This is a genomic window from Streptomyces sp. NBC_00287 (assembly GCF_036173105.1).
GTDB lineage: Bacteria > Actinomycetota > Actinomycetes > Streptomycetales > Streptomycetaceae > Streptomyces.
On record NZ_CP108053.1, the window covers coordinates 8,387,973 to 8,443,691 of the forward strand.

Genomic DNA, 55,719 nt, shown 5'->3' on the forward strand with positions numbered 1-55,719 from the left:
AAGACCTCGTCTCCGATGGTGAATCCCTCGACCCCGTCGCCGATTCCTTCTACGACGCCGGAGATCTCCGTGCCGAGGGTTGCCGGCAGCGTCAGAGGAAGCACCTCCGCCAGGTAGCCGGCGCGCACCTTCCAGTCCACCGGGTTCACCCCGGCCGCGTGCACCGCGACCAGAAGCTGACCCGGCCCCGGAACGGGCCTGGGCAGGTCGATGAAGGTCTGCGTCTCGGGACCGCCGTACTCGGTGAAGACGTATGCCTTGGGCATGGCTCCTCGTTCTGCTCGATGTCGGGGGAATGCTCGGGTGAAGGGTCGGTCGCTCGGGCGTGGCCCTCGGGAGGCCCTCCGGGGAGCCCCGCCGATGTCATCGGGCCGCCAGGCCGTGGAACTCTCCTTGGCGGGCACCGGCCGAAGTGTGGGCAAGTGCGACGTGTCCACCGAGGCCGCGGCGCAGTGCCGTGAGCATGTCGGCGAGTACGCGTCTGCCCGCCGTTGAGTCGGGGATGAGGCTCCGTGCAGGAGCCCTGTGCAGAGGGCGAGTTCGGCGGGGACATCAGCGGGTGCGAGGCGCTGGGCGTAGTTGATGTCTTTGTAGGGGAGCGAGTTGTGCCGGCAGGCGGTGATGAACGCGGGAGGCGGTCGTCGAAGGCGTCGGGAGCCGCGAGCGCGGCCGGAGCCCTCTGCCGGATCGCGCCGCCGCGGCGGGAAACGCGGTCACGCGATCCGGCTCCGACGAAGAAGGGTGGTGGGGGCCTGGTGCGGTGTCAGAGGCTGAAGACGAGTTCGGCCTGGTCGCGCTTGGTGGTGTGCAGCTCCCAGTAGACGGGGGAGATCTCCTCGGGCTGGGCCGTCGGGAAGCCGGGGACGGCCGGCGTGCCGATCGACACGTCGATGCCGACGTGGGCGGCCTGGATGCCGGTGCCGTCCAGCTCCTTGTGGAGGTTGATCACCCAGTTGCGCAGCGCGGCGGCGGCCGCGTTGACGTTGCCGACCTGCGGCACGGGGTCGATGGAGCCCGCGCCGGTGGTGTAGAGCAGTGTGCCCGCGCCGGCCTCCCGCATCGTCGGCAGCACCGCCCGGGTGGCGGCGATGGCACCGTAGAGCTGGAACTCGATCTCGTGCTGTATGTGTGCCGGTTCGGCCTCGGCCGGGGTGGTCAGCGCAGTGGCGAGGCCAGCGACCGGGGAGTACTCCAGTACGTCGACGCTGCCGAACTTCATGGCGGCGTCCTTGAGGGCCTGGGTGAGCGCGTCGCGGTCGAGGACGTCCGCGGGGAACGCGGCGGCATTGATGCCCTCGGCGGTGAGCTTGGCGACGAGACCGTCGAGCTTGTCGCGGTTGCGGGAGATCAGGGCGACATCGAGGCCCTGACTGCCGAAGGTACGGGCGATGGCCAGGCCCAGCTGGGGCCCGGCTCCGACGATGGCGATGCTGGTCACAGCGATCCTTTCAAAATGAAGGAAGCAGAAATCCGGAAAGCCCTATCCATATCAAGATCCGGATAGGGTCTTCCGGTTCGCGGCTGTCACCGTACCATTAAAAGTGGATAGGGCAATCCGATTGCTAGACTCCCCGGCATGACCCCTGGCGCCCACCATCCCGACGACGCCCAGCCCCTGCGCAGCGACGCCGAGCGCAACCGCGGGCGGATCATCGCCGCCGCGCGCGAAGTGTTCGCGCGTGATGGCCTGGGAGCCTCGATGGCCTCCGTGGCCCGCGAGGCGGGGGTGGGGATCGCCACCATGTTCCGCCGCTTCCCCACGAAGGAGGAGCTGGTCGACGCCGTCTTCTTCGACCGCATGGACGCCTACGCCGATGCGGTCGCCGTCGCCCTGGACGACCCCGACCCCTGGCACGGTTTCGTCGGCTACATCGAGGCCGCCTGCGCGATGCAGGCCGCCGACAGCGGCTTCGCCGACGTCCTCACCACGACCTTCCCTACTGCCAAGGCCCTGGAGCGGCGCCGCAACGAGGCCTACGAGGGCATGGTCGAACTCATCAACCGGGCCAAGGCGACGGGCCGGCTGCGCGAGGACTTCGACTCCTCCGACCTGGTGCTGCTGCACATGGCCAACGCCGGTGTCGTCAACGCCATCGGCGACGCCGCCCCCGACGCCTGGCGGCGCGTCGTCGCCCTGCTGGTCCAGTCCTTCGAGGCCCCGGCCCGCGGCCCGCTGCCCGCCTCGCCCGAGCACGACGCCCTCTACAGGGCCATGCTCCGCGCCGCTCCGGCGGGTGTCGCGGCGCCGGAGTCGGGCGCCGGTGACAACTGACTCGGGGCTGGGGCCGTCTCGCGGTGCTCGACTCCTCGCCGCGCTCGCCGTGATCTCTGCTCGTGGAGCGTCCTCGGGTGAGGCTGGCTGTGCGTGAGACTGTTGGGTCCTGTCGCCGTCGGGCGGACCGGGCTTCCCTCGCCTGACGTGCGACCTCGGGGCGTGGATCGACCTTGTGGGGTGGTGAGTCGCTGCGCACCCCCGGAAGGCCTCCAACGGACGCCGGAGAACATCAGGCTCAGGGTCACTGGAGTACCCACGGGTTGCGGACCAGTAGATGCACCGTGAAGAAGGAAGTCAGTAGGCGGGCAACCTTTGTTCTCTCTCCACACCTACCGGCCTTGTTGCTCAAGGCGCTGGAAGTCGCGCTGGTAATAGAGGGTTGGGATGCCCTCGCTGAGGCGGACGTTGTCGACGCGACCGAGGGGGATTGTGTGGTCGCCGGCCGGGTGGATCTCGTAGGTGCTGCATTCGAGGGTGACCGCGGCCCCGTCGAGCATGGGAAGTCCGTGTTCGTTGGGGGCGAAGCTGGGGTGCGCGAACTTGTCGGCGCCACGGGTGGCGAACCGCACGGCGAGTTCCGTGTGCTCGTCGGTGATGACGTGGACGAGCCAGCGTGCGGCGCTGGTGAAAGCGGGATGACATTCGGCGCTGGCCGCCAGGCACACCAGGATCAGTGGGGGTTCCATCGAGACCGAGCAGAACGAGGTCGCCGTGAAGCCGCTCCACTGTCCGGTCTCGTCGGCGGTGGTGACGATGGTGACGCCGGAGGGGAAGGACGCCATTGCCTCTCGGAAACGGCGGGTTTCGGTGCTGATGGTGTCTGTCATAAGAGTGTTCACTCCCACCAAGTGCGTGATGGAGATTGAGTCTCGTGCGCGTGGTGCGCAGGAGGGCGATGGGGCGGGGCGCGGGCTCGGTGGGGTGGCGCCGTCGAAGGCGACTCCCGCCGGCACTCCGGTAGTTACGGAGCCGGCCAACTGGCCGCGATCGACGAGGCGTTCAGTGTGGCTTGGACAGGTCCGGGCTCACCGTTGCGGACGCGGATCCGCATGTTCTGGTGGAGGTGCTGAGCCCGGACGGGCCCTCGCGGTGAAGGCCGTGTCGGCCTCAGAGCACGCAGCCGATGTGCGCCTTGGTGAACGGTAGTTCCACCGGGGCGCCGAACAGCATGGTGGCGTACAGGCCGGCCTGGTTCTCGTAGATCGCGATGGGCTGGTTGCGCATGCCCATCAGGTCGCGCAGGTAGTGCTGGAACAGCTTGTCGCTGCCCATGACGGCGCCACCGCCGATCTCGAACACCTTGTTGACCGCGCCGAGACACTGGGCAATGGCGTGGGAGGCCTCGAACCGGGATTGGACGCGCCTCTCGGCCGAGACCGGCACGCCGGCGACGACGTCGGCGTAGATGGGGTCCCAGGTGCGCGGGATGCGCGCACGCGCGTCCCTGACCAGGGTCACGGCCTCGGCCAGCCGGGTATGGAGGGCCGCGTTCTGCGCTGCCGGCGCGCCGGTCACGGCCGACACGCGGCGCCTGTTGTCGTCGATGAAGGCGTCGAGCGCTCCGGTCGCGGCACCGATCGCGCAGGACGCGATGTTGTAGGCCCACATGGACATCCAGGGAAGGTCGAAGATCGGGCCGGTGTTGACGGCCTTGCCCGGCTCGGTGTGGTGGTAGAGCGCGTCGACGGTCAGGGTCCGGTACTCCGGTACGGCGGCATCGACCGTGACCTCCTTGCTGCCGGACCCCTGGAGGCCCGAGACCCGCCAGCTGTCCTGGTCGATCTCGTAGTCGGAGGCCGGCACGAGGAACGCCCGGAACTCGGGGCCGTCGCCCTCGTCCGGGATGACGCCGCCGAGGAGGATCCACTGGGCGTGGTCGACGCCGCTGAGGAACTTCCACCGCCCCGTGAGACGGAATCCGTCACCGACGCGCTCCACCGTGCCGGTGGGAGCGAAGGACGAGGCCGCACGGGTATCCCGGTTCTCGCCCCAGACGTCCTGCTGGGCCTGCTGGGAGAACAGGCCCAGGTACCAGGCGTGCCCGCCCAGGAGGGCGCCGACCCAGCTGCTGGCCGGGCACGCCGAACCGAGCCGGACCAGCCCCTCCTCCCAGGTCGACGGGTCGACCTCCAGCCCGCCCCACTGCCGGGGCTGCACCGCGCGGAAGACCCCGGCATCCGTCATCGCCCGAATGCTCTCGTCGGGCACGCGCCGCAGGTCGGCTGCCTTCAGGGTGTTCGCCCTCAGCACCGGCAGGATGCCGTCGATGCGCTCCAGGTAGCGCGCGGATTCGTCGGACGGTCGGGGCGCGTCGGCTTCGGCGGGCCGGGATGTCTGGAGAACTTCGGCGTGGGGGGTCCGTGACATGGGTCGCTTCTCCTCGGTTCGCAATTACTAAGGCTTGCCTTACTTCAGTAGTACGCTACAGTTTCGTACTGTGCAATCCCAAGCCAAGATCAGAGAACGCGAGCGCCACATCCTCAACGTGGCCGTGGAGCTGCTCAGCGAGGTCGGTTTCGACCGGCTGACGTTCGACGCCATGGCGGCCAGGGCGGGCGTGTCCAAGACGACCCTCTACCGACGCTGGCCGACCAAGCACGAACTGGTCATCGACGCCGTACGCCGCCGGGTGGGCTTCTCCTTCACCGTGCCCGACCAGGGAAGTTTCCGCGCCGACGTACTGGAAGCGCTGCGGCTGGTCAGCAACTGGCTCAAGCGGGACGGCGCCATGCTGCGCAACCTCGTGGACGCCATCCGCCGTGACGCGGACCTGCGCGAGGCGACCGAACGCCGGCTCGCCCAGCCCCTGGACGGCATGTGGGAAGAGGTCATCGACCGGGCTCACGGCCGTGAGGAACTGCGTTCGGGCGTGGACCTGTCCTGGCTCAGTGAGCTGGCGCAGGGCGTGCTGATGAATCGGATCCTCGTGGCGGACGTCCCCGTCACCGACGCGTTTCTCGAACGTCTGACGGACGAGATCCTCCTGCCCGCCTTCACGCACTCCGCCTGACCCACCCCACCGGGAGCTCCACCATGCCCCGACACAAGTCACCGCCCCGGCGGAGAATGCTCCGCGCCACGGTCGCCCACACCGCACGCACCAGCCCGAGCTTCGTCACCCTCACCCTCCAGGGCCCCGACCTGGCCGACTTCGAGCCGATGGGCGTCGACCAGTCCTGTCGGCTGTTCTTCCGCCGCGACGGCCAGCAGGAACTCGCCATGCCGACCGCCTCGCACAACGGCTGGCTGGCCCAGTTCATGCTTATGCGGCCGGCCGTCCGCCCCTGGGTCCGTCTCTACACCGTGCGCGCGTTCCGCCCCGAAGCATGCGAACTGGACATCGAGTTCGTCCTGCACGGCGACCACGCCGACGTGGGCCCCGCCTCCGCGTTCGCCTCGCATGCCCGCCCCGGCGACCCGGTGGGGCTGTTCCCCGAAGGAATCGGCTACCTCCCCACCCCGACCGCCCAGTCCCAGCTGCTCGTCGGCGACGAGAGCGCCCTACCGGCTCTCCTGTCCATCCTGGAACAGTCACCGCCCGAGCTCACCGGCGACGCCTACCTCGAAGTGCCAATCGGCAGGGACATCCGACCGGTCGCGGCACCGGCCGGAGTCACCGTCCACTGGCTGCCCCGCGAGGACCACGCCGCTGTACCGGGACAACTGGCCCTGAAAACGGTCACGTCCTCCTGGAAGCTCCTCCCGGGGCAGCGCATCTACTGCTGGGTAGCGGGCGAGAGCGGCCTGCCCACCGGCCTGCGGCGCCATCTGGTCAAGGACCAGGGCGTCCCGAAGTCGGACGTCTCCTTCCTCGGCTACTGGAGGCACGGCAAGAGCAGCCACGGCTGAGAGGCATCCCCCGACGCGTGCCTCCCGCGTGCCACCGCGAGCGACTCTTCCTCCCCACACGGCACTCGACGACGTGCCGCCCGCCCTGTGTGCCCATTCCATCCGGACCGGCACCGGCTTTGACACCCACGTCACTTCCCTGTCCCGGTGAATGACCTTTCCGCGCCCCTCGCCCACTCTTTGGAGTTCTCCCTTGTCTGCCTACAGCACCACCACGACCCCCGGACAGCCGGGTACCGATGCGTCCGGGGCCTCCCCAGGCGGGCGGCACCTCGGCCTGGCGCTCTTCGTGATCGCCACGGCCCAGCTGATGGTGATCCTCGACGCCACGATCACCAACATCGCCCTGCCCGCCATCCAGACCGACCTGGGCGTCTCCAACGCGAACCTGGCGTGGATCGTCAACTCCTACGCGCTGGCCTTCGGCGGGCTGATGCTGCTCGGCGGCAAAGCGGGTGACCTCTTCGGACGGCGGCGGATGTTCCAGGCAGGCATCGCCGTCTTCACCCTCGCCTCGCTGCTGGGCGGACTCGCCCCGAACGAGGGCCTGTTGATCGGTGCCCGTATCCTTCAGGGCGTAGGCGCCGCCCTCGCCGCGCCCAACGCGCTGGCCCTGATCACCACTACCTTCCCGGCGGGCAAGTCCCGCAACACGGCCATGGGCGTGTACGCGGCCATGGCCGGCGTCGGTGCCACGGTCGGCCTCCTCCTCGGTGGCACGCTGACCGACGCGCTCGACTGGCGCTGGGTGTTCTTCATCAACATCCCCATCGGCCTGGCCGTCCTCGCCGGCACGAAATCCCTCGTCGAGGCCGAGCGGAGCCCCGGCCGCCTGGACGTCCCCGGCGCCATCACCGGCACCGGCGGACTGATCGCCCTCGTCTATGGCATCACGCGCGGCGGCGAGCACGGCTGGACGACCGGCCTGACGCTGGCGTCCTTCGCGGCGGCCGCCGTACTCCTGGCGGCGTTCCTCATCATCCAGGCGCGCGCCGCGGAGCCGATGATGCCGCTGCGGCTGTTCAAGGACCGCAACCGCTCCGGCAGTTTCGGCACGATGCTGTTCATCGGTGCGGGCCTGTTCGCCATGTTCTACTTCCTGACGCTCTACATGCAGCTGATCCTCGGCTACAGCCCCATCAAGACCGGGTTCGCCTTCCTGCCCTTCACCATCGGCATGGGGACCGCCGCCGGCCTGAGCTCCAAGTTGATCGCCCGCATGTCTCCCCGGCTGATCGCCGGACCGGGCCTGCTGGTCGGCGCGGGCGGCATGCTCTGGTTCGCCGCCCTGGAGCCCGACTCCTCCTACGCCGGACATCTGCTGCCGGCGATGTTCGTCACCGCGGTCGGGCTCGGCATGAGCTTCGTCCCGATGACGCTGGGTGCGGTCAGCGGCGTCGACCACCAGGACACCGGCATGGCCTCGGCGCTCCTGAACACTGCCCAGCAGATCGGTGGCGCACTCGGGCTCGCGGTCCTGTCGACCATCTCCACCTCAGCCGCGAACGACAAGCTGCCCGACGCCGCCTCGTCCCTCTTCAGGGGCCAAGCCACCCAGGACCTCACCTTGGTCGCGAAGGCGGGCGAGGCGCTGACCCACGGCTACACCATGGCCTTTATCGCCTCGGGCGCCATGTTTCTGGGCGGACTGGCGGTCACGGTCCTGGCCATCAACGCGGGCAAGCAGGAGCACACCGAGGGCGCGGCGCCCGTCCACATGGGCTGACCGCTGCGATCGTCCACGCGGGCCGATCCCGCACAGGGCGGCGTACCGCGCCCGCAACGATCACGACGACGTACGGCGGAGGCGCCGCACCGGGACGCCTCCGCCGTACAGGACTGGACACCCATGACGACCCCGCAGCGCATCGAGGCCGTGCACTGGTCCGAACTCCCGCAGCCACCCGAGTCCGTCCTTGCCCTCACCCGGGCCTTCGCCCTCCCGGCGAGGGACTCGCTGGGGTCGGGCACCATGCCCACGCCTGAAGGAGGCGAACCGGCTGATCAGCAGCGAACGGGCACCGGTGGAGCACGGCTTCGCGGACCTTCAGCTGGCGGATCTTGACGAAGGTCCGGATGAATGTCCGTCACGCAGCCTTGCTGCTGCGGGCGTTGCGGGTCCTGACGAACTCCGAGATGGCCCGGTGATGAACGATCACCCGAACACGATCGTGCCGCCGACCGGCCCGAGCATCCCACCCACGGCTCACAGCAGGGCCCAGTCCAGCTTGGAGGCGTACTTCACCCGCCTACTGGTGGTCCGCCGCCTTCTTCACGGCAGGCCTGATCGTCACCGCCGTCCTCTACCGGCGCGGCGTCCCGGCCACCGGCGTATTCGATCGTGGTCGTCCAACTGCGGCCCCACCGCCGGCTGACCGGGGCGGGCGAGGCCGTAGTGGGCCACCGTCCGTCAGGCGGCCCGCAGCTCGAACCAGTCGAAGGCCGCGCTGCCTTGGGTGGCGTACTGCCGAAGACGCCGCCGGTGAAGCGCCGTTCGGCGAGGATCTCGCTCGGTCAGCCGCCGAGCCGGGCGTTGATCCGGTCCATCACGGACGCGTCCGCGAGCGTGGTGACGTCGCCGACCTCCCGGCCTTCCACGACGTCCCGCAGCAGGCGGCGCATGATCTTGCCGGAACGCGTCTTGGGGAGTTCGGGGACGACGAGGATCTGGCGGGGCTTGGCGATCGGGCCGATCTCCCGGGCCACGTGTTCGCGCAGCGCGGCCACGGAGGTGTCGGTCTCCCGGGTGGCCCCGCCCAGGATGACGAAGGCGATGATGGCCTGGCCGGTGGTGGCGTCCGAGGCGCCCACCACCGCGGCCTCGGCGACATCCGGGTGCGAGACGAGGGCGGATTCCACCTCTGCGGTGGAGATGCGGTGTCCGGAGACGTTCATGACGTCGTCGACCCGGCCGAGGACCCAGATGTCGCCGTCGTCGTCGTAGCGGGCGCCGTCGCCGGCGAAGTAGTAGCCCTGCGGGGTGAACCGGGACCAGTAGGTGTCCCGAAAGCGTTCCTGGTCGCCCCAGATCCCGCGCAGCATGGACGGCCAGGGCCGGTCCAGCACCAGATAGCCGCTGCCGCCCTTGTCCACCGGCTGCCCCTCGTCGTCGACGACCAGCGCCGAGACGCCGGGCAGTGGTGTCTGGGCGGAGCCGGGCTTCGGCTCGCCGGCCCCCGGCAGTGGGGCGATCATGACGGCGCCGGTCTCGGTCTGCCACCAGGTGTCCACGACCGGTGTCCGGCCGCCGCCGATGTGCTCGCGATACCAGCGCCACGCCTCGGGGTTGATCGGCTCGCCGACGCTGCCCAGCACGCGCAGCGAGGACAGGTCGTAGTCGGCCGGGATGTGCTCGCCCCACTTCATGAAGGTGCGGATCAGTGTCGGGGCGGTGTAGTAGATCGAGACCTCGTACTTCTGGATGATCTCGAAGTGCCGTCCTTCGTGCGGGGTGTTGGGCGTGCCCTCGTACAGCACGGAGGTGGCTCGGTTGGCCAGCGGGCCGTAGACGATGTAGGTGTGGCCGGTGATCCAGCCGATGTCGGCCGTGCACCAGTAGACGTCCTGGCCGGGTCGGTGGTCGAAGACGGTGCGGTGTGTGTACGCGGCCTGCGTGAGGTAGCCGCCGGAGGTGTGCAGGATGCCCTTGGGCTGTCCGGTGGTGCCCGAGGTGTAGAGGATGAACAGCGGATGCTCCGCGTCGAACGCCTCCGCCTCGTGCTGGTCGGGCTGGGGCTCCACCAGGTCGTGCCACCACAGGTCCCGGCCCTCGGTCCACGCGACCGGGGTGCCGGTGCGGCGGACGACGAGAACGTGCTCGATACCCGGGCAGTCGGCGACGGCCTGGTCGGTGCCGTCCTTCATGGGTACGGCCTCGCCACGCCGGTACTGTCCGTCGGCGGTGATCAGCAGGCGGGCGTCGGCGTCCTCGATGCGCGAGCACAGCGCGGCGGGGGAGAAGCCGCCGAAGACCACGCTGTGCACCAGCCCCAGCCGGGCGCAGGCAAGCATCGCGAACACGGCCTCCGGAATCATCGGAAGCTGGATGGCGACCCGGTCACCGGCCTGAAGGCCGAGCGTAAGCAGGGCGTTGGCCGTCTTGTTCACCTCCCGCCGCAGGTCCGCGTAGGTGATCATCCGGGTGTCGCCCGGCTCTCCCTCCCAGTGGAAGGCGACCTGGTCGCCGTATCCGGCCTCGACGTGCCGGTCCACGCAGTTGTGCGCCACGTTCAGCCTGCCGCCTTCGAACCAGCGAGCGAACGGAGCGTCACTCCAGTCGAGGACGGTCTGCCACGAGGTGTCCCAGTCGAGCTGTCCGGCCTGCTGAGCCCAGAACGCCTCCCGGTCGGCCTCTGCCGCGGAGGGGGGAACGGCCGCCTCGGTCGACTGCTCACGGGGGGCGGGTGTCGTCATGGCGAGGCCCTTTCGATGGGGGCGGGATGCCGGGAACCTGCCTGCGGTACGAGATCTCCCGGGGGCGTCGGCCCGGTGGCGTTGCGCGGGCCTGGTCGGCTCTCCGCCCGGCGGAAACGTCCTGCTCAGTGTGGAGAGCGCCGCGTATGCCGGACAGCCGACGTACGTCGGCGATTCCCCGCCAGTCGGCGGGGGAGCATCGCGCCCCTGGGGAGATGTCGCCCTGCCCCGCCATCTGTCGGGGAACTCCCACTGTTCGGCGGCTCACCGATCCGGATGGCCGCCTGAGAATGTTCGTACGACCTGCGTGGACATGCCGGGTCGTGTCAGTCAGGAGGAATCCATGTCCCTGGTACCGCCCCCGTTCGACGCCGAACTCGCCGCCGCCCTGGCGGTGGTCTCCGAACGGCTTCCCCCGGTCTTCACCCTGGACGTGGTCGCCGCCATGCGAGGGGGCGAGGCCGCGATGCGGCCGAGCGACGAGCAGCTGAGCTGCGGCGGGTTCTTCCAGGTCGAGGACCGGACGGTGCCGGGCCCGGACGGGGACCCCGACGTCTCCCTGCTGATCTGCCGTCCGGTTGCCCCGAAGTCCGGCGGCCCGCGGCCCGTGCTCTATTACGCGCACGGTGGCGGGATGCTCATCGGCAACAACAGAATCGGCGTCGATCTCGTCCTGGACTGGGCGCGGGCACTGGACGCGGTCGTGGTGTCCGTCGAGTACCGGCTGGCGCCGGAGCACCCCTACCCGGCGCCGGTGGAGGACGTCTACGCGGGATTCGTGTGGACGGCGGAGCACGCCGCGGAACTCGGCGGCGACCCCGAACGGATCATCGTCGCGGGCACCAGCGCAGGTGGCGGGCTGACTGCGGCGCTCGCCCTGCTCGCGCGGGACCGAAAGGGACCGCAGCCGCTCGGACAGGTACTGATGTGCCCGATGCTGGACGACCGCAACGACACCCTGTCCGCCCGGCAGATGGCGGGCCGCGGGGTCTGGGACCGCGCCTCGAACGAAATCGGCTGGACGGCGCTGCTGGGCGAGCGGCGCGGCGGCCCGGACGTCCCCGCCCACGCAGCACCCGCCCGGGCCGAGGACCTGTCGGGACTCCCGCCGGCTTTCATCGACGTGGGCTCCGCCGAGACCTTCCGCGACGAGGCCATCGCCTACGCCTCCGCCATCTGGCGCTGCGGCGGCGTGGCCGAGCTGCACGTGTGGCCCGGCGGTTTCCACGGCTACGACGGACTGGCTCCGCACGCCGCGCTGTCCCAGGCCACCGTGGCCGCTCGCCTGCAGTGGCTGCGCCGACTTCTCGGCGAGTGACCGGACGGCGGACCATGGACGTATGAGAGAACTGGTCGGACGCCTGAACGCGCTGGATCCGGACGCCGGCGCCGCGGTCAGGGTCATCGCCTACTTCGACCAACTGGACGAGTCCCGGGCCGGACTGGAGGCGTTGGTGCGGGGTGCCGCCGTCCTGTCCGGCTGTCCTGCCCGGCTCGACGACGCCTCCCGGCGGGTGCACGTCCGTGTCGAGGCCGACGGCGCACGCGCCGACACCAGCGGCCCGGCGGACCCCGCCTGGCCGTCCGCGCCGCTGACCCCGGGTGCCGCCCCCGCCTTCTGGCTGGAGCGAGCCGGGGACGCCTCCGTGGTCGACGCGGTCGTCCTCGAACGAGCGGCCGGTGCCATCCGCCGCGTCCTGGATCGCACACGCGGCCACGCTCCCGTCGTACCGGCCGACGATCCGGCAGCCGTCGAAACCGTGCTCGATCCCACCGCGCCCGAACAGGCCCGGCTGCGCGCGGCTGGACACCTCGGTCTCGACACGTCCGATCCTGCGGCGCGCGCATGCGCCCTCGCCCCGCTGGGAGGGCGCCCCCGGGTCGTGCCCGTGTCGGCATCCGGCCTGCCTGCCTCCGCCGACCTGTCGGCGGGCCGTCTCGGGATCGGCCCCGCCGTTCCCGTGCTCGACCTGCCGAGGTCCTGGGCCGCCGCCCGCTCCGCGCTGCGCTTCACCGCGGAAGGCACCCTGACGGATCCCGGCCCATCGGTCGTCCATGCCGAGGCCCTGGGAGACATCGCGCTCCTCGCCGACCACATCGCTCCCGGTTCGCCACCGCCGCCCGACGCCCGCGCCGTCGACTCCGCAGCGGGGGACGCCCCTTGGATGCTCGCCACCCTCCACGCGGTCGCCACCTCACCGAGCCTGCGGGCGGCCGCGGCCATCGCCCACGTCCACCACTCGACCCTGCACGACCGTGTCGCCCGCGCCGAGGCGCTGCTGGGCTGGCCCCTGCGCAACTCGGAGGGCCGTCTGCGGCTGCATGTGGCCCTGACGACGCGACGCCTGGCCCGGGGCTGAGCCGGTGGAGCCCACGGCACCCGCCCCTTGACAGATGTTCAGCTCCGCTGTTCGGCCTGCCCTTCTCGGAGGACGACGGCGCTGGTGCGATTGGTGTTGGCGTCCTGCAGGCAGCCGCGCAGGCGCATCACGTCGTGCTGCGGCAGGGCGGGGCGGATGACGGCGGTGTAGACACCGTCGTTCATGCGGTTCAGCGTGGCGTCGTCGTTGCGGGCGGCGGTGGAGCGGCGGCAGGTCTCCCACAGGTCGGTGGCTGCGAGCTGGACCGCCTGCGGGCTCTGGTCGCCGTAGGTCTCGACACGGAAGACCATGGTGGTGCTCGCCGCGGCGGGGGCCGGTTCGGGCCTGGTCTGGGTGGCGTCCGCCAGAGCGGACCACAGCAGGGGCACCAGGATCAGGCCGCCTACGGCTGCCGCGACGGCGAGTGCCTTGCGGCCGGTGCGGGCCGGCGGTAGCGCAGGGTGGCTCTCCAGGGGGACGGTCGCGGTGAGCGGCGGGGCGGTCAGCGCCGCCAGGCGTCCGGCCAGTCGGCGTTCCGCGCCCGGTCGCGCGGTGGCTCCGGCGATTTTCTGGATGACCAGGGCGAGACCGGACAGGGCCGCGCCGGCCACCATGAGGACGGGGACGAAGACGAAGGTGCGCTGTGTGCCGTTCAGTTCTGTCCGGTCGACGGCGGCCAGCCAGTTGAAGTGGTTCGGTACCGGATCGCGGGTCTGTTCGAGGCGCTTGCGCACCTCCTCGACGCGGGCGTCGGACTGCTCAAGGCGGTCTTCCAGGCGGCTCAGGCGGGTGAGCAGCAGGACGGTGGCGAGGAAGACCTCGACGACGATGAGCAGGGCGGCGGAGATCAGGGCGCGTTGCCATTCCCAGCGGGTCAGGTAGAGCACGGTGTAGTAGCCGGCGTAGGCGGCGGACAGGCCGCCGAAGGTGTAGCCGACCAGTCTGATGGTCTTCATGCCGCCGACTCCTCACGGATCGATGTGGGCTCTGGTGCCGTGCCGGGGGTGTCGTTCACGGTCACCTCTCCTGTTCCGCCGTCCACGGTCAGCGGCGTTCCGGCGGGGAAGCGGTCGACCGCCGCCGGAACGCCCACTGCGGTGGGCACCCGGTATTCGCGGGCCAGCACGGCGAGGTGGGACAGGGCGCTGCCGGTCTCCGCGACGAGCCCGGTCAGGCCGGGCAGCAGGGGGGCCAGGGCGGGGTCGAGGGACCGGACCACGAGTACGGGGTGTTCGGGGCGGGTGCCGTGGCCGTCCCAGGCCGTTCCGGTGCCGAAGCCGCCGCCGGCCCCCTGGCCCTCGCCCGAGGCCCGGTGTCCGGGCGGGATTTGGGCCACGGGGCGGCCGTCGGCCAGGCGGAACGCGGCGGGCAGCGGGCCGGTGTCCTCGCGGGGCAGTCGCTCGGTGAGATCGGCCGGCAAACCCTTGCCGTCCGCTGCGTCGACCAGTTCCTCCCAGCGCAGCAGCACCAGACGGGAGGACCCGAACCCGCACTCACCGGGTTCGACCCGCTGTGCGAGATCCCGCACCATCTGCGCCTGCATCTCCTGCACCCAGCGGATGCGCAGCCGCAGCCCCTCCCGTACGGGCAGCGCGCCCACACCGCGCGGTGCCGTGGTCCACCCGGTCTGTGTGGGCAGCGGCGGGCGGTCGCCGAGGGTCGGTGGCAGCAGGGCCAGCAGAACAGGGTGGCGTTCCAGGAGCTGCTCGTCACTTAGGCCTCGTCTACGGCCTTCTGTCAGTTCCGCGAGCGCTTCGCCCGCCGCGGTGGCGCCGCTGCCCGCGCCGAGCAGCGCGCCCGCCAGGGACTCCTGGGCATGCAGGGACCCAAGGACCTGTCGGCCCCACGCGACGGCGTCCAGCAGCTGACCGCTGAGCATCTCCCGGGGTGGCGGGAAGTCGGCCAGCTGCCGGTCCACGTCCGCCATCAGGTCGACGGCCAGCAGCGGCAGTGCGGAACGCAGCCGCCCGATCCGCCAGGCCGCGCCCGCCCGGCGGGCCCCCGGTGCCGGGTTGATGAAGTCCAGGACCGGGTGGGCGGACGGGATGGCGCCCAGTAGTCGCAGATCGGCGGCGGCCTGTCCGTCCACGGTGGTCACCACCGGCAGTTTGCGCAGCTGACGGCGGGGCGCGGAGCCGGCGATGTCGAGGGCGAGGGTGAGGCCGTGGGACATCGGGGTCACCCACAGGTCCTCCTCCAGCGGCTGGAGCACCCCGGGCAGGGTCTCGGCGACCGGACCGGGGCCCAACAGGCGCGCGCCGCGCGGCGGCCGTGCGCCCATCGCGGTGATGGGCCGGGCCTGGAAGAGCCACAGCTTTCCGTCCGCGTCGAAGCCGAACTCCATGTCTGGGGTCCGCCGAACGCCCGCTCCGTCTTCTTCGCCAGGTCCACCAGCGCCACCCGTCGCCGATGGGACAGCAGCCGGTGGCCACGCGCTTCGGCCGCAGGAAGTCGCTGGCGGCGGCGCCGGCGAAGTAGCCGAGGAGCACGTTTCCGATGCCCCAGATCAGCGAGGCGAGCGTGCTGAAGAGGAAGAAGCGGCGGTACGGCATGCCGGACGCCCCGGCGGCGAAGGGGATGAAGGCTCGTACGAATCCGATGAACCGGCCCGTGACGACCGCTGCCCCGCCATGACGCGTAAGGAAGTCATGGGCCTGGCCGATCCGACTGCCGGGCCGTACCCAGCGGGCCAGCCGCGTGTGCGGGCGTCGCCCGTACCAACGCCCCAGTGCATAGCCGAGACTGTCGCCGGTCATGCCACCGGCCACGACGAGGACAGCGAGGAGCACCGGGTTGAGGTCGCCTCGGCCCGCGATCGCGGACGCGAGGAGGATGACGGTCTCGCCGGGCAGCAGCACACCGATGAATGCGCTGGTCTCACCGGCCGTCACGGCGAACACGACGATGTACGACCACCATCCGGCCGCCTCGATCAGAGCGTCGACGTCCATGGCCGTCAGCCCGCCTGCCGCAGCGGGGCGGGTACCGGGGTGTCCGTCGGCTCCGGCGCCCGGGTGCGGGGCCGGAACGACAGCACCCGTCCCTGCGAATCCCCGGCGGGCAAGGCGTTCGCGCCCCCACGTGAGTACTTCTCTTTGTCCTGCGGGAGGTGTCCTGCAGCGACCCACGCCAGAAGCGGTACGACCACGGCCGGCAGCGCTGCGAGCCAGGGGCTGTCCCCGTTCGACGCCGCTGCCACTGCCGCGAGCAGCGCGATCAGCAGTACGGCCGCCCGCGGCCAGGTCTTCGGGATGGTGGCGATCACCGCCAGCGCCATCAGCACGTACCAGCCCGCACGTACACCGGGCAGTGTCACGTAGTCACCGAGCAGGGACGCCTCGTCCACCGGCCACCCCCGCACCACGGCGAATACGCCGAGACCGGCCGTGCCGGACATCAGCAACGCGATGGCAAGGCGCATATAGACGTGCTGATCCCGTCGGGCCAGCCAGAACAGGCTCAACACCGCCAGGGGCAGCGAGGCGGGGGCAAGGATCCAGGTCAGCGCCTGTACCCCATCGTGAAGGAACGCCGCACCTCTCTCCGCGACAGCAGTCCCAAAAGTGCGGAGATGTTCGGCGGCGGATGACGTCCAGCCGACCTCGACGAGGGACTCCTGCTCACGGACGGAGACGGCGAGGAGGCCGGAGTACACGAGCAGCGTCGCCGCCAGGCCCGCCATCGCGCGCCGCAGGTTCCGCCGGACGTGCGCCTCCTTCGGCACGGTCCGGCTGAGAGTCGGCGTGCGCCGGGATCCGCGGCTGCGTGAACCGCGGGCGGCGACGCAGCTCATCGGGCCCCTCCGGCATCGTGCGCCACGCTCCTCAGGCGCTGCGTCCTGGCCGCTTCCCACAGCGGCATGACGCGTTCGGTCTTCTTCCTCGCCACGCCCGACTGCGGGGATGTGCCGTCCCGAAGCGATATGGACTGGGTCACGGCGGCCTCCTGATCAGTCAGCGGCGCGTCATCCGAGGGCGCGCCGACTGTCTCGTCTTACTGATCAAAATAAGTGGGCCGCCCGGTCCATTTATTTCTGCGGCCGGGTATGACGTGCGTCACCTGTATGTCCCGCCCCCTCGCGCGCGCAGTGGCGCCCGGGGCCAGTGCCGGTACTGATAGGCCCGGCCTATACGGGGCATCGATTTTTGGTCGTGGACCCCTGACGTGTGGCCCGATTCACTGTGGCCCAAGCTGGCGCGTGCCGATCGGGCTCGGTGTCGCGCGATCAGGGAGGCTGCAATGACGCAAACCCCGGACAACGAGCGAGCCGCACAGGCCACGCGCATCGCGGCGAAGCCGTGGTACCGGCAGTTGTACGTCCAGGTTCTGGTGGCGATCGTGATCGGCATCGTGCTGGGCTGGCGGTGGCCGGAGCTCGCCGCCGCCATGGAGCCGCTCGGTACGACGTTCATCACCGCGATGAAGATGCTGATCGGCCCGATCGTGTTCCTGACCATCGTCGGCGGCATAGCGGGCGTCGCGGACCTGAAGAAGGTCGGGCTCACCGGGATCAAGGCGCTGGCATATTTCCAGGTCGGCACGATCGTCGCCATGGCGGATCGATTCCGCGGCCGGCGGTCGCTCAGCTCATTCGGTGCTACGGGAGATCCCCCCGCGGGTCGAGTACCGGCTCCCCCCGGCGGTGAAGGGCTGCGCGACGTCCGCGACGCCATGGGTGCCTGTGCCCCTCACGGTCCCGGACGGCGAGCCCGACGGCGCTGACCTGTCGTAGACACGTCTTGGCCCACCGCTACTGCGCGGCGCGGCCCTTGAGGAGGCCGACGCCCGCTCCGAGCGCGACGGCGCCCATACCGGCGCTCGTGAGAAGGCCCTGTGCGCCGTCGACGGCGAAGGGAGCGACCGCGGCGACGGTGAGGTTGAACAGGAACAGGAACCACAGGACGGGCGGGGAGGAGAGGAGCGCTTTCACGGGAGATTCCTTTCGGGGAAGGGCCGTGGACATCCCCGGCGGGGAGTCGCTTACCTTGCGAGATCAACGATCCCGTGATCGGCCCGTCGCCACGAGGGAGCCGCCTCCCGAATCAGCGGTGTAGCCCGCTACACCCCTCTGCCGGGCTGGGCGTTGCCGGCTTTGCCGTGTCATGCCCGCGGTGCGTGTGCCAGGTATGCCAGGACGGCGAGGACTCGGCGGTGGCCGGTGTCGCTCGGGGGAAGGCCCAGTTTGAGGAAGACGTTGCCGATGTGCTTGTGCACGGCGCGTTCGGTGACGACGAGGGTCTTGGCGATGGTGGCGTTGTCGTGGCCCTCCGCCATGAGCTTCAACACCTCGCGCTCGCGGGGGGTGAGTGAGTCCAGCGGGGTGTCGCGGCGGCGGGTGAGGAGTTCGGTGACGACTTCGGGGTCGAGGGCCGTGCCGCCGGCCGCGACGCGTTCCAGCGCGTCGAGGAACTCGTCCACGCGGCCGATCCGGTCCTTGAGCAGATATCCGATGCCGCTGGTTCCGCCGCTCAGCAGCTCGGTGGCGTAGGACTCCTCGACGTACTGCGAGAGCACGAGCACCGGCAGGCCGGGAATCTTCTGCCGTGCTTCGAGAGCGGCCCGCAGGCCCTCGTCGCGGAAGCCCGGCGGCATCCGCACGTCGAGTACGGCGGCGTCCGGGCGGTGCTCCAGCAGCGCGGGCATGATCTCGGGTCCGCTGCCGGCCACGGCCACGACGTCGTGTCCGGCCGAGGTCAGGAGCAGTACGAGCCCTTCCCGCAGCAGGGCGTTGTCCTCGGCGATCACCACACGCATGGCAGCTCCACTTCGATCACGGTCGGCCCACCGACGGGGCTGGACACGTCCATGGTCCCGTCGAGTGCGGCGACCCGTCGCCGCATGCCGAACAGCCCCGAGCCGGCGGATTCGTCGGCACCGCCCCGGCCCTCGTCCCAGACCCGCACCCGCAGACCGCGCCGGACGCGGGCGAGCCGGACCTCGGCTCGGGTCACGCCACTGTATTTGGCGATGTTCGTCAGCGATTCGGCGACCACGAAGTAGGCGGCCGCCTCCACCGCAGCGGGCGCCCGCACACCCTGGTCCAGGCCGCCGTCGTCCAGCGAGACCTCAAGCCCGCTGCTGCTCACCAGCGCCCGCACCGCGCCGACGAGGCCGCGGTCGGTCAGGATCGGCGGGTGGATGCCGCGCACGACGTGCCGCAGTTCCGTCAGTGCCTTCTCGGCGTGGTCCTGGGCCTCGTCCAGCAGCCTGAGTGCGGTCTCGGGGTCACGTTCGTAGGCGCGCTTGGCGAGTCCGATCCGCATGGACAGCGCCACGAGCTGCGCCTGCGCCCCGTCGTGCAAGTCCCGCTCGATACGGCGCAGTTCGGCGCCGTGCGCGGCGATCGCGTCGGCGCGGGTCGCCGCCAGCTCCTCCACCCGGGCGGTGAGTTGTGCCTGCGGGGACGGCTTGAGCAGAGCGGTCGACCAGTCGGCCTCCAGGTCCGCGAGCCGCACGATCAGCGGCAGGACGACCGCCTCGCGGCGCAGCAGCCCGCACCACACTCCGTCGACGATCAGCCCCACCGGCCACAGCGGCAGTGCGAGGGCGAGCAGCGCGCCGTAGAACCAGTAGGCGACCATCCAGCGCAGATCGGTGTGTGTGCCGGGGTCGCGGACGGCCTTCAGGAACCGCTCGCGCATCGTGCCGGTCAGGGGCTGGTAGACCTCGGGGATCTTCACGCCGGTCCACGCGGCGGTCATGCTCCGCTTGGCGCCAGCGATCCGCCGGATCAGCAGCACCGTCTCGGGCAGCAGCCAGGCGCCGACGACCACCACCGTGCCGATCGCGGTGATCAGCAGCACGGTGATGAAGATCCACATGCCGAACGCCATCGCCGCGGCCACGAAGAGGTGGACCGTGGCCCAAGCGGCGCGGCGCACCATTTTCCACATGCGGCAACGCTAGGGGGTCTCGGCCTTGGCCATGATGGAGCACACTCTCCTTTCCAGGGTGTAGCCAACTACACCCTGTCTGTCGCCGGTTGCCGGAGGTCTCAGCCCTTGCGGGTCTTGATCTCCTCGGTGAGCTGGGGGACGACGTCGAAGAGGTCGCCGACCACGCCGTAGTCGACCAGGTCGAAGATCGGGGCCTCGGCGTCCTTGTTGATCGCCACGATCGTCTTCGAGGTCTGCATACCCGCGCGGTGCTGGATCGCGCCGGAGATACCGGAGGCGACGTACAGCTGCGGCGAGACCGACTTGCCGGTCTGGCCGACCTGGTTGGTGTGCGGGTACCAGCCGGCGTCGACGGCGGCACGCGAGGCACCGACGGCCGCGCCGAGGGAGTCGGCGAGCGCCTCGATGATCGCGAAGTTCTCGGCGCCGTTGACACCACGGCCGCCGGAGACCACGATCGCGGCCTCGGTCAGCTCGGGGCGGCCGGTCGACTCACGCGGCGTGCGCGCGGTGACCTTGGTGCCGGTGGCCTTCTCGGAGAAGGCCACGGCGAGGGCCTCGACCGCACCGGCGGCCGGGGCGGCCTCCACGGCCGCGCTGTTGGGCTTGACCGTGATGACCGGGGTGCCCTTGGCGATACGGGACTTGGTGGTGAAGGCGGCGGCGAACACCGACTGGGTGGCCACCGGACCCTCGTCGCCGGCCTCCAGGTCGATGGCGTCGGTGATGACGCCGGAGCCGATGCGCAGCGCCAGACGGGCGGCGATCTCCTTGCCCTCGGCGGAGGACGGGACCAGCACGGCGGCCGGGGAGACGGCCTCGTAGGCGGCCTGCAGGGCCTCGACCTTCGGTACGACGAGGTAGTCGGCGTACTCGGAGGCGTCGTGGGTGAGGACCTTCACCGCGCCGTGCTCGGCGAGGACGGCGGCGGTGTCGGCGGCGCCGTTGCCCAGCGCGACGGCGACGGGCTCGCCGATACGGCGGGCCAGCGTCAGCAGTTCGAGGGTGGGCTTGCGGACGGCACCGTCCACGTGGTCGACATAGACGAGAACTTCAGCCATGGGATTGATCTCCTGCGGAATGCGAAGTCTGAGGGGGCGGAAGGGTGTTGGGCCTTAGATGAACTTCTGGCCCGCGAGGAACTCAGCGAGCTGCTTGCCGCCCTCGCCCTCGTCCTTGACGATCGTGCCGGCGGTACGGGCCGGACGCTCGGCCGCGGAGTCGACCACCGTGTAGGAGCCCTCCAGACCGACCTCGTCGGCCTCGATCTCCAGGTCCTCCAGGTCCCAGGACTCCACCGGCTTCTTCTTGGCCGCCATGATGCCCTTGAAGGACGGGTAACGCGCCTCGCCCGACTGGTCGGTGACCGACACGACCGCCGGGAGGGAGGCCTCGAGCTGCTCGGAGGCGGCGTCGCCGTCGCGGCGGCCCTTGACCGTGCCGTCCTCCACGGAGACCTCGGACAGCAGGGTGACCTGCGGGACGCCCAGGCGCTCGGCGAGCAGCGCGGGGACGACGCCCATGGTGCCGTCGGTGGAGGCCATACCGGAGATGACCAGGTCGTAGCCGGCCTTCTCGATCGCCTTGGCCAGCACCAGGGAGGTGCCGATGGCGTCGGTGCCGTGCAGATCGTCGTCCTCGACGTGGATCGCCTTGTCGGCGCCCATCGAAAGGGCCTTGCGGAGCGCGTCCTTGGCGTCCTCGGGGCCCACGGTCAGAACGGTGATCTCGACGTCGTCGTCCGAGTTCTCGGAGATCTGCAGCGCCTGCTCGACGGCGTACTCGTCGAGCTCGGAGAGCAGACCGTCCACGTCGTCCCGGTCGACGGTCAGGTCATCGGCGAAGTGCCGGTCGCCAGTGGCGTCGGGCACGTACTTCACAGTGACAACGATCCTCAAGCTCACCATCGAAATTCTGTCAATCAGCGAGGGCGTTTGTGCGCATCAATGTAGCCTCGAATTTGCTTGAGTTAGGCAATTAGTATACCGTGTGCGTATGCCCACACCGCCGTCCGCACCGGTCGCCCGGTCGCAAGTGACCGAGATCGAGCAGGCCCTCACGCGCATCACCTATCTCGCGGGCCGGGCTCGCCAGCACGAGAGACTGATGGGAGTGGCTGGGCTGTCGCTCGATCGGGCCGCCGCCGCGATTCTTCGGCACGTTGCCGAGAGTGAGCCGCTCCGGCCCGGCGTATTGGCCGTCCGGCTTTCCGTGGAGGCTTCGCACGTCACGCGGCAGCTCCGGCAGTTGGAGAGTTCCGGCTTCGTCAAGCGTGTGCCCGACCCGGACGATCGCCGAGCCCAGCGCGTACAGATCACTGAATCCGGCCTGGCCGCGGTCGACCGCATGCGGGAGGCAAGCCGCCGGGGCATGGAAATTGCGCTGGCGGACTGGTCGGAGGAAGAACTGCAGCAGCTCGCCACGCTGTTCCACCGACTGGTTGCCGACTTCGTCAGGCATACCGAGGCCGCCGTCGACGGGCCGCCCTCCGCCTGACGGTGTCCGTCCCGGTCGCTCGGTGCCGCGCCCTCGCGGGGCGCGGCACCGTACCCGACTTCGTCAAGTCCCCGATCAGTCCTCGAAGGTGACGACGACCTTCTCGGCGGCCCCGGGCGTGAGGGTGAGGTCGAAGGCGCGGTCCACCTCGGTGAAGGGCACGCGGTGGCTGATGAGCTTGGCGAAGCGGTCCTGGTGCTCGACCAGTTCGGGAGTGACTTCGAAGATCTCGGTGGGGTAGCCCTGGGAGGCGATGAGGGTCAGCTCGCTGCGGAGCATGCCGCCGAGGTCGATCTCGGAGCCCTTCTTCTGCACGGCGACCATGACCAGCTTGGCGTGCCACTTCGCGGAGGCGATGACCGTGTTGAACACGGCGGGCGCACCGGCGGCGTCGAGATAGATGTCGGTGCCGGGCCGGGGCTGGCCGAGCGCGTTGGCGGCCTGGCCGTGCAGCTCGGTCAGCCGCGCGGCCACGTCCTCCTCCGCCGAGTTGATCACCGCGTCCGCCCCGACGGCCAGCGCCTTCTCCAGCCGCGAGGGGATGACGTCGGCGACGACAACGTGCTCGACGCCCCGCAGCTTCAGCCAGATCGCCGCGCCCAGGCCGATGGGCCCGGCGCCGAAGACGACGACCTTGTCGCCGGGCCGGGCCTCGGAGCGGTTGACGGCATGCCGGGCCACGGCCATGGGCTCGTTGAGCGAGGCGACGTCGAAGGGCACGGTGTCGGGGAAGACCGCGACGCTTCTGCCGACCTCGGCGTTCTCGATGAGCAGGTACTCGCTCATGCCGCCGTACTTGCCGCCGCAGCCGATGATGCCGGTGGGAGCGTCCTGCGGGTTGACGACCACCCGGTCGCCGACCTTGAGGCCGGTGACCTCGGCGCCGAGCTCCACGACCTCACCGGCCGGTTCGTGGCCGAGCGGGACGGGGACCATGTCGCCGCCGAGGTGGGCGCGGGCGGGCATACCCCCCATGTGCAGGAACGTGACATCGGTGCCGCAGATGCCGCAGGCGCGGATCCGCACGAGGGCGTCCTTCGGGCCGGGGACGGGCCGTTCGACATCCACTGCGTCGACCTTGTTCACGCCGGCGGTCTGCACGGACTTCATGGTGGTCATCGGGGATCCTTTCTCTGGGTGTTGCATGTGTTGCCGGGCCCGGCCGGGCCCGGACGGATTCCGGGGAGTTTGACCCGCCCGGAGCGCGGATGCGTCAGACGGCCGACCATCCGTCGTGGACGGGCAGGGCGAGGCCGTTGACTGCGCGGGCGGTGTCCGAGGCGAGGAAGGCGATGGCGGCGGCCACGTCCTCGGCGCTGCCGCCGACGCTGCCGGCGCGGAAAACGGCGTTGGCGCGTACCCCGCTGCCGCGGTACCTGTCGGCGAGTGACCGCACCAGGCCCATGACGCCGTGATCCGCGGCAGTGCGGGCGGTCCCGGTCCCGCTCCCGTACGGGCACGCCCCGGAGAGGGCGAAGACGACCGAGCCGCGCCCGGCGGCGAGCATGTGCGGCAGCACGGCGCGCGTCAGCAGGAAGGGCGCTGTCAGGTTGACCTCCAGAACCCGGTACCACTCGGCGATCTCGGTCTCGCCGAGAGCCGAGATGCCGTCCGTGATGGTGGAGCTGTTCACGAGGACGTCCACACCGCCGAAGACATCCAAGGCGGTGTCCGTGACGTGTTCCGCCACCCGCTGGTCGCTGAGGTCGCCGACGACCGCTGTGCCGGTGCCTCCCGCATCGGTGACAGCCTTGAGGGTCCTCTCGACACGCGCCCGTCTCAGGTCCGTGACCAGGACACGTGCGCCCGATTCGGCGAGTCGTACGGCTGTGGCCCGGCCGACGTCGGACCCGGCGCCGGCGAGGACGACGCTGCGTCCGCGGAGACCGGTGTTCATGGTGGCGGTGCTCCTTGCTCCGTGTGGTGTGGGGGAGAGGCGGTGCGCGGGCGAGCCCGACGTACCGGGGAGGTCAGCTCTCCAGGGCCTTCAGAACGGCGTCGGCCATGCCGCGCTCCCCGCGTGCGTTGGGGTGGACGGGGGCTGCGGAAGCGGTGGGGACCAGGGGTTCGATCCAGCGGGTGTCCTCGGCGGCGCAGGCGCCGTGCCCGCGGGAGGACGTGTAGGTGTCGACGTACTCGGCGCCGCCGGCCTCGGCACGCTCGCGCAGCATGACGTTGAGCTGCCGTTCCTTCTCGTGGAGGAAAGCCACGTCGCCGGGAGCGAGGGACATGGCCCGGAGGCAGTCGTCACCGCGGGACGGCAGGATCTCGGGATACCCGACGACGTACACCCGTGCCTGTGGCGCCCGCCGTCCGATCTCACCGAGCGTGTCAGCGAGATGTTCACCCGCCGCATCGATCTTCCGCCGTACCTCGTCGGTGCCGTGGGAGACGTACTGCTTCTCGCAGGGAGAGTCGTCGGGGACGTACTTCCCGCTGCCCAGGGCGCGGTAGAGAGCCCCTGCGCCCACGCACCGCTTGATCATCGGACTGAAGTCGATGTCGTTGCCGCCGATTCCGAGCGTGACCAGCCGGGTTCGGCCGGACAGCGCCGACAGCTGGGCCGGGTTGGTTCCGTCGTCGGTCGACTGAGGTGCGGTGAGGTCGGTGATGACGGCGCCGCTGCAGCTCATGTCGTGGAAGTCGGCCGTCTTGAGGTCGAGCCGTTCCGCGACGAGGGCCGGATAGTTGCGGTCGGAGCGATCGCACCCGGCGGGATCTCCGCTGTCCTGGGAGATGCCCGGCCCGGCGGTGTAGGAGTCGCCCAGGGCGACGTACGGGCCGCGCGCCAGGCGGCTCGGGCTCCCTGTGTCGCCGTCGTGCTGAGTGATGACGGCCGCGGCGATCAGCGCGCCGCAGGTGAGGACGCCGACGAGGCTGGTCCGTGTCTTCGGTCGCATCGGTGTGTCCTGTCTTCGGGCGGGGCCGCACATCGGGTTCGAGGGGGGCGGCGACAAGGGATCGCGGGATGCGGTCGCCGTATGCCCCCGCACCGGGCGGCGGACGGGGGGAGGGGTCCGCCCGCCCGGTACGGGGAGCGCCGATCCCCGTCCCCACGGGCTTCGACGCTGTGGGGCGCCTCCGCTCAAGAACGCCCCGGTCTGCGAGCCGCGGTGCTGCCACCGGCTAGCTTGCTTAACTTAGGCAACCATGTGGCGATTACTTAAGTCAAGCAAGCTCTGTGGGTTTTGCTTGCGCTTTGTAAACAGTTCGGGCTTGCTCGGAGGAGTTGGGTCACGTTGCTGATCAGTGAGCGAACGTCAGCGAACGTCAGGCTGTGGACCAGACCGAGGCCGGTGGTGATCAGGAGTTCGCCGTCCGCGTCTACCGGGAACTGGGCTCAGGGTGTCGGCGGTGCTGTCCGGCACTTGGCGAGGAACTCGGCGTGACCGGCACGTCGACCGCCGGTGTGCGGGCGTCGCCCTGCACGTTGCCGTGGGACATGCCCCTGCGGATCGGTCGCTTGGCTGTCCGCGTCCGTCGGCCTCGAAGGGCGCCTTGCGGCGGGGCCCGCCTGATTCGGGCCCGCACCATCCTGAGACTCTCTCCCATGGGGTGCGGGCTGCGGCACCCCGTGCAATCAACCGTTCGGTGGAACGCCGATTCCTCTTTCGCGAAGTTCGGTGAGGGCCATCATCCCGCCGCGGGCAGGGACTTCCACTCCGCCTCGGGGTCGAGGGGCAGGTCGGGCCGGTCGCGCTTGAACGCCTTGGCGCGCTCCTCGACCTTCGGCAGGGCGTGGTCGGGCGCGCCGAATCCGCGGAACAGAGTCGCGCAGTACTCACGGGACAGGAACGCCGCGTCCCACTGCCCGTCCGGCTGCACCCATTGGTAGGTGTGATTGTGCAGGTTGAGGAACTGCAGGGTGGCCAGCCGCGGCGGCATCGCACGGAAGGTGCCCTGCTCGACAACCTCCGCGAGCAGCCCGGAGATCAGTTGCTCGAAGTCGGAACGCTGGCCCAGAAGGGCCTTCAACTCCGCGCCGCTCAGACTGCGGTAGTCGTGCTCGTAGACCCAGATGTGGTCGAGCCTGCGGTAGATGATGGTGAGCAGCGATTCGGACAGCAGGCGCAGTCGCAGCAGAGGATCCATGTCGAGGTCCGCGATCTGCCGGGCGCGGGAGAGCAGCGGCCCCATCACCCGCGACTGGATCTCGACGAGCAGGTTCTCCTTGGAGCCGATGTAGTAGTACAGGGCTCCCTTGGCGAGCCCGACCGCCCGGCCCAGGTCGTTGATGGACGTCGCCGCGTATCCCTGCCGGGCGAACAGCGACGCCGCGACGTCGATGATCTTCTGGCGTCTGACCTCGAAGCCCGGTCCATGGCCCGGCGGTCGTGGCATTGCTTCTCTCCCCGATTGACGTGGTGTCGATCAAGAGCGGCTCCCGGGACCGCGTCGGACGCCTTTCGGTAGGTCCGGGGGAAGCGGACTCCGGGACATCGCTCGGTTTGCTAGACCAGACGGTACGTCAAAGGGCTGGACTCAGGTGGTGCGCTGGTGAGGCACCCACTTGAAGCAGCAGGACAACCGGCTCATCATGTGCCATATGGCGCATGTCGACGCGGTGGCGATCGTCGATCACCGTGGCGTCGTCACGGGGTGGGGCGACGGCGCCCGCGAGCTGACCGGTTACGCGGCCGAGGAGGTCGTAGGGCGGGACGCGAGGGAACTGCTCGCGGAGAACTCTTCAGACGGTTCGGCGGGTGTGATGGGTGTCCGGCACAAGGACGGACACATCCTTCAGCTGGCCTTGCGGTTCTCTCCTCTGCGGGACGGCGGACGCGGAACGTCGGCCTTTCTGGTCACCGCGTCGGCCCCTGGCCTGTTGGAGCCCTCGGTGGCGGAGCAGACCTTCCAGCAGGCGTCGGTGGCACTGTCCGCCTTCGACACCGAGGGCCGCATTCTGCGTTTCAACGACGCGGCCGGCCGTGAGGTGGGGGGCACGGAGGACAAGCTGGTGGGGCACGACATCACCGAGGGGGCTCCTGGCATCGACTACGAGCTCTACCTGCACCATCAGGCCGAGGTGGTCCGAACCGGGGCCCCCGTGCACTTCGAGGGCTACGGAACTCCGCCGTCCGGCGGCCGGGAACACGCCTGGAACGTGGAGATGTGGCCGATCCGGGACGCCTCGGGCGAGGTGGTCGCGGTCGGCACGGCATCGTTCGACAGCAGCGAGCAGCACTGGGCGCGCCAGCGGCTGGTCCTGCTGAACGAGGCAGCGCAGACCATCGGGACCACCCTGGACGTGGTGCGGACCGCCGAGGAACTCGTAGGGGTGGTGGTGCCACGCTTCGCCGATTTCGCGAGCGTGGACCTGTTCGACTGGGTGCTGAGTGCGCGGGAACCGGATCAGGTCACCGAGTACCTCGCTGTCGTGCTGCACAGAGCCGCGCACCGGTCCGGTACGCCGGGGACACCGGAGGCCGTGGTCGCCCTGGGCGACACGGACACCTACCCGCCGTACTCGCCGCCCGCCCGGGCGCTGACGGGCGAGCTCCCGGTGCTCACCGGGGCCGGGGATCCGGACTTCGACCGGTGGATCGCAGGGCACGACGCGCGACGTGCCAGGCTTCGTGAACACGGGGCCGCCGTCCACTCGCTGCTGGCCGTGCCGCTGCGGGCCAGGGGCACCACCCTGGGCGTCGCCGTCCTGGTCCGCGCCCTGTGCCCGGATCCGTACACCGCCGACGATGTAGCCCTCGCCGAAGAGCTGGCCAGCCGCGCCGCGGTCTGTGTGGACAACGCCCGCCGGTACGCCCGGGAGCGGGCGACCGCGCTGACCCTTCAGCGCAGCCTGCTGCCGCGGCGGCTGCCCGGTCAGGCGGCTGTGGAGGTGGCTCACCGCTATCTCCCGGCGGGCTCCGGGGCGGGGGTCGGTGGCGACTGGTTCGACGTGATCCCGCTGTCGGGCGGCCGGGTCGCCCTGGTCGTCGGGGACGTGGTGGGGCACGGCCTGCACTCCTCGGCGACCATGGGCAGGCTGCGTACCGCCGTGCGAACCCTCGCCGACGTGGACCTGCCACCCGATGAACTCATCACCCATCTCGACGACCTGGTCGTCCACCTGGCGACGGAGACGAGCGGTGGCGAAGACATCGCGGAGCTGTGCGCGACCTGCTTGTACGCGGTGTACGACCCGGTGTCGCGGAGCCTGTCCCTGGCTGCCGCCGGGCATCCGCCGCCGGCCGTCCGGCGCCCCGACGGCACGGTGGAACTCGTCGCGATGTCCACGGGGCCCCCGCTGGGCATCGGCGGTCTGCCCTTCGAGGCGACAGAACTCAAGCTCGACGAGGGCTCGTTGATCGCCTTGTACACGGACGGACTGATCGAGGACCGTGACCGCGACGCCGATCAGGGCACCGCGGAGCTGCGCCGCGCCCTGAGGGCCCCGAGCCACTCCCTGGAAGCCACGTGTGATGCCGTGCTGCAATCCCTGCTGCCGGAGAAGCCCAGTGACGACGTGGCGCTGCTGCTCGCCCGTACCCGTGCCCTCGGTGTGGACCAGGCGGTCACCTGGGACCTACCACCGGATCCCGCGCATGTCTCCGTCGCCCGCCAGAACGCCACCGAACAACTGGAGCGGTGGGGACTGGACGACGCGGTCTTCGTCACCGAACTGATCGTCAGCGAACTGGTCACCAACGCGATCCGCTACGGCGAGCCCCCCATCCGCCTGCGGCTGATCCGCGACCGTGCGCTGATCTGCGAGGTGTCCGACGCCAGCTCCACCTCACCGCATCTGCGTCGCGCCCACATCTACGACGAGGGCGGCCGCGGTCTGATGCTGGTCGCCCAGCTCACCGAGCGGTGGGGCAGCCGGCAGACCTCCGAGGGGAAGACGATCTGGGCCGAGCAGCCGCTGCCTCCGGGACTTGGCGGTCCGAACGGCCGCGGACCGTCCGTTTGACGGTGTAGCCGGCTACACCATCGGCTCGGGAGCCCGCTCCCTCGTGGCGGCGTGCGGGCGCAGGGATCGTAGGGCGCAGAGATCGTTCCAGATGAAGGGACCCTTCCATGGTCGCCAAACGCCGCCGACGCATCACCGCCATCGCCATGGCCGTAGCCGCCGTCACGCTGACCGCCGGACTCGCCACCGGCTGCGAGTTCGACGACTCGCTGGACTGCCTCTCCAACGCCGACACGATCGCCGACAGCATCACCGCCATTCACGAGGCCGGCGCGGACGCGATCGAGGACCCCACGCGGACCCAGGAGTCCATCGACACCATCGAGAGGAACGTCGACAAGATCGACGAGACCACGGACGACAGCAAGGTCGACGACGCGGTCGACGACCTCAACAAGGCGATCGCCGACTACAACAAGGCCATTCTGAACGGGGACACCGACCCGGACTCCAGCAAGATCGACGCCGCGGCCGACGAACTGAGGAGCGTGTGCAGCCCATGAGGCCGAGAAGTCGGACGGGTCAGGATGGCGCCACCCGCGAGACACTCATCCTGTGACGAGTGTCTCGGGTGAGGAGTGACGCATGACCACGGTAGGTATCGCCACCGGCGCCGGTCGCGGGACGGGAGAGGCATGCGCGCGTCGCCTGGCCGACATGGTGGACGTGCTGCTGCTCGCCGACCGGAACGAAGCGGCCGCGGCCGCGGTGGCGAAGGACCTGTCCGGCTACGGCGGGAAGGCCGTCGCCGAGCCGTTCGGAGTGGACGTCACCGATCGGGAGGACCTCGACCGACTGGCCGGGCGGGTCAGGGAGCTGGGCACGCTCCGGGCAGTCGCGCACACCGAGAGCGTCGCGCCGGAGGAAGCCGACTGGCGCCGCATCCTTGAGGTCGACTTCATCGGAACCGCGCTGCTCGCCGAGGCGCTCCGCAACTGGCCACCGCCGGCACGGCGTTCGTGTACTGCGCCTCGGTGTCCCCACTGTTCGCTCATATCGACCCCTCCCCGCAGGTTGCGGCCGTCCTCGACGATCCCATGCAGGACGACATCCTCGACCGGATCCGCGACGCGATCGGCCCGGCCGTCGAGGATCCCGCGTGGGCGTACCCGTGGGCCACGTACGGCGTGCACCGCTTCGCCCGCGCCGAGGCGGTGCGGCTCGGGCCGGTGGGCGCTCGCGCGTGCTCCCTGTCACCCGGCGCCATCGACACCCCGGAGACCCGGCTGGAGGCGGCGCGGCACGAGTCGGTACGGCAGCTCATTCAGCGCACGCCCCTGGGCCGCACCGGCCGGTGCGAGGAGGTCGCCGCCGTCGCCGCGTTCCTGGTGTCGGACGAGGCGAGCTTTGTGAACGGCGTCGACATCGTCGTCGACGGCGGCCTGTGCGCCGCCGTGGGGGACGAGTGACATCGCACGACGCTTCGTGCAACCGGCTCAGCAGGCCATGGCCTTGAGCTTCTCGATGTCGGCCAGGCGCCGTGCCGACGTGTGGGCCAGGGCGCGGACTTGGAGGGTGGAGACTCCAGCGGCCCGGAAGACCGCGAGCCGTTCGGCGGGGACGGCGGCCGCGGCCTCGTCCTTGCGGCCGGACAGGTAGAGGTCCTGGATAGTGGCCGCCTCGGCCTCGTAGCCGTAGCGTTGGGCGAGGTCGTGGTAGAAGTTGTGGCCGCGCGCCCCCATCCCGCCGATGTACAGGGCGAGTTGAGGCCGGGCCAGATCGATCAGGTCGTCCACGCCTTCGCCGATGGCCAGGGGAGGGGAGACCACGATGTCGAGTGGCCCGAGGGCGGGATCCCGCAGCGCCGATCCTTCGGCCAGCGCCGGGCCTCATACCTCGTCCGCCTTCTCCGGGTGGAAGAACATCGGCATCCAGCCCTCGGCGATCTCGGCGGCCAGAGCCACGTTCTTCGGCCCGATGGCGGCCAGCACGACCGGGATCCGTTCGCGCACCGGGCGGTTGATGAGCTTGAGCGGTCTGCCGAGCCCGGTGCCCTGGTCGGGTGGGAGAGGGAGGCGGTAGTGACGGCCCTCGTGCACGACCTTCTCCTGGCGCCAGACCGACCGGCAGATCTGCACGATCTCACGGGTGCGGGCCAGGGGAGCGGTGTACGGCTGCCCATGGAAACCCTCGATCACCTGGGGCCCCGAGGCGCCGATGCCCAGGGTGAACCGACCGTCGGAGACGGTAGTCCAGGCCGACGGCCGTCATCGCGGTCAGGGTGGGCGTGCGGGTGTAGATCTGGAGGATCCCGGAGGCGATCTCAAGCCGATCGGTGTGCGCGGCGATGAAGCCGAGCTGGCTGATCGCGTCGAATGAGTAGGCCTCGGGGACGAAGACGACGTCGAGCCCGGCCTTCTCGTAGTCGCGGAGCTCGTCGACGGTCTCCTTGAAACCCCCGCTGTAGCTCAAGGGCATACCGATGCGCATCCCGATCCCACCCCTCCCGCGCCCTGACAAATAAAGTACACTCTATAAGTCACTGGATGGAGATGGCGCGGGGCTGGTGCGGGTCCGGCCGAGAAGGGAGACCGGAACCGATGACAGGTGTTGACGTCGCCCGGTACACGCTGCGCGCGGTGATCGGCGGCACGATGATCGCGCACGGGGTGCGGCACGGCCGTACGCTCGACGGCACGGCGGGATGGTTCGGCTCCGTGGGGTTCCGCAGGCCGCGGCTGCAGGCGGCGGCCAGTGCGGTCGTCGAGATCGGGGCGGGCGCCGCACTCGTGGCCGGAGCGGCGACGCCGCTTGCGGCATCGGCGGTGGTCGGCACGATGGGTGTCGCCGCACGGTCGGTGCACGGACCCAACGGGTTCTTCGTGATGAACGAGGGCTACGAGTTCGTGCTCAACCTGGGCGCCGCATCCGTGGCGCTCGCCGGGCTCGGGCCGGGCCGGTTCAGCGTCGACCGGGCGCTCGGTCTTGACGCGAGGCTCGGCGGTCCGCGGAGTGCGGCCCTCGCGGCCGGACTGGGCCTCGCCGCCGCTGCGGTGCAGCTCGCGGTCTTCTGGCGGCGCCCGGAGCCCGAGCAGGACTCGGAGCCGAGGGTGGCGGAGTAACCGTATACTCTTTTCGTTTCAGGGTGGCGAAGTCCGACCACACCCGCCAGGAGCTGCGATGAAGCCGCACACGGGTCCCCCGCGGGTGGAGGCGGACGATCCCGCCGAGTCCGTACGGCGGTGGCTGCGCACCCTGGGGGACCTTCCTGCCCCGCCAACTGCCGCGCCCGCCACCGGATGTCCGCTTCTGGGCTGGGCGGCCTCCGGTGCCATGGCGCTGACCGGCGAGGCGGACGGTCCGCCTCTCCTGCCACCTGGATCGACGACGGCGCTCCTGCGGGAGGCGGGGGCCGCACTGGCGCACCTCGCCGGCCGCCCGCTCGCCTTCGATCCCGCCCTCGTGCTCAGTGGCCGGGCAGGCGCCATGAACCTCACCCGGCGCGGCCGCATCTCCGCGGGCGGCGCGACCCGGCTGCTCCGGACTTCGGACGGATGGTGCGCGGTGACCCTGAGCCGTCCGGACGACGTCGAACTCGTCCCGGCCATGCTGGGCGGCGTCACGGTGACAGCTCCCTGGCAGCAACTCGCCGCGGCCGCACGCGGCGCCGGGGCGAGCGAATTCGCCGACCACATCCGCATGTTCGGTGTTCCCGCCGCGGCCCTGCCGCCCGAGGCACCCCCTGTTGACGTCCCCTGGCGGGTGTCCCCGATCGCGGCCCCCGACGGGGCGGCGCGGGTGGAGGGTGCCCTCGTCGTGGACCTCTCCTCGCTCTGGGCAGGACCCTTGTGTGCCCGCCTGCTCGGCCTGGCCGGAGCCAGAGTGGTCAAGGTGGAGAGCACCCGGGCGCCCCGACGGCGCCCGCGCCGGCAACCGGCGCTTCTACGACTGGCTGCATGCCGGACACGAGAGTGTCGCCGTCGACTTCACCACGTCGGAAGGGCGAGGCGCGCTCGCCGACCTGATCCGGGCCGCCGACGTGATCATCGAGGCCTCCCGCCCGCGTGCGCTCGCCCAGTTGGGGCTGGCTCCGGAACGGCTCGACCATCGGGCGGGCAAGGTGTGGGTGAGCATCACCGGGTACGGCCGCACTCACCCCGACCGGGTCGCCTTCGGCGACGACGCGGCGGTCGCCGGCGGGCTGGTCGGCCGGTCGGCGGACGGCGAGCCCGTGTTCTGCGCCGACGCGGTCGCCGATCCGCTGACGGGGGTCGTCGCCGCACTGGGCGCGATGGGCGCCCTGGCGTGCGGCGGGGGACGGCTGATCGACGTCTCGATGCGGGACGTGGCGGCGGCGTTCGCCGCGGTTCCACCGGCCGGTCATGGGCCGCATCCGGTACGGGCGGCAGCGGCCGGGGCGGTGGTGGAGTGCCCGGCGCTCGGCCGGACCCAGGTGGTTCTCGCGCCGCCCGCGCCGGCACCGGACGGGACGGCGGCCACGATGGGCGCCGACACGGTACGGATCCTCGGTCGAGGTGTTGAGGTGCGTGGGCGATCTGGCCCTTGGTGAAGGTGGCGCGCGGGTAGAGGCGTCCGGAGTCGTGGCGGATCCTCGGTCGAGGTGTTGAGGTGCGTGGGCGATCTGGCCCTTGGTGAAGGTGGCGCGCGGGTAGAGGCGTCCGGAGTCGTGGCGGATCCTCAGTCGAGGCTCTGAGCTCCGTGGACGATCCGCCCCTCGATGAAGGTGGCGCGCACATGGCCGGCGTCCGGAGTCCGCAGGGCGTCCCTCAACGGCCGGTCCAGCAGGACGAGATCGGCCGGTCGCCCCACCCGACCCGCCGTGCCGGGCCGCCGGGATCGTCCAAGGGCGAGAGCAGGCCCCGCAGGGTCACCTCCGCCGGAACCCGCTCCTCGATCCCGAGCACACGACCGGACGGCGTCAGCCGCTCGGACGCGGCCCGCACACCGGCCCAGGGGTCGGGATCGCCGTACGGGGCGTCGCTGCTCGCGGCCACCCGGACCCCGGCACGCAGCAGACCGGCGTACCGCCACAGATCCGGCCGGTCCCCGGGATCGACGCGCCCCCAGTAGTCGTCGCCCCGCAGGGCGATCAGCGTCGGCTGTGTGACGACCCGGATGCGACGGGCGGCCAGCTCCTCGGCAGCGGCACGGTCGGCGACGGCGCAGTGCTCCACGCGGTCCCCGTCCCGGCCACCCGCCAGGTCGAGTGCCGCCAGGGTGAGCGCCAGGGCCGTACGGGTTACACAGTGCACGGCGACGGGGCGGCCGTCCGCATGGGCCCGCCGTATCTGCCCGGCGAGGTCGTCGGCGTCCGGGAGGGCGTGGTCCGCGACCACCAGCTTCAGCGGACCGAGGCTCAGCCGTGGGTGGGGCGGGAGATCGGCTCCGGCGGCCATCACCATGACGTGCTGGGGGAGTTCCGCCCGCCGCACCGCCTCCGAGACGACCGCGGCCGTATCCCGGTGTGGTGTCGCGTCGGCGACATGGGTGACCCCGAGGGCGGCCAGCCGTGCGCCGACCGCCCGGAGGGACGGAGGCCGCCCGCCGAGGGCCTCGCGCAGCCAGGCGTCGGCGCGCCACAGCCGCCCGGTCGGTCGGCCCGCCGTATCACGCTCGATGCCGCCGTGCGTGGCGGACTGGGCGCCGAGCCGTTCCAGACCGGGGGAGTTGACGACCCACAGCGCTCCTGACCGGTGCTGCACGCGCACCGGCAGCACGCGGTTCCACCCGTCGAGGAGGGTCCGGTCCAGATCGCCGTGGACCACGTCGTCGTACCCGACCGCCCGCACCCAGCCGTCCTCACCCGCCACCGCTTGTGCGAGGGGGGACGCGACACTGTCCCGGGAGAGGGCGGACACGTCGAGTGAGGCATGCTGGGCGGCCATGGCCGCGAGGTGGGCATGGTGGTCGGCCAGACCGGGCAGCAGCGCGCCGCCGTCGCCGCGTACGACGAACTCATCCTGCCGTGGCCGCAGTCGACGGCCCACCTCGGCGACCACACCGCCCCCGGATCCGGCAGTCGACCGGCGCCTGACGCGGGTGAAGTTCCACGCCGCGCAGGAGCACCTCACCGCTCACGGCGCGTCGTCGATCTCATCGACCAGCCCCCACTGCCGGGCGGTGGCGGCGTCGATCCGGGCCCCGCTCAGCATCATCCACGCCGCCCGCCACCGGCCGATCCGCCGTGGCACGCTCACCGTGCCGCCCGCGCCGGGCACCAGGCCCATCGCGACCTCGGGCAGTTGGAAGAACGCCCCGGGTGACGACACAAGACGCCCCGCGAACGCGGCCATCTCCACACCCGCACCCACCGCCGCGCCCTGCACCCGCACCGTCACCCGCTCCCGCATCCGGTCGATCAGACGCCAGGGTGCCCGGTCCAGCCGTACCAGATATGCCGCCCCCAGGTCCGTTGCCGTACCGAACTCGGCCAGATCGCCGCCACTGCAGAAGACCGGCCCGGCACCAGCCAGTTCCACCCTTTCGACGGTGTCGTCGAGGACGGCGACTTCAAGAGCCTCGAACAGTTCCTCCCGCATCCGGAAGCTGAACGCGTTCCGCCGGTCTGCGCGGTCGAGCAGGACGGACAGCCGGTCGTTCTCCCGCCGGACGCGGACCAGCGGCCGATCCTCATGAGAAGCCCGAGGCGTACTCCGGTCGGCGAGCCAGGACGCGAACTCCGTCCCGCCGAGCAGCATCGAGTACGCCGCTGCTTCGGCAGCCAGGCCCTGAATGGTGCTGAGCTCCGGCGTCTGCCGGAGCAACTGCCCCAGGGCGAGGCCTGCCCGAGGCCGACGTTCGACGAGCCGTGCCAGCTCGTCGAACGAGACCAGCGGATCGTCGACGGGGACCAACTGCGGTGCTTCGGCGTCGACATGGGGCGCCGCCAAGGTCAGCGTCAGTGCCTGCACCAGCGGTCGCAGCCGCTCCGGCGGCTGCCGGGTCGCGATGCCGAACGTCAGATGCAAGGCGTCGGCCAACCGGGCAGCCGCGGCCTCGACCCGGCTCGCATCCGCGTCGTGCCAGTCGTCGAGAACCAGGCACCGCACGGGATTCTCCACCCGCCCGTCGGAACGAAGTGTCAGTCCTTCGTCGCTGTACACCGAGTTCATCGGTCCAGTCTGAGGGACCGGAACCCTGCGCACTTCGTCGGCCGGCGAAGACGAAAAGGCGCAGGACCAGGAAGCGGCCGATTCCGGCGAGGCCGGAGGCGCTGAGGTAGACGATCTGCTCGGTCAGCATCGAGGGCGCTGACTGGAGCAGGTGCAGGAGGAACATGGCCGCGCACGTCACGGCGTACGCCACCGTCGCCGAGCCTGCCGACTGCCAGTGCTCGCGCCAGCCGGCGCGTCGGCCGGCCCCGAAGGTGAAGCGGGCGTGCAGTTCGGTGCACACGAGGGTGGAGGCGACGGTGATCACTGCGTTCGCCAGGCCCCAGGGCATCAGGGCGGCCAGTAGTGCCACGGCGAAGCTGGAGAGGACCCCGATACCGCCGCCGCACAGCACGAACCGGGCGAACGAGACGAGCGGACCGGGGGCGGCCGGGGTCCGGGTCGCGTCGTCCATGGCGGTCTCCATCCGATTCGTACGCCGCAGCGCGGGGCCGCAGTGCTTGTTTGCTTAACTTACTCAAGTATATGGAATTACTTGACTTACGCAAGTTCATCGGATGTTGCGGCGGTCACGTGGACGGCCGGAGCGGACGTGAAGAGGCCGCCGCCCCGCGGGTGCGGGGCGGCGGCCTTGTCGGGTCCGGCTGTTGCGGGGGTGTTATGCCTTGACCGCGGTGACCTCAGCCGTCTCGGCCGTGGCTTGTGCCGGGGCGGGGCGCTTCTTGGGGACGAGGGAGGCGATGCCGAAGGCGAGCAGGGCGGCTCCGGCGCCGATGGCCATGACCACCTTGAAGCCGCTCTCCGAGGGCAGCGCGTGGCCGCCGAAGTCGGTGGTCATCTGGGCGAGGATGACGCCCGCGAGGGCGCTGGCGAAGCTGGTGCCCAGGGAGCGCATCAGGGTGTTGAGGCTGTTGGCGGCGCCGGTCTGGGACGGGTCGACCGCGCCCATGATCAAGGCGGGCAGGGCGCCGTAGGTGAAGCCGACACCGCCGCCGATGATGCAGGAGACCAGGACGAGGTGCCAGACCTCGCTCATCAGGACGATGTTCAGGCCGTAGCCGGCGGCCACGATCAGCGCGCCGATCATCAGGGTGACCTTGGGGCCCTTGGCCTTGGTGATGCCCGCGGACACGGCGGACATGGCCATCATGACCAGGCCCTGCGGGGCGAGCACCAGGCCGACCGTCAGCATCGACTTGCCCAGGCCGTAGCCGGTCTCCTCGGGCAGCTGCAGGAGCTGGGGGAGGACCAGGGACATCGCGAACATCGAGAAGCCGAGGGCGATGGAGGCGAGGTTGGTGAAAAGCACCTGCGGCTTGGCGGTGGTACGCAGGTCGACCAGTGGCTGCTTCGCCTTCAGCTCGTAGAGGCCCCAGGCGAGCAGGATCAGGACGGCTGTGGCGCCCAGGCCGAGCGTGGTGCCGGAGGTCCAGCCCCAGTCGCCGCCCTTGGAGACGGCCAGCAGCAGGGAGACCAGCCCGGCGGTCAGGCCGAGCGAGCCGACCAGGTCGAAGCGGCCACCGGTGCGCACCTTGGACTCGGGCACGATCAGCAGCACCAGCGCGAACGAGACGGCGCCCAGCGCGGCAGAGGTCCAGAACAGGATGTGCCAGTCCCAGTTGTCGGCGATGAACGCGGCGGCCGGCAGACCCAGCGCACCGCCCACGCCGAGCGAGGCGCTCATCAGCGCGGTGGACCCGGCCAGCCGGTCGGCCGGCAGCGCGTCCCGCATGATGCTGATGCCCAGCGGCACCACGGCGGCCGCGAGCCCCTGCAGTGCGCGTCCGATGATCATCGGGACGAGGGAGTCGGCGAGGGCGCATACGACAGAGCCGGAGATCAGCAGCAGGATGCTGGTCAGGAGCATGCGCCGCTTCCCGATCATGTCGCCGAGGCGGCCCACGACCGGGGTGGCCACCGCGGCGGCGAGCAGGGTGGCGGTGATGGCCCAGGCGGTGTTGGAGGCCGAGGCGTTCAGCAGGGTGGGCAGCTCCGGGACGATCGGGATCACCAGGGTCTGCATCAGCGAGACGACGATTCCGGCCAGGGCCAGCACCGCCACCACGGCGTTCGGCCGGGGCGGGGCGGATGTCCCCGCGGCGGCGGGCTGGGCGAGGGCGTTGGACATGGTGGGGCCTCCAGGCGGGCAATTGCTTGACTTACTCAAACATATGTAGCTTGCTTGACTTACGCAAGTTAACTTCATGTGTCCGGGGCACGCGGCGCGGCCCGACGCGTCAGATCGGTTCTGTCGCGCCCGAGGCAGGCGACTGCACGGGCAGTTCCGTGACGACTTCGAAGCCTCCCTGTGAGCGGTGTCCCATGCGGATGTGACCCCCTGCGGAACGGACCCGCTCGCGCATGCCGACGAGTCCGTAGCCGCAGTCCGCAGTGGGGGAGGCGGGCTTCGCGTCGCCGCCGTTGGTGACGGTGACGGTCAGCAGGTGGGGGGAGTGGACGAGGCGTACCTCGGCGGTATGTGTGGCGGCGTGCTTGGTGACGTTGGTCAGCGCCTCCTGCACGATGCGGTACGCCGTGAGGTCGGTGCCGACGGAGAGCGGCCGGGGATCACCTTCGGTGATGACCGTGACCGCGAGTCCGGCGTCGCCGAACGAGGCGGCCAGCTCGGGGAGTCGGTCCAGCCCGGGCGTCGGTTCGGGCGGTGTGTCCGCGCTGCCCGCGGTGCCGCCCGGTTCGTCGGTGTGGTGGCGCAACAGGCCGACGGTGGCTCTGAGTTCACGCAGGGCCGAGGAGGTGCTGCCGGCGAGAGCTGCGGCTGTGCGCTCGGCCTCGTCGGGCCGGGCGTGGAGGGCGCGGGTGACGGCGCCGGCCTGGAGGTTGGCCAGGACGAGGTGGTGGGCGACGACATCGTGCAGGTCGCGCGCGATGCGCATGCGCTCCTCCACGACACGACGCCGGGCCTCCTCCTCCCGGGTGCGCTCCGCGTGCTCGGCGCGGGCCCGCTCCGCGTCCAGGTAGGCGGCGCGCAGCCGGGTCATGGTGCCCAGCGAGGTGGGCAGCAGCAGCCAGGCGGCAGGGCCGAGCAGCTTGAACAGCGGGGGTTCCCCGGCCGGACCGGCGAGCGCCTCCGTGGCCGTCAGCACGGCGATACCGGTGAAGGCGAAGGTGTTCGCCGTCCTCCGGTTGGTGCCGACGGCCAGCGAGTACAGCGCGACCATGAGCGGCCCCAGCAGCAGCACCGTGAGGAGGTAGCCGAGCAGGGCGATGGCCGTCGCGCAGACGAAGGTCACGGCCACGGCGATGCGCGGACGGCGACGGCACCACATCAGTACCGCGCAGGACACCCCGGTCAGGAGGACGCCGGGCCACCAAGGGACCTGCAGGTCATCGCCCGGGAGCGTGATGACGCTGCCGGGGAAGGAACAGGCGAAGAGCGCGGCGGCGACGACCGCGTCGGTGACACGGGGGTGGTCGCCGTACCGCCGTCGTGCGGCGTCGGTGACGGAGGTCATGGGGAACGAGGCAGGCATGGGGGTCATGGGGGTCTCGGGTGGTGTGGATGGAGCGTGGGGACGACGACCTTCTCGCCCGCTCCCGGCGTCATCGCCGGCTCCAAGGCACCGTCGGCCTCCGTGAACGGGACCCGGTGGCTGATCAGCTCGGCGAACCGCTCGTGGTGCTCCACGATCTCCGACGTGACCTCGAAGAAGCTGACGGCGACGCCGGTTGCGTCGATGTAGATGTGCGCGGGTCCCGTCCGCTCACCGCTGAGGAGGGGTGACACGGCGCTGGGGCGACGTCGGCCGGTATGTCGCGGCCGGCGGCGGGCTGGGGGAGTCCGGTCGCCGGCCTTGGCGTGCGCAAGGGAGGTGTCAGGCTCGCTGCGTGCGGCTCCGGAGCAGGCCCATGCCCGCCCCGAGCGAGACCACGCCCATGCCGGCGCTGGTGAGGTAGCCCTGGGTGCCGTCGACCACGAGGGGTGCGGCCACGGCGACGGTGAGGTTGAACAGGAAGAGGAACCACAGCACGGGCCGGGACGACAGCAGCGCCTTCATGGGAGTTTCCTTTCGGGGAGAGCGGGCCGGGGCTTCCCCGACGGGGAGCCGTTGACCTTGTGAGTTCAACGATCCCGTCACCGGCCCGCCGCCACGAGGGAGTGCTCTCCCCGGTCTGTGGTGTAGCGGGCTACACCGTTCCGCCGGCCGGGATGTTCACCGTGCGGGCGTTGACTCGGAGCCGGATACGGAGCCTTCGGCCTTTACGCGTACGCCGCTGCCGGCCCGCACAGCCGCCGCGGCCCCGCACCGGTTCACGTCAGGCCACGCCGCATGGCGTCGGCGACGAGTTCGCCGATGAGGACAGCGGTGGCCGCCGGGCCCCGCAACGGAGGCGTCGGCAGGATCGATGTGTCCGCGACGCGCAGACCGCGGACGCCGTGGACCCGTCCGTAGGGGTCGACAGCCGACCGTGGATCGTCGGCGGGGCCGAGGGGAACCGTGCCACAGGTGTGGTGGGACGTGCCGAGATGCCCGAGGATCCACTGGTCGAGCCGACGGTCGTCGTCCAGCACCTCCGCCACCGGTTCCGTGAGCCCGCCGGAGACCTCCCCGAAGTCACTCGTGCCGACCAACTCGGCGGTGACGCGCACCGCTTCGCGCATGCGCCGCCGGTCCCGCGCGGCCGACAGATAGCCGTAGTCGAGGCTCGGAGGCGTCGCGGGATCGGCGGAACGGGTGCGCATCCGGCCGCTCAGCCGCGGTGTCTGGACGGAGACGAGGAAGGCGAGGGGCGCGCCGGGAACGGACACCTGCCCGCCCGTCAGTCCTGCCATGGGGACGAGGGACTGCAGGATCTCCAGGTCGCCGGGGTGGCCCCCGTCGGACGAGGACAGGTGCAGGGCGCCGCCGAACCATGAGCCGGTGGGCTCAGGCATGGACAGCCGGGGCATCCATTCGAGGACCACTTGGGGATGGTCGCCGAAGCGGGCCCCGACCGCGGGAGCGTCCCTGACGACGGGGACACCGAGGGCCTCCAGCTCGTGGCGCGGCCCGATTCCCGACAGGTGCAGCAGGTGAGGGGAGTGGAACGCCCCCGCGCAGAGCACGACTTCGCCGCCGTACAGCACGCTGCGGCGCCCGCTCCGCTCGACCACCACGCCGGTCGCGCGGCCGTGTGCGACGACGACCCTGAGGACCGTACTGTGCCCTTCCACCCGGAGGTTGGGACGGCCGGAGCCGCCGAGCAGATAGCTCATGCCCGTATTGACGCGCACTCCGTCCACGGCGTTGGACGGCACCGGGCCGAAACCCGGCGCGTCCTGGGCGTTCTTGTCGGGCTCCTCGGGAAAGCCCAGTCGGTGAGCGGCCGCCCGGAGCGCGACGGCGGCGGGGTGATGAAGCTCCGTGCGGCGGACAGGCACCGGCCCGCGGTCGCCGTGCAGCGGACCGGCACCGTGGTCCAGGTCGGTCTCCAGGGCGCGCAGAAACGGCAGCACCCCGTCGTACGACCAGGCCGCGCCGCCCACCGCCGACCAGCGGTCGAAGTCGCCTTGCCGGGCACGGACGAAGTACCCGCCGTTGACGGTGGTCGAGCCGCCGAGCAGGCGCCCCCGGACCACGGTGTACGGACGCGTCGGAGTGAGGTGCACGGCGTACGGCTGGACGGCCGCGTGTCCGGGCCGGGCGCCGGGGACGAGCCGTGCGTCCAGCAACCCGGGTGCGAACGCCGAGGCGTGACGCGGCACCGGGCCCGCTTCCAGCACCAGCACGGTGCGGCCGGGGTCCTCGCTGAGCCGCGCCGCGAGGGCGGCACCGCTGCCCCCGGCGCCCACCACGATGACGTCCGGGCGGCGGAACCGGCCGCAACCGCGCTCGGTCTGCTTCATGGGCAAGCGATTCAAAACGCGGTGACCGCCGCGCGGGGCGGCCCGTTCCGGTCACTGGGACCGGCCGCTGTGCTCGGCGTACCGGTGACCTACCGTCGGACGCCCCAGACGCGTCGGGTGACCGCGGCGCCACAGGATGCCCAGGGAGAGTCGCATGAACGAGCTCCACTCCGCCCCGTCCGACGAGACCGGCATCGAGGCCGAGGCCCACCAGAGCGCGGCCACGGCTTCGCTGATCGAAGCCGAGGATCTCCTGGAGGAGATCTCCATCGACGGCATGTGCGGCGTCTACTAGGAGTCGCCGGATGACAGGCATGGACCTCGACCGCGCCCGGGACCTGCACCCACAGGTCTCGGTGCGGCCGGAACCCTTCGGCGCGCTGCTCCACCACTTCGGCACGCGCAAGCTCACGTTCCTCAAGGACCGCCGCCTGCTGGCCGTCGTCCAGGCCCTCGCCGACGCGCCCACGGCCCGTGCCGCCTGCCGGGCCGCCGACATCGGCGAAGCCGAACTGCCCCGGTACGGGCGGGCGTTGGCCGCGCTCGCCGAGTCGTCGATGGTCGTAGGAAGGGCCTCATGACCACCACCACGTCCCGGTTGGTCGACCTGTTCGAGTACGGACTCGACGCGCCGATCTGCCTCACCTGGGAACTGACCTACGCCTGCAACCTGGCCTGCGCCCACTGCCTGCCCAGCTCCGGCCGACGCGACCCCCGCGAGCTGAGCACCGAGGAGGCCAAGGCCGTCATCGACGAACTGGAGGCCATGCAGGTCTTCTACGTCAACATCGGCGGCGGCGAGCCCACCGTCCGCGCCGACTTCTGGGAGCTCCTGGACTACGCCACGGCACACCACGTGGGAGTGAAGTTCTCCACCAACGGCGTCCGGATCACTCCCGAAGCCGCCGAGCGTCTCGCCCGCAACGACTACGTGGACGTCCAGATCTCGCTCGACGGCGCGACCGCAGAGGTCAACGACGCGGTGCGCGGGCGCGGTTCGTACGCGACGGCGCTGCGCGCGCTGGGGAATCTCGCCGCCGCCGGAATGAGCAACTTCAAGATCTCCGTGGTCTGTACCCGGCACAACATCCCCCAGCTGGACGACTTCAAGGCCCTCACCGACCGCTTCGGCGCCCAGTTGCGCCTGACCCGGCTGCGCCCCTCCGGACGCGGCGCCGATGTCTGGGACGACCTGCACCCCACGGCCGCGCAGCAACGCGAGCTGTACGACTGGCTGCTCGCCCATGGTGAGAACGTGCTGACCGGGGACTCCTTCTTCCACCTGTCCGCCTACGGTCAGGCACTGCCGGGCCTCAACCTGTGCGGCGCCGGACGCGTCATCTGCCTCATCGACCCGGTCGGCGACGTGTACGCCTGCCCGTTCGCCATCCACGAGGAGTTCCTCGCCGGGAACGTCCGCGAGCCGGGCGGCTTCTCGGGAGTATGGCGCGGCTCCGAGCTGTTCCGGCGGCTGCGCACCCCGCAGCACGGCGGAGCCTGCGCTTCCTGCGCGTCCTACGACACCTGCAAGGGCGGCTGCATGGCCGCGAAGTTCTTCACCGGGCTTCCGCTGGACGGCCCCGACCCCGAGTGCGTGCAGGGACACGGCGAGAAGCTGTTGGCCCACCGCGACGGAACCCGGGTGCCCAAACCGTCCGGTGACCACTCCCGCAGGACCGTGGATCTCGTCCTCACCCGCCGGCCACCGATGGGCGACTGCGACGAGAACCCGCTGGCCGGGCTGGATCTGACGCCGACCGGAAAGGACGCGGCACATGCCTAGGAACCCCTGGTTCGAGACGGTCGCGGAAGCACAGCGCAGGGCCCGGAAGCGGTTGCCGAGCTCGGTGTACGGCGCGCTCGTCGCTGGCTCGGAGCGCGGCCGTACGATCGACGCCAACCTGGCGGCCTTCGCCGAACTGGGCTTCGCCCCACGGGTCGTCGGCCACCACGCCGAGCGGGACCTGTCCACGACCGTCCTGGGCGTGCCCACCGCGCTGCCTGTGCTCATCTCGCCGACCGGCGTGCAGGCCGTCGACCCCGACGGGGAGGTGGCCGTGGCCCGGGCCGCCGCGAGCCGGGGCGTCGTCATGGGGCTGAGTTCGTTCGCGAGCAGGCCGGTCGAGGAAGTGGCCGACGCCCAGCCGGACTTCTTCTTCCAGCTGTACTGGAGCGGCACCCGCGAGGCGATGGCACGACGTATGGACCGGGCCAGGGCCGCCGGGGCCAAGGCGCTCATCGTCACCCTCGACTGGTCCTTCTCCCACGGCCGCGACTGGGGCAGCCCGGCCGTCCCCGACAAGCTCGACCTCAAGACCGCTCTGCGGTTCGCGCCCGACGTGCTGCCCCCGGCCCGCCTGGCTGTGGAAATACGCCAGATCCGGCCGCCTCCCCGACCTCACCGTGCCCAACATGAGCGTTCCCGGCGGCACGGCGCCCACCTTCTTCGGCGCCTACGGCGAGTGGATGCAGACCACGCCCCCGACCTGGGAGGACGTCAAGTGGCTGTGCGAGGAATGGGGCGGCCCCTTCCTCCTCAAGGGGGTGACCCGGGTCGACGACGCCAAGCGGGCCGTCGACGCAGGGGTGACGGCCCTGTCCGTCTCCAACCACGGCGGCAACAACCTGGACACCACCCCCGCCACCATCCGCGTCCTCCCCTCCATCGCGGAGGCGGTCGGCAACCAGATCGAGGTCCTGCTGGACGGCGGTGTCCGGCGCGGCGGCGACGTGGCGAAGGCGCTCGCCCTCGGCGCCCGCGCCGTCCTGATCGGCCGCGCCTACCTCTGGGGTCTGGCGGCGAACGGACAGGCCGGTGTCGAGAACGTGCTGGACATCCTGCGCGGCGGGCTCGACTCGGCGGTCCTGGGCCTCGGGCACTCGTCCGTGCACGAGTTGGGGCCCGAGGACCTGGTGATACCGCCGGGCTTCGCACTGACCTTGGGCGGCGGGGACATACCAACGGCCCGCCCCGCACCGGTCGCCTGACCATGGCCGCGCTTCGAGCCCTGGCCGACGCCGTCTGGCCGGCTGTCCCGTCCGGTGCGCTCGTCCTGGTGCCGGTCGGGTCCACGGAGCAGCACGGCCCGCATCTGCCGCTCGACACGGACACGGTGATTGCGCGCGCCGTGGCGCGAACGGCGGCGGAGGCGCTGGCCCCGCGAACACTCGTGGCACCGCCGATGGCGTACGGCGCCAGCGGAGAACACGCGCACTTCCCGGGGACCGTCTCGATCGGGCACGAAGCGCTGCTCGCGGTGATTGTGGAGCTGGCTCGCTCGCTGTCCCTGTGGGCGGGCCGCGTCGTCTTCGTCAACGGGCACGGCGGCAACACCGCCACCCTCGACACGGCCCTCGGACTACTGCGTGCCGAGGGCCACGACGTCGCCTGGACCGGCTGCGAGGTACCCGGCGGCGACGCGCACGCCGGCAGTACGGAGACCTCCGTACTGCTGCACCTGGCACCGGAACGCGTACGACTGGACGCCGCCGTCGCCGGTGACACCCGACCGCTGGCCGTCCTCCTGCCGGACCTGATAGCCCGCGGTGTCCGCGCCGTCTCGCCCACGGGCGTACTCGGCGACCCCGCCGGGGCCTCGGCCGAGGAGGGCCGCCGGGCGATGGAGTCGATGGTGTCCGCCACGGTCCGCCGGATCACCGCGTGGACCGTTGACGGCCGGGGCCGCCTCGCCGATCCGGCACACCCGAGGGTCGTACGCCGATGACGCTTCCTCTCGGCTTCGTGGTCGAACTCGACCGCCACACGCGCGTGGTCGACGGCGGCCGGGCGCTCCTCGGCGGGTTCCCGACCCGGCTGCTGCGGCTGACCCCGCGGGCCCGGCGGCTCCTCGTCGACCGGACCCTCCCGGTACGGGACGCGGCGGGCGCGCTTCTCGCGGACCGGCTGCTGGAGTGCGGCATGGCCCACCCCGTCGCCGCCTCGCTCCCGGCGCCCGACGATCCCCGCTACACGGTCGTGGTGCCGGTCCGGGACCGTCCGCGTCAACTGGACCGTCTGCTGCGGAGCATCGGCGCGGACCCTCCCGTGATCGTGGTCGACGACGCCTCACGGCACCCGGCGGCGGTGGCCGCCGTCGCCGCCCAGCACGGTGCCCGGCTGGTCGCTCTGGCCGCCAACGTCGGCCCCGCCGGCGCGCGCAACGCCGGGCTCCGTCTCGTCACCACCCCGTACGTGGTCTTCGCCGACTCCGACATCGTGCTGGACCCCGACACGGTTCCGACTTTGCTGAGGCACTTCGCCGACCCCCGGGTCGCCATGGCCGTCCCCCGCATCACCGGTCTGCTCACCGCCGCCACGACCTGGATCGAACGGTACGAGAACGCCCGGTCCTCGCTCGACCTCGGCGCCCACCCCGCCTCGGTGCGCCCCGGCACCCCCGTCTCCTGGGCCTCCTCGGCCTGCGTCGTGGCGCGGGTCGACGCGCTGGCGGAAGGCTTCGACGAGGGCATGAGGGTCGGGGAGGACGTCGACCTGTGCTGGCGGATCGTAGAGGCGGGCCGACGCGTGCGGTACGAGCCCGCTGTCCGGGCCGCTCACGAGCATCGCGTGCGCGTAGGGGACTGGTTCCTGCGCAAGGCCGTGTACGGCACCGGGGCCCAGCCCCTCGCCCAGCGGCACCCCGAGTTCATCGCCCCCGCTGTTTTCGCCCCGTGGAGCACGGCGTTCGCCGTCGCGCTGCTCGCCCAGCGGCGCTGGTCGGTTCCGGCCGCGTGGGCCGTCCTCGGCGTCGTCACCGTGCGCATCGCCCGCAAGCTCGACGGCACCCGTCACCCGTACCGCCTGGCCGCGCGTCTCACCGCCAACGGCGCGCTCGGCACCCTGGCCCAGACCTCCGCGCTGCTGACCCGCCACTGGTGGCCGCTGGCGGTCGTCGGCTGCATGGGCTCCCGCCGATTGCGCAGGGCCACGGCGGTCGCCGCTTTGGCCGACATCGCACTTGAATACCGGCGCGATCGCACCCCTCTGGATCCCCTCCGCTACGGCATCGCCCGCCGCCTGGACGACCTCGCCTACGGGGCCGGCGTATGGTTCTCGGCCCTGAAGGCCCGCTCCGTCGCCGCGCTACGCCCCCGAGTCACGCGCTGAAGCGGCCTGGGCGACCCTGGCGAAGTCAGCTGCGGTAGGGCAGCGCCCCGAAGGAGCGCGGGGAACTGCGCGACCAGCCAAAGAACACCCGCAGACGACCGCGGCCCTCCCAGCGGAGCGCCCTGTCCCGGTCAGCGGAAAGCGGTCAGCGGGTGCTGGTCCCACGCCCCGACACTGTCACCATCCCGCCGCCGACAACGCGCGGCACATGCGATGGATGAGTCACCAGGAGGTGTGCGGCGTGACGCATGAAGTGGTCGGCCGTGTCGAGGAGCTGGGTGCCGAACTGGCCGCACTCGCAGACGAGAACGAGTCACTCGGCAAGTTGAGCGACAGGACCGTCGAACTGGTCCGTTCCGCGGGGGTCATCCGGCTCCTGCAGCCCAAGGAGTTCGGCGGATTCGGCGCTCATCCCCGGGACTTCGCGGCAGCCGTGATGGCGGTCGCGCGGCATGACGGAGCCGCGGGCTGGGTGTGCGGTGTCGTCGGGGTGCACCCCTGGGAGCTGGCGCAGATGGATTCCCGGCTCGCGCACGAGGTCTGGGACGACGACCCCGACACCTGGATCGCCTCGCCGTACATGCCCAACGGCATCGCCGAGCCGGTGGACGGCGGCTATGTCCTCAGCGGACGCTGGCCGTTCTCCTCGGGCAGCGACCACTGCCGCTGGGACTTCCTCGGCGCGCTCGTCGGGAACGGCCGGGGCAAGCCCGCCGAGCCCATCACGGTCATGCACGTGGTGCTGCCTCGCTCGGACTACGAGATCATCGACGGCACCTGGGACGTGATCGGCCTCGCGGGCACCGGCAGCAAGGACGTCGTCGTCGACAAGGCGTTCATCCCCGAGTACCGCACGATCAGGCAGGAGGCGGTCCAGGAGGGCGCGGCCGCGGAGGCGGTCGGGCTGACCGACACGCTGTACAAGCTGCCCTTCAGCTCGATGTTCCCGCTCGGCATCACCGCCGCTGTCATCGGCATCTGCGAGGGCGCGCTCGCCGTCCACCTGGCCCAGCAGAAGGACCGGGTCGCCGTGACCGGCGTCCAGGTGCGCGACGACCCGTACGTCCTCTACGCCGCCGGCGAGGCCGCCGCCGAGATCGCCGCCTCAAGGGTCCAACTCATCGACGGCATCAGCCGGTTGTACGACCTGATCGAGGCCGGCCAGCCGGTGACCCTGGAGGACCGGGCGAACGTACGGCGCAATCAGGTCCGTTGTGCTGGTGGGCCGTCTCTGCCCTGGACGAGATCTTCGCGCGGTCCGGCGGCAACGCGATCCGCCGCAACAACCCGATCCAGCGGTTCTGGCGGGACGCCCACGTCGGACTCCAGCACATGATCCACGTCCCCGGCTCGGCGTACCACGCCAACGCCCTGGCGCAGATGGGACTTGAGCTGCCCGAGCCGATGCGCATCCTGATATGAGCGACGGCGTGACGCACTCCCGGACGGCGAACGTGGACGCGATCGACGGGCGGCAGTTCCGCGACGTCCTTGGCAACTTCCCCACCAGCGTGGTCGCCGTCACCACCACGGACGCCGAGGAACGGCCGCACGGCATGATCGTCGGCACCTTCACGTCCGTGTCACTGGACCCGCCGCTGGTGTCCTTCCTGGCGGACCGCTCCTCCACGACCCTGCGGACGATCAGGGCCGCGGGCCGGTTCTGCGCCAACGCGCTCGCGGGCAACCAGGAACGGCTGTCGCGGAAGCTGGCGACCGGTCCGGCCGGTCAGCGGTTCGAGGGCACCACCTGGCAGGCGTCCCCCCTGGGCAATCCCGTCCTTGACGGAATCGTCGCGTGGGTCGACTGCACGGTGGAGCAGATCGTCGAGATCGGTGATCACTTGTTGGTCGTCGGGCGGGTCCATGACCTGCGCGTCGAGTCGTTGAAGACCCCGCTGCTGTTCTTCCGGGGCGGGTACGGCGACTACCTGTCGAACGCGGCGCAGCTGCTCGACAGGCTCGTCGGCTGGGACGAGATCGGCCGGTAGACACCGGCCTGCAGAAAACGGAGCCGCAGATGAAGAACGACCTCTACATAAGATTGCAGCGCTGGTCGGCGTGGTGCGGAGTCATCCTGTTCGTGGGATTCTTCGCCGCCTTCGCCGTGGGTCACCTCACCCCGCCGATGAGTCCGACGGAGAGCCCCGAGGACATCGTCGCCTTCCTCAAGGACCACCGCACCGGCATCCTCACCTGTGTCGCCCTGATGGTCCTGCTCGTCCCGTTCGAATACCCGTACGTCGTCGTGACGAGCATGCAGATGCGCCGTGTCGAGGGCGGCTGGGGCCTGCTCTCCATGATCCAGCTCACCACGGGCGTGGTCGCCCCGCTCGGGTTCTTCTTCCCGCTCGCGATCCTCGCTGCCGCGGCTTACCGACCGGAGATCCACTCTCCCGACGTGCTGTCCGCGATGACCGACACCTTCTGGCTGATGTTCGTGGGCAACGCCTGCATCTTCGTGCTGCAGGTCTGGTCGATCGGGTACATGTCGTTCATCGATCACAAGCGCGCCAAGCCGGTCTTCCCCCGCTGGTACGGCTGGCTCAGCATGGTGCTGGGGGTGCTGCTCATCCCGGGCGCCTTCGTCTTCCTCAACCGATTGTCTCTCGGCATCGCCGTCGAATCGGTCCGACCGGGCACATGCGCGTATTCAGCAGTCCGTGCTCGGCGCGGCATCGCAGGCGCCGCCGTGGGCGGTGCGGACGCGGGCCAGGAGTGAGTGCAGGGTGTCGCGCTCCTGCGGGTTGAGGTCGGCGAAGAGCTCGTCCTCGACGCGGCCGATGGCGGCGTCAAGTTTGGTGACGGCAGCCGCGCCCGCTTCGGTGATCTCGACAATGTGACGGCGGCGGTCGGCTGGGTCCCGGCGCCGTCGCACCAGGTCACGGTCCTCCAGCGCGTTGAGCAGAGCGACCAGGACGCTGGGGTCCACGCTCAGCCGGGCGCCGAGGTCGCGCTGGCCGAGCTGACCGCCGTCGAGGTGCATGAGCACGATGGCGTGGCGGGGGGTGACCCCGGAGGCGGTGAGCGCCTCACGGATCCAGGCCTCGGTGACGCCACCGTGCCGCGCCAGGAGCAGAGAGAGGCGGGACTCCGGGCCGGCGGATTCGCAGGCGTCGTCGCCGGGGGAGCTGACGGGAGTGCTGGTGGCGGGGGCGGTGCCGCCGGGTCGTCGTGCCATGGCTCGACCATAGCAAGCCGGGGATGATCGGTTGTCATTAATCGTTGAAGCACTTACATTATCCGCTGCGGCTCATCGTTTGCCGCGCCGCGTTCGTGGACCGATCGGCGGTCCCGTCCCCGTTTCCCCCTCTGGAGTTCTCCGTGTTCATCGCGTATGTCGTCCTCGCCGTCCTGCTGTCCCTGCTGTTGCTCGTGTCCGCCCGTGGCGACATCACCCGCGACCCGAAGATCACGGAAGGGCTCAAGGCGGTCGGGGTGCCCGACAGCTGGTTGCTGCCGCTCGGCCTCGTCAAGATCGCGGGCGCGCTGGGGCTGCTCGCCGGCATCGCCTACCGGCCGCTGGGCATCGCGGCGGCGATCGGCGTCGTCCTCTACTTCCTGGGCGCCGTGATCACGCACGTCCGGGCGGGCGACAAGAAGGGGGTCGGCACGCCGGCCGTCATTATGATCGTTTCCGCAGCGCCGCTGGTGCTGGGCCTCGCAACGGTCTGAGGGTCCTCCACGATCGCGATCGGACGCGGGCAAGAAGGCGCCGGGCCGCTACGCGCGGGTACTCCCGCGGGTAGCGGCCTCAGGACGCCGAGCCGGCTGCACTTTCTACCGCCGACCTTGCGGTTTCCGCCTCGGGCATCGTGCGGGGGTCAGGCACCGTGGCCGCTGCGGCGAGGTCGAGGTGGGAGGTCATGTCCAACATCGGCGTTGGTGGGCCGCCTCTGCCGGTAGAGACCGCCGGGCGGCACGCGGATCAGCGTGCCGCCCAGCTGACCGTCTTGGTCTGCAGATACTCGTCGAGCCCGAATTCGCCCCACTCGCGGCCGAGTCCGCTCTGCTTGTACCCGCCGAACGCTGCCCGGGGGTTCACCCCCGCGGTGCCGCCGTTCAGGACGACGCCACCGGTCCGGATGCGGGACGCGATCTCGTACGCGGTCACCGTGTCGGCGCTCCAGACGGCCGCGGACAGACCGTACGGGCTGTCGTTCGCGATCCGTACCGCCTCCTCCTCCGCGAGCCGCACCAGGTCCTCCAGCGCAGCGAACAGCTCGACACCGCGCGCGGCCACCCCGGAACGCTCCCGGCCGAGGCTGCTCATCGCCACCCGCCAGCCGTCGTTCACCCGGCCGATCACGTTCGCGGCCGGGATCCGGACACCGTCGAGGAAGACCTCGTTGAAGTCGGTGGTCCCGGTGATCTCGCGCAACGGCCGGACCTCGACGCCCGGGCTGCGCATGTCCACTACGAGCGCCGTGATGCCCTTGTGCTTCGGGGCGTCGGGGTCGGTGCGCGCGAGCAGGTAACCCATGTCGGCATGGTGGCCGTTGGTCGTCCACACCTTCTGGCCGTCGACGACGAAGACCGCGTCGTCGCCCTCGCCCTCACGGCGCGCACGGGTGCGCAGCGCCGCCAGGTCGCTGCCCGCCTCCGGCTCGCTGAACAGCTGGCACCACACGTCCTCGCAGGTGCGGATGCGGGGCAGGAAGCGCGCCCGCTGTTCGTCGGTGCCGAAGTCGAGGAGGGCTGCCGAAGCGAGGGAGGCGGCGCCGACGGGCGGCCAGGTGCGGGCGCGGGCGATCTCCTCGGCGACCACGGACGGTTCGAGCGGGTGGGCGTCGGGCCGGCCGCCGTACTCGGCGGGCCAGTCGATCCCGAGGAGACCCGCGTCGTACAGCTTCGCGGTCCACTCCCGGATCGCCGGCATGAGCGTCAGCTCGGGTGCGCGCACCCCGGAGTGTGTCTTGACGCCGGGCGCGTGCTCCGCAACGAAGGCGCGCACTTTCCTCCGGAACGCTACGAGTTCGGGTGTGGGCTCCAGTCGCATCGCTGCCGGCTCCTTGGTCCTCATGCAAGCGATCTCTAAATGAGGGTACTCTAATCGGGCGACTGGTCCTGTTGCCAGAGGGCTCGCACGCCTCCTGCCTCGGTGGCGAATAGACTGGGGATCCGCAATATCCCCTCAGAGGAGTTGGCCCATGGCGACTGCCGTCGACCGCGAGCCCGCCGACGGCGAGACCGGCATCCCGGTCGGCAAGCTGGCCGCGCAGACCGCGCGGCGCATCGAGGCGACCGTGATCCGCCAGGGCTGGCCCGTCGGTGAGTCGCTGGGCTCCGAGGTGGACCTGCGGGAGCAACTCGGGGTGAGCCGTGCGGTGCTGCGCGAGGCGGTACGGCTGGTCGAGCATCACCAGGTGGCCAGGATGCGGCGCGGCCCGGGCGGCGGCCTCATCGTCTGCGCCCCCGACGCGGGACCCGCGACCCGGGCCATGGTGATCTACCTGGAGTACGTCGGCACCAGCGTCACGGACCTGCTCCAGGCCCGCCAGCTCCTCGAACCGATCGCCGCCGGACTTGCCGCCGACCGGATCACCGAGGAGGGCATCGCCACCCTCCGTGCCACGCTCGAATCCGAACTCGGCCACTGGGACGACCCGTCGGTCCACTCGCAGGACCCACTCCACCCGGTGCTCGGCCAGTTGTCGGGAAATCCGGTGCTGCACCTGTTCATCGATGTGCTCACCCGCCTCACCGCCCGGTACGCGCACACCTCCCGGCGTATCTCCAAGACGGAGATGCATGCGGCGAAGGAGACCTCGCACCGCGAGCACCGCGCCGTTGTCGACGCGGTCATCGCCGATGACGGAGCACGTGCGCAGACCGAGCTCACCGCGCATCTGGAGTCGGTGGCCGCCTGGATCGAGAAGCACCGGGTGCGCCGCGGGCAGCGGATCTCGGGGAACGTGGTCGAACCCGAGCTGGTCGAAGGCCCGCGGGCCAAGCTCGCCGAAGTCGTGGCCGCCCGCATCCACGACGACATCGCCGCGCGGGGCTGGCAGACCGGCATGGTTCTCGGTTCGGAGACGGATCTGCTGGCCCGCTACGAGATCAGCCGGGCCGTCCTGCGGGAGGCCGTACGGCTGCTGGAGTACCACTCGGTCGCCCGAATGCGCCGCGGTCCCGGCGGCGGACTGGTCGTCACCGAGCCCGAGCCGCAGGCCAGCATCGACACCATGGCGCTCTTCCTGGAGTACCAGGGCGTCACGGCCGACGACCTGCGGATCGTCCGCAACGCCATCGAACTCGGCATCGTCGCCAGGGTGACCGCGCGGCACGCGGCGGGCGACACGGAGGTTGCCGAGCGCCTCGCGAAGGCCGTCCGCTGGACCACTGAGGGTCCGGCCGACGACTCCCGTAAGGCCGACCTGTTCCACTCCGAACTGGCGGCCCTGGCCGACAATCCGGTCCTGTCGCTCTTCCTCGCCATCATCACCGAGCTGTTCCGCCGGCACGCGTCCGGCCACGACCGGCCGCTGCCCGGAGACACGGCGGCCGACGAGGTCCAGCACGTCCACCAGCGCATCCTCGACGCGATCGTCCAGGGCGACGCCGGGGTCGCCCGCCACCGGATGCGACGGCATTTGGATGCCCTCATTCCCTGGTGGCACTGATCACCCTGGACCGAGCGGTCTAATTACGTATACTCAATAAGGTCCCGATCGAAGGAGATTCGATGCGCCGGACCCTGTTCGAACAGGACCATGAGGACTTCCGTCTCCTGGTCCGTGACTTCATCGCCCGCGAAGTGCTCCCGGTGTTCGTAGTCCCGGGCGAGGCGGCGATGGGCGGTGAGCCACGAGGTTGGGTCGGCCGCGCGGTGAGGTGCCCGCCGAGGCAGGTCCTGTTCCGCGCGGCCTCCCGCCGAACCGGACATGACGGTTTTCCGGCCATCCGGCTCTCCAGTGACTACCGCGTGACTGTTTTGGCAGGCCGTTTTGAGTGGATTCGGCCATGGCAGGTGTCGCAGGCCACGACGGTCTTGCGACGCCGATGCAACATGACGCGCGCCCAGTCGGAGGGCTGCCATCCGGCATGCGCGAGATCGGCGAGGGCGCGGACGTGGTGCACTTGCACGTTGCCCTCGCTTCCGCAGATCTCGCAGGTGTCCGCCAGGAGTCTCGCGATGAGTTCCTTTTGCGGATAGTCCACCCGGACCGGTTCGCGGTCGGTGATCTCTGCCGTCCGCTGCCGCTGGAGTGGAATTCCGCCGAACCGCGCCACCAGTGGCTTCCTGTTCTTCCGCTCGATGCGGGCCTCGAAACAGACTCGGGGCCCGTTGGGGGTGTCGATTCGGGCCTTGTGCCTGCCGGCCATCTTCGGCACCGATGAGCGGTGCTTGGCCGCAAGAGTCTTGAGCATGGATGTCTCCATGACCCATTGCAGCCGATGCAGCCGGAAGGCATCTCCGGCAAGCAGGTAGTACTGGGCTATGCCCCGGTAAACGGCCCCGAACGTCGCAACGATCGCGTGATCACTGCTGTTGATCAGGGCCGTTCTCTTCGCGGGTTTCCCGCGGGCGACATATGGGGCGGACTTGGCTTTGATCACGTCCCGGGGGACACGGAGTGCAATCTGGCCGTTGACGCGTCGGTAACGGCCGGTCTTCTTCGTGTCGTTGTGCTGGGTCGTGATCTCGTAACCGAGAAACCGCGCTGCCCCGGTGCGGGCATGAGTGATCAGCGTATTGTCCTGGTACAGCTCCAGCCTGAGTTCATCACGCAGGAACTGTGCCAGGCGCTGCTTGATCTGCTCGGCCTCGGCTTTCGGTCCGGCGAACCCCAGGAGATGATCGTCCGCGTAGCGGATATAGCGCAGTCGCCGATATCCCGGGTCATTCGGGTCCGAGCTCGGCAGGCTGCCCATCCGCTGGCGCAGCATGCGGGCCTGGGCCCGGTCGCCGCGCCGGCGGGCTTTCGCCAGCAGATTCTGCATCTCCAGATAGGCCGGGTTGCGGGCCCGGCGATCTCCTCGGGTGTACTCCGGGATCAGAACTGTCTCGACGAACTCATCCAGCCTGTGCAGGTAGATGTTGGACAGGATCGGGGAGGCCACTCCGCCTTGCGGCGCTCCGGAGAGCGTGGCACCCCACCTCCAGTCCTCCAGGTATCCGGCGTTGAGCATGTTGCGCACCAGCCGCAGAAACCGCTGGTCATGGATCCTCTCGCCGAGGATCGACAGTAGGACCTGGTGGTCCAGGCTGCCGAAGCAGTCGGCGATGTCCCCTTCGATGAACCAGGAAGTCCCGGTCCAGGTGTGGTCCACCTCCCGCAATGCGGTGTGGCAACCTCGACGGGGACGGAACCCATGAGAGTGGTCGGAGAACGTCGGCTCGTAGTACGCCTCCAATAACAGACGGACCACTTCACCAACGAGCTTGTCCGACCAGGTCGGTAGCCCCAACGGACGCAACTTCCCGTTCTTCTTCGGGATATGGATGCGCGGCATCGGACGGAACCGATAACGCTCGTGACGCATCGTCTCGA

The 55,719-nt window shown here is 70.7% G+C and carries 53 protein-coding genes and 6 pseudogenes (2 of these 59 running past the window's edge); 28 read left to right on the top strand and 31 right to left on the bottom strand.

Features of this window, described 5'->3' with window-relative positions:
* Positions 1-266: the beginning of an NADP-dependent oxidoreductase gene (locus OHT76_RS38070; protein WP_328875429.1), read on the bottom strand. 652 nt of this gene lie to the left of the window's left edge; 266 of the gene's 918 nt are visible here — the first part of the coding sequence; the start codon lies at positions 264-266; its stop codon lies beyond the left edge, outside the window.
* Positions 267-360: 94 nt separating this feature from the next.
* Here OHT76_RS38070 and OHT76_RS38075 point away from each other — a divergent pair, with 94 nt between their 5' ends.
* Positions 361-495 carry a hypothetical protein gene (locus OHT76_RS38075; protein ID WP_328875430.1) on the top strand — a complete coding sequence of 45 codons (135 nt, stop codon included), beginning with the start codon at positions 361-363 and terminating at the stop codon, positions 493-495.
* A gap of 268 nt (positions 496-763) precedes the next feature.
* Here OHT76_RS38075 and OHT76_RS38080 read toward each other — a convergent pair whose 3' ends face one another.
* On the bottom strand, positions 764-1,438 hold the full coding sequence (locus OHT76_RS38080) for an SDR family NAD(P)-dependent oxidoreductase (RefSeq protein ID WP_328875431.1): 675 nt from the start codon (positions 1,436-1,438) through the stop codon (positions 764-766).
* A gap of 138 nt (positions 1,439-1,576) precedes the next feature.
* Between OHT76_RS38080 and OHT76_RS38085 the strand changes: the two genes are divergently transcribed.
* Complete coding sequence (locus OHT76_RS38085; protein ID WP_328875432.1) at positions 1,577-2,272, top strand: TetR/AcrR family transcriptional regulator; 696 nt, start codon at positions 1,577-1,579, stop codon at positions 2,270-2,272.
* Between the two features lie 332 nt (positions 2,273-2,604).
* On the opposite strand, the gene OHT76_RS38090 is transcribed toward OHT76_RS38085, so the two are convergent.
* Both OHT76_RS38090 and OHT76_RS38095 read right to left on the bottom strand, forming a co-directional pair.
* Positions 2,605-3,102 carry a flavin reductase family protein gene (locus OHT76_RS38090; protein ID WP_328875433.1) on the bottom strand — a complete coding sequence of 166 codons (498 nt, stop codon included), beginning with the start codon at positions 3,100-3,102 and terminating at the stop codon, positions 2,605-2,607.
* Between the two features lie 280 nt (positions 3,103-3,382).
* Positions 3,383-4,642 (bottom strand): hypothetical protein, encoded by a 1,260-nt coding sequence (locus OHT76_RS38095; protein ID WP_328875434.1) that lies wholly within the window; start codon positions 4,640-4,642, stop codon positions 3,383-3,385.
* Between the two features lie 70 nt (positions 4,643-4,712).
* Here OHT76_RS38095 and OHT76_RS38100 point away from each other — a divergent pair, with 70 nt between their 5' ends.
* The 3 genes from OHT76_RS38100 to OHT76_RS38110 all read left to right on the top strand — a co-directional run bounded on the left by OHT76_RS38100 (position 4,713) and on the right by OHT76_RS38110 (position 7,850).
* Positions 4,713-5,285: a TetR/AcrR family transcriptional regulator gene (locus OHT76_RS38100; protein WP_328875435.1), complete on the top strand. Its 573-nt coding sequence runs from the start codon at positions 4,713-4,715 to the stop codon at positions 5,283-5,285.
* Between the two features lie 23 nt (positions 5,286-5,308).
* A complete protein-coding gene (locus OHT76_RS38105; protein ID WP_328875436.1) occupies positions 5,309-6,124 on the top strand; it encodes a siderophore-interacting protein in 816 nt (271 codons plus the stop codon).
* A gap of 193 nt (positions 6,125-6,317) precedes the next feature.
* The gene (locus OHT76_RS38110) at positions 6,318-7,850 is read left to right on the top strand and encodes an MFS transporter (protein ID WP_328875437.1); all 1,533 of its coding nucleotides are present in this window, start codon (positions 6,318-6,320) and stop codon (positions 7,848-7,850) included.
* A gap of 788 nt (positions 7,851-8,638) precedes the next feature.
* Here the strand turns inward: OHT76_RS38110 and acs are convergent.
* Positions 8,639-10,537 (bottom strand): acetate--CoA ligase, encoded by a 1,899-nt coding sequence (gene acs, locus OHT76_RS38115; RefSeq protein ID WP_328875438.1) that lies wholly within the window; start codon positions 10,535-10,537, stop codon positions 8,639-8,641.
* A 343-nt stretch (positions 10,538-10,880) separates the two neighbouring features.
* On the opposite strand from acs, the gene OHT76_RS38120 reads away from it, so the two are divergent.
* Complete coding sequence (locus OHT76_RS38120; RefSeq protein WP_328875439.1) at positions 10,881-11,855, top strand: alpha/beta hydrolase; 975 nt, start codon at positions 10,881-10,883, stop codon at positions 11,853-11,855.
* A gap of 22 nt (positions 11,856-11,877) precedes the next feature.
* The gene (locus OHT76_RS38125) at positions 11,878-12,897 is read left to right on the top strand and encodes a helix-turn-helix domain-containing protein (protein ID WP_328875440.1); all 1,020 of its coding nucleotides are present in this window, start codon (positions 11,878-11,880) and stop codon (positions 12,895-12,897) included.
* Between the two features lie 38 nt (positions 12,898-12,935).
* Here the strand turns inward: OHT76_RS38125 and OHT76_RS38130 are convergent, their stop codons facing one another.
* The 4 genes and pseudogenes from OHT76_RS38130 to OHT76_RS38145 all read right to left on the bottom strand — a co-directional run bounded on the left by OHT76_RS38130 (position 12,936) and on the right by OHT76_RS38145 (position 16,690).
* On the bottom strand, positions 12,936-13,853 hold the full coding sequence (locus OHT76_RS38130; RefSeq protein ID WP_328875441.1) for a hypothetical protein: 918 nt from the start codon (positions 13,851-13,853) through the stop codon (positions 12,936-12,938).
* The gene (locus tag OHT76_RS38135) at positions 13,850-15,241 is read right to left on the bottom strand and encodes a PEP-utilizing enzyme (protein ID WP_328875442.1); all 1,392 of its coding nucleotides are present in this window, start codon (positions 15,239-15,241) and stop codon (positions 13,850-13,852) included. Before OHT76_RS38135 ends, OHT76_RS38130 begins: the two co-directional genes overlap by 4 nt.
* A 190-nt stretch (positions 15,242-15,431) precedes the next feature.
* Positions 15,432-15,848, bottom strand: a pseudogene (locus OHT76_RS38140) (DedA family protein); the annotation flags it as partial.
* A 5-nt stretch (positions 15,849-15,853) separates the two neighbouring features.
* Positions 15,854-16,690, bottom strand: a complete 837-nt coding sequence (locus OHT76_RS38145) for a hypothetical protein (protein ID WP_328875443.1) — start codon at positions 16,688-16,690, stop codon at positions 15,854-15,856.
* Positions 16,691-17,136: 446 nt separating this feature from the next.
* Here OHT76_RS38145 and OHT76_RS38150 point away from each other — a divergent pair, with 446 nt between their 5' ends.
* The gene (locus OHT76_RS38150) at positions 17,137-17,619 is read left to right on the top strand and encodes a cation:dicarboxylate symporter family transporter (RefSeq protein WP_328875444.1); all 483 of its coding nucleotides are present in this window, start codon (positions 17,137-17,139) and stop codon (positions 17,617-17,619) included.
* 28 nt (positions 17,620-17,647) lie between these two features.
* Here the strand turns inward: OHT76_RS38150 and OHT76_RS38155 are convergent, their stop codons facing one another.
* The 5 genes from OHT76_RS38155 to OHT76_RS38175 form a co-directional block, all read right to left on the bottom strand.
* Positions 17,648-17,827, bottom strand: a complete 180-nt coding sequence (locus OHT76_RS38155; RefSeq protein ID WP_328875445.1) for a hypothetical protein — start codon at positions 17,825-17,827, stop codon at positions 17,648-17,650.
* A 170-nt stretch (positions 17,828-17,997) separates the two neighbouring features.
* Entirely contained in the window at positions 17,998-18,651 is a 654-nt protein-coding gene (locus OHT76_RS38160) for a response regulator transcription factor (RefSeq protein WP_328875446.1), read from the bottom strand.
* A complete protein-coding gene (locus OHT76_RS38165) occupies positions 18,639-19,790 on the bottom strand; it encodes a sensor histidine kinase (protein WP_328875447.1) in 1,152 nt (383 codons plus the stop codon). The genes OHT76_RS38160 and OHT76_RS38165 overlap by 13 nt, the downstream gene beginning before the upstream one ends.
* 101 nt (positions 19,791-19,891) lie before the next feature.
* Positions 19,892-20,854, bottom strand: a complete 963-nt coding sequence (locus tag OHT76_RS38170; RefSeq protein WP_328875448.1) for an electron transfer flavoprotein subunit alpha/FixB family protein — start codon at positions 20,852-20,854, stop codon at positions 19,892-19,894.
* 54 nt (positions 20,855-20,908) lie between these two features.
* Complete coding sequence (locus OHT76_RS38175; protein WP_315888117.1) at positions 20,909-21,697, bottom strand: electron transfer flavoprotein subunit beta/FixA family protein; 789 nt, start codon at positions 21,695-21,697, stop codon at positions 20,909-20,911.
* A 91-nt stretch (positions 21,698-21,788) separates the two neighbouring features.
* Here OHT76_RS38175 and OHT76_RS38180 point away from each other — a divergent pair, with 91 nt between their 5' ends.
* Positions 21,789-22,289, top strand: coding sequence for a MarR family winged helix-turn-helix transcriptional regulator (locus OHT76_RS38180; protein WP_328875449.1), 501 nt, complete (start codon positions 21,789-21,791; stop codon positions 22,287-22,289).
* 75 nt (positions 22,290-22,364) lie between these two features.
* Here the strand turns inward: OHT76_RS38180 and OHT76_RS38185 are convergent, their stop codons facing one another.
* From OHT76_RS38185 to OHT76_RS38200, 4 genes are all read right to left on the bottom strand, one after another.
* The gene (locus OHT76_RS38185) at positions 22,365-23,408 is read right to left on the bottom strand and encodes a zinc-dependent alcohol dehydrogenase (protein WP_328875450.1); all 1,044 of its coding nucleotides are present in this window, start codon (positions 23,406-23,408) and stop codon (positions 22,365-22,367) included.
* A 94-nt stretch (positions 23,409-23,502) separates the two neighbouring features.
* Positions 23,503-24,186 (bottom strand): SDR family NAD(P)-dependent oxidoreductase, encoded by a 684-nt coding sequence (locus OHT76_RS38190; RefSeq protein WP_328875451.1) that lies wholly within the window; start codon positions 24,184-24,186, stop codon positions 23,503-23,505.
* 73 nt (positions 24,187-24,259) lie between these two features.
* Entirely contained in the window at positions 24,260-25,189 is a 930-nt protein-coding gene (locus OHT76_RS38195; protein ID WP_328875452.1) for an SGNH/GDSL hydrolase family protein, read from the bottom strand.
* A gap of 733 nt (positions 25,190-25,922) precedes the next feature.
* Positions 25,923-26,630 (bottom strand): TetR/AcrR family transcriptional regulator, encoded by a 708-nt coding sequence (locus OHT76_RS38200; protein WP_328875453.1) that lies wholly within the window; start codon positions 26,628-26,630, stop codon positions 25,923-25,925.
* A 205-nt stretch (positions 26,631-26,835) separates the two neighbouring features.
* Between OHT76_RS38200 and OHT76_RS38205 the strand changes: the two genes are divergently transcribed.
* From OHT76_RS38205 to OHT76_RS38220, 4 genes and pseudogenes are all read left to right on the top strand, one after another.
* Positions 26,836-29,199, top strand: coding sequence for a SpoIIE family protein phosphatase (locus OHT76_RS38205; protein WP_328875454.1), 2,364 nt, complete (start codon positions 26,836-26,838; stop codon positions 29,197-29,199).
* Between the two features lie 107 nt (positions 29,200-29,306).
* Positions 29,307-29,702, top strand: coding sequence for a hypothetical protein (locus OHT76_RS38210; protein WP_328875455.1), 396 nt, complete (start codon positions 29,307-29,309; stop codon positions 29,700-29,702).
* Positions 29,703-29,856: 154 nt separating this feature from the next.
* A pseudogene (locus OHT76_RS38215) lies at positions 29,857-30,072 on the top strand (SDR family oxidoreductase); the annotation flags it as partial.
* Between the two features lie 101 nt (positions 30,073-30,173).
* Positions 30,174-30,608 carry an SDR family NAD(P)-dependent oxidoreductase gene (locus OHT76_RS38220; RefSeq protein WP_328875456.1) on the top strand — a complete coding sequence of 145 codons (435 nt, stop codon included), beginning with the start codon at positions 30,174-30,176 and terminating at the stop codon, positions 30,606-30,608.
* A 27-nt stretch (positions 30,609-30,635) separates the two neighbouring features.
* Here OHT76_RS38220 and OHT76_RS38225 read toward each other — a convergent pair.
* Positions 30,636-31,337, bottom strand: a pseudogene (locus OHT76_RS38225) (LLM class flavin-dependent oxidoreductase).
* The gene (locus OHT76_RS38230) at positions 31,282-31,629 is read right to left on the bottom strand and encodes an LLM class flavin-dependent oxidoreductase (protein ID WP_328875457.1); all 348 of its coding nucleotides are present in this window, start codon (positions 31,627-31,629) and stop codon (positions 31,282-31,284) included. The pseudogene OHT76_RS38225 and the gene OHT76_RS38230 overlap by 56 nt, the downstream one beginning before the upstream one ends.
* A gap of 110 nt (positions 31,630-31,739) precedes the next feature.
* Between OHT76_RS38230 and OHT76_RS38235 the strand changes: the two genes are divergently transcribed.
* Positions 31,740-32,261, top strand: coding sequence for a DoxX family protein (locus tag OHT76_RS38235; RefSeq protein ID WP_328875458.1), 522 nt, complete (start codon positions 31,740-31,742; stop codon positions 32,259-32,261).
* 577 nt (positions 32,262-32,838) lie between these two features.
* A pseudogene (locus OHT76_RS38240) lies at positions 32,839-33,709 on the top strand (CoA transferase).
* A 217-nt stretch (positions 33,710-33,926) separates the two neighbouring features.
* Here the strand turns inward: OHT76_RS38240 and OHT76_RS38245 are convergent.
* The 8 genes and pseudogenes from OHT76_RS38245 to mftG form a co-directional block, all read right to left on the bottom strand.
* Complete coding sequence (locus tag OHT76_RS38245; RefSeq protein WP_328875459.1) at positions 33,927-35,159, bottom strand: amidohydrolase family protein; 1,233 nt, start codon at positions 35,157-35,159, stop codon at positions 33,927-33,929.
* A 75-nt stretch (positions 35,160-35,234) separates the two neighbouring features.
* Positions 35,235-36,272, bottom strand: coding sequence for an enoyl-CoA hydratase/isomerase family protein (locus OHT76_RS38250; protein WP_328875460.1), 1,038 nt, complete (start codon positions 36,270-36,272; stop codon positions 35,235-35,237).
* 37 nt (positions 36,273-36,309) lie between these two features.
* Positions 36,310-36,738 (bottom strand): annotated as a pseudogene (locus OHT76_RS38255) (GtrA family protein); the annotation flags it as partial.
* Positions 36,739-36,930: 192 nt separating this feature from the next.
* Positions 36,931-38,400 carry an MFS transporter gene (locus tag OHT76_RS38260; protein ID WP_328875461.1) on the bottom strand — a complete coding sequence of 490 codons (1,470 nt, stop codon included), beginning with the start codon at positions 38,398-38,400 and terminating at the stop codon, positions 36,931-36,933.
* A gap of 109 nt (positions 38,401-38,509) precedes the next feature.
* Positions 38,510-39,763, bottom strand: coding sequence for a sensor histidine kinase (locus tag OHT76_RS38265; RefSeq protein ID WP_328875462.1), 1,254 nt, complete (start codon positions 39,761-39,763; stop codon positions 38,510-38,512).
* A 5-nt stretch (positions 39,764-39,768) separates the two neighbouring features.
* Entirely contained in the window at positions 39,769-40,017 is a 249-nt protein-coding gene (locus OHT76_RS38270) for a hypothetical protein (RefSeq protein WP_328875463.1), read from the bottom strand.
* 88 nt (positions 40,018-40,105) lie between these two features.
* Positions 40,106-40,288, bottom strand: a complete 183-nt coding sequence (locus tag OHT76_RS38275; RefSeq protein WP_328875464.1) for a hypothetical protein — start codon at positions 40,286-40,288, stop codon at positions 40,106-40,108.
* A 254-nt stretch (positions 40,289-40,542) separates the two neighbouring features.
* A complete protein-coding gene (gene mftG, locus OHT76_RS38280) occupies positions 40,543-42,117 on the bottom strand; it encodes a mycofactocin dehydrogenase MftG (protein WP_328875465.1) in 1,575 nt (524 codons plus the stop codon).
* Positions 42,118-42,271: 154 nt separating this feature from the next.
* Between mftG and mftA the strand changes: the two genes are divergently transcribed.
* The 11 genes and pseudogenes from mftA to OHT76_RS38335 all read left to right on the top strand — a co-directional run bounded on the left by mftA (position 42,272) and on the right by OHT76_RS38335 (position 49,946).
* On the top strand, positions 42,272-42,412 hold the full coding sequence (gene mftA, locus OHT76_RS38285) for a mycofactocin precursor MftA (protein WP_328875466.1): 141 nt from the start codon (positions 42,272-42,274) through the stop codon (positions 42,410-42,412).
* Positions 42,413-42,422: 10 nt separating this feature from the next.
* On the top strand, positions 42,423-42,698 hold the full coding sequence (gene mftB, locus OHT76_RS38290; protein WP_328875467.1) for a mycofactocin biosynthesis chaperone MftB: 276 nt from the start codon (positions 42,423-42,425) through the stop codon (positions 42,696-42,698).
* Positions 42,695-43,900, top strand: coding sequence for a mycofactocin radical SAM maturase (mftC, locus tag OHT76_RS38295; RefSeq protein WP_328875468.1), 1,206 nt, complete (start codon positions 42,695-42,697; stop codon positions 43,898-43,900). Before mftB ends, mftC begins: the two co-directional genes overlap by 4 nt.
* Positions 43,893-44,381, top strand: a pseudogene (locus OHT76_RS38300) (alpha-hydroxy-acid oxidizing protein); the annotation flags it as partial. The gene mftC and the pseudogene OHT76_RS38300, both read left to right, overlap by 8 nt.
* Positions 44,382-44,529: 148 nt before the next feature.
* Entirely contained in the window at positions 44,530-45,105 is a 576-nt protein-coding gene (locus tag OHT76_RS38305) for an alpha-hydroxy-acid oxidizing protein (protein WP_328875469.1), read from the top strand.
* Positions 45,106-45,107: 2 nt separating this feature from the next.
* The gene (gene mftE, locus OHT76_RS38310) at positions 45,108-45,842 is read left to right on the top strand and encodes a mycofactocin biosynthesis peptidyl-dipeptidase MftE (protein ID WP_328876724.1); all 735 of its coding nucleotides are present in this window, start codon (positions 45,108-45,110) and stop codon (positions 45,840-45,842) included.
* Positions 45,839-47,224 carry a mycofactocin biosynthesis glycosyltransferase MftF gene (mftF, locus tag OHT76_RS38315; RefSeq protein ID WP_328875470.1) on the top strand — a complete coding sequence of 462 codons (1,386 nt, stop codon included), beginning with the start codon at positions 45,839-45,841 and terminating at the stop codon, positions 47,222-47,224. The genes mftE and mftF overlap by 4 nt, the downstream gene beginning before the upstream one ends.
* A gap of 241 nt (positions 47,225-47,465) precedes the next feature.
* Complete coding sequence (locus OHT76_RS38320) at positions 47,466-48,560, top strand: hydroxylase (RefSeq protein WP_328875471.1); 1,095 nt, start codon at positions 47,466-47,468, stop codon at positions 48,558-48,560.
* Entirely contained in the window at positions 48,497-48,646 is a 150-nt protein-coding gene (locus OHT76_RS38325; RefSeq protein WP_328876725.1) for a hypothetical protein, read from the top strand. Before OHT76_RS38320 ends, OHT76_RS38325 begins: the two co-directional genes overlap by 64 nt.
* A gap of 8 nt (positions 48,647-48,654) precedes the next feature.
* Positions 48,655-49,215: a flavin reductase family protein gene (locus OHT76_RS38330; protein ID WP_328875472.1), complete on the top strand. Its 561-nt coding sequence runs from the start codon at positions 48,655-48,657 to the stop codon at positions 49,213-49,215.
* Positions 49,216-49,244: 29 nt separating this feature from the next.
* Positions 49,245-49,946: a hypothetical protein gene (locus tag OHT76_RS38335; RefSeq protein ID WP_328875473.1), complete on the top strand. Its 702-nt coding sequence runs from the start codon at positions 49,245-49,247 to the stop codon at positions 49,944-49,946.
* Here the strand turns inward: OHT76_RS38335 and OHT76_RS38340 are convergent.
* Positions 49,878-50,405, bottom strand: coding sequence for a MarR family winged helix-turn-helix transcriptional regulator (locus OHT76_RS38340; RefSeq protein ID WP_328875474.1), 528 nt, complete (start codon positions 50,403-50,405; stop codon positions 49,878-49,880). The genes OHT76_RS38335 and OHT76_RS38340 overlap by 69 nt on opposite strands.
* A gap of 143 nt (positions 50,406-50,548) precedes the next feature.
* Here OHT76_RS38340 and OHT76_RS38345 point away from each other — a divergent pair, with 143 nt between their 5' ends.
* Positions 50,549-50,899, top strand: coding sequence for a DoxX family protein (locus OHT76_RS38345; protein WP_328875475.1), 351 nt, complete (start codon positions 50,549-50,551; stop codon positions 50,897-50,899).
* A 253-nt stretch (positions 50,900-51,152) separates the two neighbouring features.
* Here the strand turns inward: OHT76_RS38345 and OHT76_RS38350 are convergent, their stop codons facing one another.
* Entirely contained in the window at positions 51,153-52,223 is a 1,071-nt protein-coding gene (locus OHT76_RS38350) for an aldehyde dehydrogenase family protein (RefSeq protein ID WP_328875476.1), read from the bottom strand.
* A gap of 151 nt (positions 52,224-52,374) precedes the next feature.
* Between OHT76_RS38350 and OHT76_RS38355 the strand changes: the two genes are divergently transcribed.
* On the top strand, positions 52,375-53,847 hold the full coding sequence (locus tag OHT76_RS38355; RefSeq protein ID WP_328875477.1) for a FadR/GntR family transcriptional regulator: 1,473 nt from the start codon (positions 52,375-52,377) through the stop codon (positions 53,845-53,847).
* Between the two features lie 295 nt (positions 53,848-54,142).
* Here the strand turns inward: OHT76_RS38355 and OHT76_RS38360 are convergent, their stop codons facing one another.
* A protein-coding gene (locus tag OHT76_RS38360; RefSeq protein ID WP_328875478.1) for a reverse transcriptase domain-containing protein crosses the window boundary here: on the bottom strand, positions 54,143-55,719 show its 3' portion. Its footprint extends 205 nt past the window's final position; only the last 1,577 of its 1,782 coding nucleotides appear in the window; its start codon lies off the right edge, out of view; the stop codon is at positions 54,143-54,145.

Excerpts from the sequence above, each read along its gene's own strand:
- acs (WP_328875438.1), bottom strand. The coding sequence starts at position 10,537 with ATGACGACACCCGCCCCCCGTGAGCAGTCGACCGAGGCGGCCGTTCCC.
- OHT76_RS38335 (WP_328875473.1), top strand. The coding sequence starts at position 49,245 with ATGAAGAACGACCTCTACATAAGATTGCAGCGCTGGTCGGCGTGGTGC.
- OHT76_RS38260 (WP_328875461.1), bottom strand. The coding sequence starts at position 38,400 with ATGTCCAACGCCCTCGCCCAGCCCGCCGCCGCGGGGACATCCGCCCCG.
- OHT76_RS38230 (WP_328875457.1), bottom strand. The coding sequence starts at position 31,629 with ATGCGCATCGGTATGCCCTTGAGCTACAGCGGGGGTTTCAAGGAGACC.
- mftF (WP_328875470.1), top strand. The coding sequence starts at position 45,839 with ATGACGCTTCCTCTCGGCTTCGTGGTCGAACTCGACCGCCACACGCGC.
- OHT76_RS38075 (WP_328875430.1), top strand. The coding sequence starts at position 361 with ATGTCATCGGGCCGCCAGGCCGTGGAACTCTCCTTGGCGGGCACCGGC.
- OHT76_RS38150 (WP_328875444.1), top strand. The coding sequence starts at position 17,137 with ATGACGCAAACCCCGGACAACGAGCGAGCCGCACAGGCCACGCGCATC.
- OHT76_RS38090 (WP_328875433.1), bottom strand. The coding sequence starts at position 3,102 with ATGACAGACACCATCAGCACCGAAACCCGCCGTTTCCGAGAGGCAATG.
- OHT76_RS38125 (WP_328875440.1), top strand. The coding sequence starts at position 11,878 with ATGAGAGAACTGGTCGGACGCCTGAACGCGCTGGATCCGGACGCCGGC.
- OHT76_RS38095 (WP_328875434.1), bottom strand. The coding sequence starts at position 4,642 with ATGTCACGGACCCCCCACGCCGAAGTTCTCCAGACATCCCGGCCCGCC.
- OHT76_RS38145 (WP_328875443.1), bottom strand. The coding sequence starts at position 16,690 with ATGAGCTGCGTCGCCGCCCGCGGTTCACGCAGCCGCGGATCCCGGCGC.
- OHT76_RS38085 (WP_328875432.1), top strand. The coding sequence starts at position 1,577 with ATGACCCCTGGCGCCCACCATCCCGACGACGCCCAGCCCCTGCGCAGC.
- OHT76_RS38160 (WP_328875446.1), bottom strand. The coding sequence starts at position 18,651 with ATGCGTGTGGTGATCGCCGAGGACAACGCCCTGCTGCGGGAAGGGCTC.
- OHT76_RS38135 (WP_328875442.1), bottom strand. The coding sequence starts at position 15,241 with ATGGAGTTCGGCTTCGACGCGGACGGAAAGCTGTGGCTCTTCCAGGCC.
- OHT76_RS38185 (WP_328875450.1), bottom strand. The coding sequence starts at position 23,408 with ATGACCACCATGAAGTCCGTGCAGACCGCCGGCGTGAACAAGGTCGAC.
- OHT76_RS38275 (WP_328875464.1), bottom strand. The coding sequence starts at position 40,288 with ATGAAGGCGCTGCTGTCGTCCCGGCCCGTGCTGTGGTTCCTCTTCCTG.
- OHT76_RS38170 (WP_328875448.1), bottom strand. The coding sequence starts at position 20,854 with ATGGCTGAAGTTCTCGTCTATGTCGACCACGTGGACGGTGCCGTCCGC.
- OHT76_RS38105 (WP_328875436.1), top strand. The coding sequence starts at position 5,309 with ATGCCCCGACACAAGTCACCGCCCCGGCGGAGAATGCTCCGCGCCACG.
- OHT76_RS38265 (WP_328875462.1), bottom strand. The coding sequence starts at position 39,763 with ATGCCTGCCTCGTTCCCCATGACCTCCGTCACCGACGCCGCACGACGG.
- mftC (WP_328875468.1), top strand. The coding sequence starts at position 42,695 with ATGACCACCACCACGTCCCGGTTGGTCGACCTGTTCGAGTACGGACTC.
- OHT76_RS38210 (WP_328875455.1), top strand. The coding sequence starts at position 29,307 with ATGGTCGCCAAACGCCGCCGACGCATCACCGCCATCGCCATGGCCGTA.
- OHT76_RS38195 (WP_328875452.1), bottom strand. The coding sequence starts at position 25,189 with ATGCGACCGAAGACACGGACCAGCCTCGTCGGCGTCCTCACCTGCGGC.
- mftB (WP_328875467.1), top strand. The coding sequence starts at position 42,423 with ATGACAGGCATGGACCTCGACCGCGCCCGGGACCTGCACCCACAGGTC.
- mftE (WP_328876724.1), top strand. The coding sequence starts at position 45,108 with ATGGCCGCGCTTCGAGCCCTGGCCGACGCCGTCTGGCCGGCTGTCCCG.
- mftA (WP_328875466.1), top strand. The coding sequence starts at position 42,272 with ATGAACGAGCTCCACTCCGCCCCGTCCGACGAGACCGGCATCGAGGCC.
- OHT76_RS38120 (WP_328875439.1), top strand. The coding sequence starts at position 10,881 with ATGTCCCTGGTACCGCCCCCGTTCGACGCCGAACTCGCCGCCGCCCTG.
- OHT76_RS38180 (WP_328875449.1), top strand. The coding sequence starts at position 21,789 with ATGCCCACACCGCCGTCCGCACCGGTCGCCCGGTCGCAAGTGACCGAG.
- OHT76_RS38205 (WP_328875454.1), top strand. The coding sequence starts at position 26,836 with ATGGCGCATGTCGACGCGGTGGCGATCGTCGATCACCGTGGCGTCGTC.
- OHT76_RS38235 (WP_328875458.1), top strand. The coding sequence starts at position 31,740 with ATGACAGGTGTTGACGTCGCCCGGTACACGCTGCGCGCGGTGATCGGC.
- OHT76_RS38350 (WP_328875476.1), bottom strand. The coding sequence starts at position 52,223 with ATGCGACTGGAGCCCACACCCGAACTCGTAGCGTTCCGGAGGAAAGTG.
- OHT76_RS38190 (WP_328875451.1), bottom strand. The coding sequence starts at position 24,186 with ATGAACACCGGTCTCCGCGGACGCAGCGTCGTCCTCGCCGGCGCCGGG.
- OHT76_RS38165 (WP_328875447.1), bottom strand. The coding sequence starts at position 19,790 with ATGTGGAAAATGGTGCGCCGCGCCGCTTGGGCCACGGTCCACCTCTTC.
- OHT76_RS38340 (WP_328875474.1), bottom strand. The coding sequence starts at position 50,405 with ATGGCACGACGACCCGGCGGCACCGCCCCCGCCACCAGCACTCCCGTC.
- mftG (WP_328875465.1), bottom strand. The coding sequence starts at position 42,117 with ATGAAGCAGACCGAGCGCGGTTGCGGCCGGTTCCGCCGCCCGGACGTC.
- OHT76_RS38355 (WP_328875477.1), top strand. The coding sequence starts at position 52,375 with ATGGCGACTGCCGTCGACCGCGAGCCCGCCGACGGCGAGACCGGCATC.
- OHT76_RS38305 (WP_328875469.1), top strand. The coding sequence starts at position 44,530 with ATGAGCGTTCCCGGCGGCACGGCGCCCACCTTCTTCGGCGCCTACGGC.
- OHT76_RS38130 (WP_328875441.1), bottom strand. The coding sequence starts at position 13,853 with ATGAAGACCATCAGACTGGTCGGCTACACCTTCGGCGGCCTGTCCGCC.
- OHT76_RS38200 (WP_328875453.1), bottom strand. The coding sequence starts at position 26,630 with ATGCCACGACCGCCGGGCCATGGACCGGGCTTCGAGGTCAGACGCCAG.
- OHT76_RS38250 (WP_328875460.1), bottom strand. The coding sequence starts at position 36,272 with ATGAACTCGGTGTACAGCGACGAAGGACTGACACTTCGTTCCGACGGG.